Here is a 47,802-nt window from a genome sequence, read left to right on the forward strand (position 1 = left end):
GGGGGCCATCAGCGACCCTGAATCAGCCGGTCTGGTCGAATCAAATGAACAGCCGGGCGGAAACATCACCGGCGTCAGCGATAAATCACCCGTCGGGGCACAGTTTGAACTGGTACAGACGCTCTTGCCGGAGGCCAAACGCGTCGGCATTCTATTTTCATCAGCAGAGGACAATTCCGATTATCAAGCTGAACAAGTTAAAATCGAAGGCGAAAAATTAGGATTCGACGTCACACTGTATTCCGTTCCGTCAACGAATGAAATCACGCAGATGGTGCAAGTCATGAGCGGTGAAGTGGACTTGATTTACATTCCGACCGACAATACCATCGCCAATGCGATGCAGACAGTGGTCGATACAGCCAATAAAACCAAAACACCGGTTATCCCTTCTGTCGATACGATGGTCGAACAGGGCGGTCTGGCAACAGTTGGTATCAATCAATACGATTTAGGCTATCAAACAGGGCAAATGGTGGCGGATATTCTTGACGGCACCTCGGACCCGGCGACAACGCCGATTTTCACGTTTGAAGACGGGGACGTCATCATCAATGAGGAACAAGCGGCATTTCTCGGCATCACGATACCAGATGCAGTCAAGACGTCATTGAATCAGAAGAAAAATGCTGATGCACCAAAAGAAAATGTGACCATCGGTATTCTGCAAACAACAAGCCATGTCTCGCTGGATGACATCAAAGAAGGCGTGCTTGAGGGACTTAAGGAGAACGGCTATGCTGACACCGGCGACGTCAATATATTGGTTGAGAACGGTCAGGGCAACCAGAATAATTTACACACAATGGCGACCCACCTTGTCCAAGAAGGCGCCGATATTCTGATTGGCGTAGCCACGCCGGCTTGTCAGGCACTGGCCAATGCCACATCGGATATTCCCATTGTGATGGCCGCGGTGGCGGACCCGGTGAAAAGCGGATTGACTGAAAGCGAAGAAAAACCAAATACGAACGTGACCGGCGTCAAAAACCAAGCCCCGGTGGAGAAGCAGCTGAAACTGGCGCAAGAGCTGCTGCCAAAAGCTAAAACAGTCGGCCTGCTGTACAGTTCAGGAGAGGATAATGCCCGTACCGAAGCCGCACGCACACATAAGATTGCAGAAAAACTCGGGCTGACGACCAAAGATTACCCGGTGACGTCGACCAACGATATCCCGCAAATGATGCAGCAGATGAAAGGGGAAGTCGATGTCATCTATCTGCCGATTGACAATACCATTGCAACTGCCATGGACACAGTGGTGGCAGAAGCCAACAAGCTTGAGCTGCCTGTCGTGCCGACAGTGGAACTGATGGTGGAACAAGGCGGCATTGCCACCGTTTCAATCAGCCAAACGGCAATCGGTGTCAAAGCCGGCGAGATGGCGGCGGATATTTTGACGAATGACACAAAACCGCAGACGACACCTGTCTATGCGTTGAAAGACGGAGATGTGGTTTATAATAAAGCGCAGCTGAAGAAATTGGGTATCACACTGCCTTCAACCGTCGCCAAAAAAGGAAAAGACGTCAGTCGATAGAGGAGGAAAAAACATGCTTGTATCAACAATTGGGCAAGGCCTGTTATGGGCTGTCTTAGGATTGGGAATATTTATGACCTACCGCATCTTGAACTTTCCGGATTTAACGACGGAAGGGACTTTCCCGCTGGGCGGGGCTGTCTGCGTGACAGCCATCACCTCCGGCATGTCGCCCGTCACCGCAACTCTGCTGGGAACGGCCGCCGGCATGATGGCAGGACTGGTCACCGGACTTTTGTATACGAAAGGGAAGATACCGGTCATTCTCTCCGGTATTCTGGTGATGAGCGGACTGAACTCGGTAATGCTGTTCGTCATGAAATCACCTAATTTGTCTTTGCTGAATCAGCGCAAACTGCACGATGTGTTTCAAGGTCTCAATTTACCGGCTTATTACGATACCGTACTGATCGGCTTGACAGTGGTGGTTATCGTGATCGGCCTGCTGATTTATTTCTTTAATACCAACCTCGGACAAGGCTACATCGTCACCGGCGATAATGAAAATATGGCGCGTTCGATCGGCATCAACACAGACAACATGAAGATTTTGGGATTGACCTTGTCCAACGGCGTGATTGGTCTTTCAGGTGCACTGATTGCACAAAACGAGGGGTATGCCGATGTCAGCAAAGGGGTTGGGGTGATTGTCATCGGACTGGCCTCCATCATCATCGGCGAATTGATTTTCGGTGAGCTGACATTGCTTGAACGGCTGATTGCGATTGTGATCGGCAGTATACTTTACCAGCTGCTGATTCTGTTAGTCATCAAACTGAAATTTGATACCACGTATCTGAAGATTTACTCGTCAGTCATTCTGGCCATCTGTCTGATGGTGCCGGAAATCAGAAACAGATTGCAGCGCCATGTGCAATTTGGGAAGGAGGAGCATAGCTAATGACACCTGTCTTAACCATCCAAAATGGGACGAAAATCATCCAAAACGGTGTGGATGAGCCTCGCAACATTTTAAATAAAATCAATCTGACCATCAACAAAGGTGATTTTATCACCGTACTCGGCGGCAACGGCGCTGGGAAATCAACGCTGTTCAACGCTATCACAGGGACTTTGTCATTGAGCAGCGGCACCGTCACATTAGGCGGCAACGACATGACCCATCTGAGGGAAGAAAAACGGGCCGCCTACATTTCGCGCGTGTTCCAGGATCCAAAGATGGGCACCGCACCGCGGATGACCGTTGAAGAAAACATGCTGCTGGCTCTGCACAGAGGGAAAAAAAGAACACTGAAGAAGCGGGAGCTGAAAGAAAACAGAGACTACTTCAAAGAACTTTGCGCACAAATCGGCAACGGACTGGAAAGACACATGACGTCTCCTGCCGGCAATCTGTCGGGCGGGCAGAGACAGGCACTCAGTCTGTTGATGGCAACAATGACGAAGCCCGACTTGCTGTTATTGGATGAGCACACGGCGGCGCTTGACCCGAAAACAGCGAGACAGTTGATGACACTGACCAATGAACGTATTCAGGAAAACCAGCTGACATGTTTGATGATTACCCACCGTATGGAAGATGCCTTGACGTACGGTAACCGCTTGATACTGCTTGAAAAAGGCGAGATCAAACTTGATTTGCATGCGCAAGAAAAAGCCAAACTGACATTGCCGGACTTGCTGCTGTTTTTTGAAGAAACAGAAGACTAAGCAAAACAAGGTGTTGGACAAGTTAACTTGTCCAACACCCTGTTTACATTACTTGAATAGAATCATGTAAGTGATTTGGAAAATAATCATGAAGACAGCTGTTGCCGCCTGATTTTTTATGACTCCGTATTTGTTTTCCATATCGAGCATTGCTACTGGCACAATATTGAAATTGGCTGCCATCGGTGTCAGTAGTGTCCCGCAGTAACCGCAAGTCAAGGCAAGCATCCCGATCAGCGCCGGATTGGCACCGTAACTCAAGACGAACGGAGCACCGATGCCCACGGTCATGACGGTGATGGCGGCAAAAGCATTCCCCATAATCATGGTGAAGAGCATCATACCCAACGCGTAAACAATGATGCCGATATTGACATTGCCTTCCGGCACGATTGTTTTAACGGCGGAAGCAATGACATCGCCGACACCAGCACTGGTAAAGACAGCACCGAGGGAGGCGAGCAGCATCGGCAGCATACTCAATGGCCCGACTGTCCCAAGCATGTCGGTGGCATCATTCAGGAAAGTTGCCGGTTTGTTGTTCCGGGAAAAGAACATCAGAATCACGATGGCTGCCAGCACACCGAAACCGACACCGACCAGTGCACCTAAATCTGTGAGCAGGACGAACAGAATAGCACAGACACCGATACTGAATGCCGGGATGAAAATTTTCAGACCAAGCTTTTCTGACATTTTTTGCATGTATTCCTTAGAAGGCAGCTGGCTGTCGCCCTTGCTGACTTTCTTCGTTACCGCTGGCAGTGTCATAATAATAATCAAAATTCCGTTGACCATAGCAGGAATCCAGCGGCCTGCTGCAATCACTATACCGAGCGTGCACCAAAACAGCGCTGTACCGTAACGGTTTGGATTGGACTTATCCAGCAGATTTTTAATGCCTGCATAGATAACGATTAGTCCCATGATGATATACAGACCTTCCAGCATTTTGTCACCAAGCATGATTGTCGGATCAGTAAAGAAACTCATGTTACTTCGCCCCCTTCGTCAAATCACCGTAATACTTATTCCTCAGACGCTTGTCCCGGAAGTAGAAGTAGACACCAGAGAATATCAAGGCTGCCAGTGCGACCGGTATCTCAACCAGTGCCAGTTTTTCAAGTGTGACGTCATAACCCAAATCACGCAAGGTGGACTGAACGAGCAGACCGCCGGACCCGCCGATAAAGAGGACTTGCCCAAAAAACCAGCATATATTTTCGATGGCTGAGGACATGCCTTTCAGCTCTTCTTCATAATATTTATTCATTTCCAGCTCTTTTGATTCGATTGTACCGACCGCCATCGGCATGATAATCGGACGTACGAAACCTGCCACGCCCCCAAAGCTGACGTTGACAGCCGCCAGCAACATCCGGAAAACGGCGTAAATATTCAAAATAACACCGGCAGAAACATTTTTAAACCGGCGGATAAAGGCTGCGGCTGATTCTTTCAGCCCGTTTCGTTCCATCGTTCCTGTTGCCAACATAATAATAATAAAAATTGCCATGCCGCGATTGCTGACAAAACTGGAGCCTAATGTTTCCAGCATGTTCTCAACGCCTAAACCTCCAACGAATGCAGTGACCAACAAAGCCACCATCACAATTAAAATGGAATCCAGTTTCAGGGCGAAGCCGACAATAACAATCAGCACACCCAGTAAACTTAGAATATTTTCCAATTTTTTCCCTTCTTTCTAAGTCGTTTTAATGATGCAGGAGAACAGAAGCAGAAATGCTTTGTTTCTCCTGACGTGTTTATTGTTTGCTGTCAGTCGGAATGACAAGCGGACGCTGTCTGGTTTTATCAATTCGGAAAGAATTCCCCGACAGCTCTGTGCCATCCGCTACATGCGTTTCCGCCATCATCAATTTATCAATCACCGCCAACCCGTGTACCGCATGCACTTTTGCACACAGCGCAAGCAAATCGCCTGTGGCTGTTTCGTCAGTCACTTCGCTGGTATAGCAGACAGTCGTAATCCACGGAAAGCGGATAGACGGGTAACGGTGGTCATGTTCATAAGCAAACGGTATATTATAATGAATCATTTCTTTGTAGTAATCGGCCGGAAATAGTTTTGGCAGCCAGCGGTGCGCATATTTTTCAAAGCGGTCCTGCCATTCCTTGTTCCAGAAAACCATGTCTTTGTGCTGGTTGATACTGTCAGCGATGGCATCTTCCAGCTGTTTATTGACAATCAAGTTTTGTTTGAATCGTTCATCATCAATTAGCCAGAAATAACCGTAAAGCAGCGAGCGCGGCAGCCAGAAGCCTTTGAAGGCCGGAGGGGTATAACCGGAAAACGGCTGTTCCCACTCGTGACTCGGCACACCGTGGTTATCAACGATGACGTCCGGCAGCCACTTTTCCCAAACCCGGCTAAAGCCGAGAGCTTCGGTGTGAATGGTATCGGGCTTGAAATACTCATAATAAAAATCTTTCCCCAGTGCATTGAAGCGGGCGATATGGAACTTCCATTCCGGATGTTCCTTTTGCAGGTCGTAATGAAGTGCAGCACCGTCGGCATTTTCAAACGGTATCAGCACGAGATTCATTTTTTCTGCCAGCTTGCTGTACTCCGGACGTGTCAGCAATTCTTTAAGCAATAAGAAGACGCCGTTTGTACCAGACACTTCATTGGCATGGTGGCGGGCATTAATAATTTCTGACGGCAGCTGACTGAGACGCTTGACGCGCGACACATACCCTGTCAAGTTCGGGCATAGCTCAATGGCATGAATAGTCCGGCCTTGGTAGCTTTCAGCAATTGGATAGACATTCAGACCATCAACGTGTTTCAATTGCTCGATTATCGTCACATACTCTTCATAGCCGATCAGCTGGTCCGGCATCAAGTCGATGTCTTCAATCTTGACTGTTTTCTGGACAGATGGACGGTGAGGCAAGTCGGCAGAGAAACGGCGATTACCTGATACGATTTCCAAACAATCCAACGAGTTCAAAATGGTTGCCGCGTCAAGAAAATCATCAGCCAAAAGACGGCAGTAACTGTCGCAAAATCCTGATAAATCCGCGTCGCTGTTAAGTGTTACTGTTGCAGTCATACGGTTATCTTTCAGAGAAAGTTTGGTCAAGGCGGATGCGGCAGACGGAAACGCCGTCACCAGCGGGCTGCTGTCTGACATCAAGACGGCTTGCTTGTTCAAAGGTTCCGACAAAGTGACTTGCATCTTAGGCGGCCCGCTGTGCTGATGGATAATCGGTAAAATCAACCCCGGAGCATCTAGAGGCACACCACCGTACTGCTGACCGAATAAGCGGAAATAATCCAGCGCCACAAAGTAAAAGTCTTCTTGCAGTGCGTCAAGAGATGAATATAAATCCTGGCGCGAAGCCAATTTTTCATCCGGTTCGCTGATGTGCAGTTCGATTTTCAGCTGAGAGAAGAGCGGCTGATTTTCAGCAGCCGGCGCACCGTCAAGTTTTTGCAGGCAATAGTCTGTGACATCCGGCAGTATGTGATGCTGAAAGTCATACCAGACACTTTCCAAATCTGTTACGAGACGCTCCTGCAACACCGGCTGACCATTGATTGCACCGTGGATGAACCCTGTATTCGGATGAACCAGGCCTTGCTTGGGATAGGCTTCCAAATAATATTGTTCGTGTGTCAGTACCGTCCACGTATCTGAAAAAATGCGTGTGCCGTCACTATTTCTGACATCAATGGCATATGTTGTTTCAGCAGATTCCGTCATTGCGTTGAACCGGATACTGTCCCGTGAAATATGTAAAGCTTGCGCCAAAATATCATCTGCCGGGTACAGCTCCTGCAGAAAGCGAATCGGCAAATCCAGCCACTCGGTTTCATCTCCGTCGCGTATCAAGGAATAGGTCGGCACACTGCCGTCTTCATCAACCCATTCTGTTTGACCTTCAGGCAGGAACGGCCGGAAAGACAAATCAATTGTTGCAATATCTTCCAGTTCTTGCAGTTTCGGCAATATCTCGTCCACCAGCCAACTGAATCCTTCCTTATAAGAAGAAACAAGTTGCACTGTTATCTTGCATTGATAGATATCGGCCTGTTCGTCCAGCCAGCGTTTGAGATTTTGCAGCTGCCGGCTGTCTTCGCTTAAAGCAGCTTTGATTGCCAGCTGGTCGCCGGGAGCCGCCTGCTGAAACAATGTCAGTGCATGACGCTTGAATGTGTCAACTTCCCAGTCATATTGATACTCTTTTTGATAGACTTGACGATTGTCTTTAAAGCCTTTGAATGCGATATCCGGATACCGCTCTGTCAACTGCGGCAAGCGGGAGACGTAGCCCGGGGAAAGTTGTGCTTCAGTGAGGGTGTCATTGCCGCCGGCTGTATGCTCGAGCCAAGACAACTCGCCATCAAGATTGGCACCTTTAACCGCATTTGACAATTCTATCAAAAACAGCGGCCAATTGTAAATACCGTCTAAATTGGGAAATGATTCACAGAAATAGACCATCAACTCCAGAAGATTATGGCCATCCCCGCTAAAGGTGATGACATTGTTGTTAAGCGAGACAGCACATTCGGCTTGAGATTGGTCAAACACAATTTGATATTTTTTCTCGCGCTCTCCGCTCAAAATCGGGTAGTGCAATGCCGTAACGTCCATTCCGAGACGGCAGGCAAGACTGCTGGCGGCAATCAGCTGAAAATCGGACCAGTCCGTTGAATAACGAATAGTCCCGTCAATCTCATCAGGCAGAAAATCATGATTATTATCCAAAAATAATGCACCGGTTTCAAACAAAGTACCCAGACCGCCGGTGACAGGTCGTTTGAATGTGGCATCTTGCAGTGCGTGCTTGGTTGCAGACACATAACTTGAAGACGTCTCCGCCGCTTCTCTGGCTGCTTGTTGAAATCCATCCGTCAACTCACTGAAGTCTTTTGCAAACTCCCAGCAGCACTTGGTCAGCTTATCTTCATCAGGCTGGCAAGTGATATGCAACTGATTGTTGCGCCGCTGGATGGTCGTTTCATGACCTTCTGTCAGTATAATCACCAGCTCATCTTTTTCAGGGGCAGTACGGCCGATTGTCAGAATGGGGAATGAGGCTGCCGTCGAATAAAAACCGATAATGTGACTGATTTCAATCGCCAGCCGGTCGAGAAAGACCGTCCGTTTAGGTACATTGAGACTGATTCTTTCGTACATTTGTTTCTCCTTTCTTCAAAAAACATACAGTCCTCACAAACGTGTGAATTAAACAACTGCTTTTATTTAATTTTACCAGAGATATTTGGGAAAGGCTATGTCAATCAGGAAAGGCCGGAACGCATCTGCATGGATGTGGCGAATGAAAATTGTGTTACACTATAAAAAAAGGAGGGGGTAAAAATGCTGACAAAGAGGGAAGAAGCAGATTTAGCCGCCATCAAACAATACAGCAGCCGTGTTTTGGCGGATGATTTGACTGGGCACGCCGCAGATCATGTATTGAGGGTCGTCAGGCTCGCTCAACGGATTGCGGCGACTGAAAGGTGCCGTTTGTTTATCGTACTAGCGGGTGCGTACCTTCATGATGTGCTGGATGATAAATTGGTGGCAGATGAACAAGCCGCAAGAGCCAATTTGACAGATTTTTTGCAGTCGCTTGATTTGTCTGAAGCTGTGATTCGACACATCCTGCTGGTGATTGATAATGTGTCATTCAGCAAGGAGATGGTTCAGGGGAAAAAATCCGAACTGACTATCGAGTGCCAAATCGTGCAGGATGCAGACAGGATCGATGCGCTGGGTGCGATCGGTATTCTCAGGACAGCGTATTACGGCGGCAGTAAAGGACACGCTATTTTTGAAAAAGGCCAGCCGGATCAAGCAATTACGTCAAAAGAAGATTACCGGAAACCGGGCGGGGTCATCAATCATTTTTATGTCAAACTGATAAAAATCTATGACCGTTTGAACACAACGGAAGCGAAACGAATCGGCAAGGCACGACATGATTTCCTGCTGACGTTTTTAGAACAGTTTCATTCGGAATGGTAACAAAAAAAGAGATTGCCATCGCAACCTCTTGTCATGCTATAAAGAACAAATATATCATCCATCCGATAAAAAGGATAGCTGTCACATAGCCTAGACCATTCAAAAGCTTATTCAGACGGGATTTTGAACGGAAAACAAGCTCCAGTAAATCATAGACGATCAGTCCCGCAAAACCGCCTGCCGAGTTCATAATCAAATCAGTGATATCCGTTCTGCCGACTGCCAGGACATATTGCAGTACTTCCAGCGACAAACTGGCAAGGACGATGACAAACAGTTTGCTTAAAAACGAGGCTCGGGGCAGTACCATGCTCAAAAGCAGGCCGAACGGCAAAAATATCAGCGCATTTTGGATAATCTCGCTGTAATCCGTTTGTCCATTGACTACCAGCGGTTCGCCGAACGGTACCAGATTCAGATAACGTGTCACCGTCAAATCTGACATGCTGAAAGACATCTTAAACAAGATAATCCATATTAAAAGAGTCACATAAATCAGCAGCAAGACTGCCGACAGTACCCGCTGTTTTGTTTCTTTTTTCATAATAATCGATCAGCTCCTTTTTCTGACTAAATAGTGGTCACCTGTCATTATGAAGATTTTTTGGCGGAGCTGCATCGGGCTTTCGGCTGACATTAAGCAAGAGCTTGCAAAAAGTCTTCTAATTTTTTTTGCCATTCTTTATCATGTAACACATTCAAGACCATATCAGTTTGTTCCGGCGGCTCATATTCATTGTTTTCAGCAGCGGCTTTCAACCGGTTTGCCGCTTGTTTTTCACTGTCTCCACGTTTGACAAGACGCTCTAATTGCTGAGCCGGGCTTTCAGCCATTAAATAAATGACAACCAATTGATAATGCGGATGATCGTGAAACAATTCTGAAAAATGACGGACACCTTGACGGTCCAGCACCACAGCAACCGTGTCACAATTTGCCAGTGCATCGTCCAGTGCAAACCGCGGCACTCCATAACATTCATTGTAGTGGCTGCTTTTTTCAATAAAATCCATGTGTACAAAATCGTCTTTGGACAAAAACCAGTAGTCGACCCCGTTTTGCTCATCCTGCCTTTTTTTACGCGTAGTCGCTGTCCGGACACGTCTGGCGATACCGGCTTTTTCCAGTGTCTGTGCCATCGTGGACTTTCCGCTTCCAGACGAACCGGTAATCAGCAAAATCTTCTTTTTTTTCATTCATTCACCTCCAAAAATGTGATAGTCTGTCAGCAGCCAATTAGACTGTTATGCTGTGATAAAGAGCTGGTGTAGCTTTGTCAATATTGTAGCATAGAGTGAAGAATGAGGACAAAGAGTGGGGAGCAGGGGTGGGGAATGTAATGATATTATAATAAATTCATAGACATTTTTTCGTGCAAAAAAATTTACAGAAGACGTCAAACAAGCAGTAATAGAACTTTATCAAGCAAATATGAAAGGAGGATTAATGGAAATGAGTCTTCAAGTTCAATTTGGAAATACCAGTAAGGAACAAACATATCTTGCTTCTTTAGTATTAAATAAAAAGAAAACTGCGACATCATCATTGTTAATTTTGCAAGAATTGGGAGGGGAGTGATCGGACATGTATTGATGATATATGGTAAATACTTGATGGAGAAGGAAGACTTGTTTGTAATGTTAAAGTTTGCGATGTTGAAATTAAAACATATGCTTCCATAACAAATGAGTTTGCAATTCTAGAAGGGGATGAAACTCTCTTGAATTGAATCAAAATTCACGAGCCTTATTACAAGGAAATATTAAAAAAGTATAATAAAGAACTAGACAGCGGCACGTTATTAGAATGTGTCTATTTCAAACTATTAGATTTCATAAAGTGAGGGAACACATTGTGAACCTGTGCTAAGAAAACCGGCTCTATAATTTTTTGGAACTGATGAATTGACATTTGATTCTTCAGCATATCAGAGTAACAAGTGACCGTCTATGTTCAACTGTCATTTCCAGATAAACTTGTTGATTACAATATACCTAGAAATGTTACAGAAAAACAGACGGTCGATTGTTATCCGCTTACTTTCTCTTGCCGGTGATTTTTTCAACGTCCAGTTTAAGTACAGTAACAGAATTCAATGCATTTTCTGAAAATTGATTGTTTTCCTTGCGACCATAGTTAATCATCAATTGCCGCAAGCCGTGAATTTTTTCTTCTTTTTCGTCACAAACAGATAATTTTCCGTAGCCAATGATACTTTCGTAAGTCATTGAATAGTCGCACGCTTTCTCTCCTGTCACTAAATGATGTTGGCCGTCCATTTCAAAACAAACAGAAGGATTCGCTGCCAGCATGTCTAGTTTTTTGCCAGACTTTGCACTGTGAAAGAACAATGTCAATCGGTCATCTTGGTAGTCCATACCAAAATTCATCGGCACAATATACGGGATGTTCTCAACAGCAAATGCCAGTCGGCAAACATCACAACGTGCCATTATTTCGATGATATCGGCCATAGCGGCCACTTCCCTGTCTTTTCTTCTCATTATGTCTCACTCCTTTGCTAAAAATCTACGCAAGTTTTTCCTCTCAAGTATATCACGGGGATTCAAAAAGTAAATGTCACTTTCTATTGGAAAGCGCGCAGGACCGCCTATGTCGGGCACTGGGCATCTTGCGGCAAACGGTCGTTTTTACAAAAAAGATGGTAAAAGGAATGACAGAACCAAACAAAAAGTTTTTTTAAATAAAAAAAATTTGTTTACATTGTGCTATGTTCACTGTATAATAAAAGTAATTTTTAGGGGGACTAACATTAAATGTGAAAATTTATTTTTACTGAAAAAAATAAAAGCGCTTTCTTTTAAGCGGATAACGGAAGGATGTGAAAACTGTCAACATGTGGGGTGACTGTACAGGGGTGATTCTCTGCGGAGGAAAAAGTTCACGAATGGGTTTTGATAAAACATTTATGACTATTGGCAGCCATTATTTGATTCTAGAAACATATCAACACCTTCAACAATTATTTTCAACGGTTGTGCTGCTGTCAGACAGCACTGCCAAGTTCAACGATAAGCCGGAGTTTAAAGCACTTACTATTTGGGAAGATCACTACCCCGGAACAGGGCCGCTCGGTGCAATTACGACGGCATTGGAGATGGCGGAAACACCATATGTCTTTATTGTCGCTTGCGACATGCCGAATATCAGCATACCGGCGATTCAGCAATTATATGACCAGCGGGGAACACATCAGGTTATTTTATATGAACAGGGCCATCGTTTGGAAACACTCTTTGCCATCTACCATGTTTCTTGCCGCCGGGTATTTTCCCGGTCTGTCAATGAAAACAGATTAAGAATCCGTGATTGTTTTCAGTATTTATCGCTTAGCACTATCCCCTTATCGGGAGAGAATACCGAACTGTCTTTCCCCAATTTGAATACGCCCGCCGAATACAACTTATGGGAATCCCGCTAAAGTAGCAATTGTTTGTCAGTAGTTAATGTGAACAGGAGATAAAAATGGTGATAATGCAACATGCTGTTTATTTGCCCGATATGTTTTTGATTGGTTCAGCCGGGCGCAACAGCGGTAAAACAACACTCGGAAGAAGTATGATTGAAATTGTCAAAGATGAACTGCCTGTTTATGCGCTGAAAATTATTACGATTACTGGTAAAAAAGGTGTTTGTCAGCGCGGCGGCACAGGTTGCGGCATTTGCACAAGCATTTCAAGTGGTTTTGAGTTGATTGAGGAAACCCGGCGAATCGGGCAAAAAGATACTGCTCTGCTGCTTCAAGCAGGGGCCGAAAAATCATATTTGCTGAAATGTATGGCAGACAGTTTAACAGAGGGGCTGAACGCTTTTTTATCGGTAATTCCAAAAGGCAGCCGATTGATTGTTTGTGAATCGAATAGTTTAAGACAAGTCGTAAAACCTGGCGTATTTGCGTTTGTCGCAAACACGCCTGTCTCTAAAATGAAACCGTCTGCAAAGGCTGTTTACGAAAAAGCCGACTGGCTGATTGATGATGTTGCCGCCATCGCTGACTGGCCCGTTACGTTTACGACAGTTGGCAACCACACCATGATTAGCTGCTGCGAAAGTAACAGGGAGTTAAATGCAAAAAGGAGAGTTGGTAATGAGTAGTGATTTAAATATTCAGGAAAAAAAAGCAATTATTGTCAAGCACGGTGCAGTGAAAGAAAAATTGCTGAATATACTGCTTGATATCCAGTTCAGTTCAGAAAAAGGATACATCGACAAAGAGACGGCTGCGCTGGTGGCTGATGAACTGGGCATGACAGAAACGCGCGTATTCGAAGTCATCAGCTATTATGCAATGTTAAAAGACAAACCGCAGGCGAAGTATGTGCTGAAAATCTGCAACAGTTCTCCTTGTTATGTGACCGAGTCGGATAAACTTGTGGCTTTATTGGAAAAAGAGCTGCATGTAACGGCAAATCAGGCAACAGCAGACGGGCTGTTTGCGTTCAATTGTATTCCCTGTCCCGGTGCTTGTCACATGGGGCCGATCATTAAAATCAAAGATAAAGTGTTTGGGAACATGGACGAACAAAAAGTTCTTCAACTGCTGCATGATTTAAGAGAAGGCCGCATTAGTCTATAAGAGAAAGGGTATTGAGCATGATCGAAACTAATCAATCCGTTTTGCTGAAACGTGTCGACAGAATGACTAATCCTGCTTCCGTACAGGAATATTGCCGGCTAGGCGGATTTTCCGCATTGGAAAAAGCTGTTAAGACAGACAAAGAGGACATATTGACCGAGCTGGACAAAGCACTGCTTAGAGGACGCGGCGGCGCTGCGTATCCTTTAAATAAAAAATGGCGCCATCTGTTTCATTCCCCGAATGAACCCAAATACATTGTATGCAATGCGGATGAAGGCGAACCCGGGACATTCAAGGACAGTGTGCTGCTTTCAAAAGACCCGCTCAGTGTGATTGAAGGGATGATTATCGCTGGTTTTGTGTTTGGCTCGCCGCAAGGATTCATTTATATCCGCGGTGAATATCGGGAAATTCAACAGACTTTTCAAGAAGCACTTGATAATGCAGAGCAAGCCGGATACTTAGGCACTGATATTTTAGGCATCGCCGGTTTTAATTATAAAATTACCATCGTTTCAGGTTCAGGTGCGTATGTTTGCGGGGAAAACTCCGCATTATTGAATTCGATTGAAGGAAAGACCGGCCGCCCGAGAGTGAAACCGCCGCATCTTGCCGACGTCGGGTTGTATTTAAAGCCGACACTGGTGAATAATGTCGAATCATTTGCCAACATACCTGTTGTGCTTAATATCGGCGGGCAAGCATATTTCGAGATGGGGACGGAAGGTGGCGGCGGTACAAAATTAATTTGTCTTTCAGGGCACATCAAACATCGCGGCACGTATGAAGTCCCATTGGGTACCCCGCTTGAAGAAATTTTATATGATGACACATACGGCGGCGGTACTTCCACTGGCCGGCCGATAAAATTCATTCATTTCGGCGGACAATCTGGTCCCATTGGTACAAGTGAACAGCTTGAAGGGCTCTTATATTCTTATGATGATTTGTGGAACCGGGAACTGGCAATTGGTTCTGGGGCACTTGTCGTTGTTGATGACAGTGTCAGCATTATTGACTACTTAGTAAATGTGGCAGAATTTTTTGCGCACGAATCGTGCGGGAAATGCACACCATGCCGAGTCGGCACGACCCGTTTATTGGAACTATTAAAGAAGTTTCAGCGCAATCAAGCTGAGTCAGGGGATATTGAGAGAATGACGGACATGCTGACACACATCACTAACCTGTCGGCTTGCGGTCTGGGACAGTCTGTATCGGTTTCCATGAGGTCCGGACTAAAGGGATTCCGGGAAGAATTTGAAGCAAAAATCAGCTAAAGGAGCAATCAGAGACATGATAAAAACAGAACAATCTGTCAACACGATTCAGTTGACAATCGACGGTCAGTCCGTTGCAGTTCCGCGGGGTACGACCTTGCTGACGGCATGCCGAGAACTCGGTATAGATATCCCGACTCTTTGCCATATGAAGGAATTATCACCAGACGGTTCCTGCCGGATGTGCGTAGTTGAAGAAGAGGGGGGAAGAAAAGGCGGCCTTGTGACAGCCTGTACGGCTGAATGCCGCGAAGGGATGGTTATTCATACACGTTCAGAACGCGTTGTGTCGTCGCGCCGCTTTGTCCTTGATTTGCTCCTCAGCAACCATGAGCTGAGTTGCTTCAGCTGTGCGAAAAACGGCGACTGCAAACTTCAGGATTACTGTTTGGAATATGATATCCAAGAGAGCAGTTTTACTGATGGTGTTAAAACACCGTGCGGGCAAGGTGATTTTTCCAATCCTTTTTTCAGTTTTCAACCTGAAAAGTGTATTATGTGCCGACGCTGCACACGCGTCTGCAAAGAACTTCAAGGGCGCGATGTCATCAGTGTTTCCGGGCGGGGATTTGAGACACAGATGTCGCCGAGCTATGAGCTGCCGTGGCGTCAGTCCATCTGTGAATCTTGCGGCAACTGTGTGGCCAACTGTCCGACCGGCGCGCTGAGTTCCAAAGACAACCAGAAACATTATCGTTCTTGGGAAGTCTCAAAAGTACGTACGACCTGTCCCCACTGCGGTACCGGCTGCCAGTTGGATTTACTTGTAAAAAATGATCAGGTTGTCGGTGCACTGCCGGCAAATGGACCGGCTAATAAAAATTTGTTATGCGTGAAAGGACGTTTCGGTTCCTATAAATTTATCAGTTCAGGTGACCGTCTGACTCATCCGCTGATTAAAAGGGACGGCGTGTTTGAAAAAGCCAGCTGGGAAGAGGCCCTTGATCTGATTGCGGAGAAGTTTTCGCTATTAAAGCGTCAGCATGGTGCGGATGCTCTGGCAGGTTTCTCTTGTTCACGGGCGCCAAATGAAGATAACTATGTTTTTCAAAAGATGATGCGTGCTGCATTTGGTACGAACAATGTCGATAATTGCGCGCGCGTCTGTCACTCAGCCTCCGTGCACGGCTTGGCGATGACTCTCGGTTCAGGAGCCATGACCAACCCGATTGCCGATATCACGGAAGATGTCGACATGATTTTGCTGGTTGGTTCAAATCCGACGGAAGCGCACCCAGTCATCGGCACACAAATCAGGCAGGCCATAAACCGCGGCACCAAGATAGTCGTTGTAGACCCTAGAAAAATCGACCTTGCCAGACAAGCTGATTTGCATATCCCAATCAAACCGGGGACAAATGTGGCATTTGCTAACGGCATGATGCATATTATTTTAAACGAAGGGCTTGCAGATGAAGAATATATCAAACAGCGGACGGAAGGTTTCGAAGAATTAAAAGCCATCATTGCCCGTTATACACCGGAATATGTAGCAAAGGTATGCGAAATCAATGCTGATGATTTGAAGCGGGCAGCTGTCATGTATGCAACTGCCAAGAAGGCACCGATTATCTATTGTCTCGGTGTGACTGAGCATTCAACCGGCACAGAAGGTGTGATGAGTCTTTCCAACCTTGCGATGATGGTAGGAAAAATCGGTAAATCCGGTTGCGGTGTCAACCCGCTGCGCGGACAAAACAACGTGCAGGGTGCTTGTGATATGGGCTGTTTGCCAGATAACTTCCCTGGGTATCAAAAAGTTGCCAATCCTGCAGTTATCGAAAAGTTCAGTCATGCGTGGGGTGTACCGTTGAACCGAAAAGTCGGCATGACATCCACGCAAGTACTGCCGGCTGCAGCTGAAGGCAAAGTCAAAGGCCTATACATCTTTGGTGAAGACCCGATGGTTACCGATCCGGATACTGCACACGTCAAAGCAGCACTAAGCAATCTTGAATTTCTCGTTGTACAGGAATTATTCCTGACAGAAACAGCAGAGCTGGCTGATGTCGTATTGCCGGGTGTAAGCTATGCGGAAAAGGACGGCACGTTCACAAATACCGAGCGTCGCGTTCAACGCGTCAGAAAAGCTGTGGAACCAAGAGGAGAGGCACGTATCGATACGGATATTTTCTTCGATGTGATGAATCGCATGGGGTATCCGGCAGCTTACTTGACTGCTGGCGAAATTATGGATGAAATAGCATCTGTAACACCGTCGTTTGCCGGTATTAATTATGAGCGGTTGGACCGGGGAGAATCTTTGCAGTGGCCGTGTCCTGATGAGTCGACGAACGGAACTGCTATTTTGCACGTCGGCCAATTTACACGGGGACTGGGCAAATTTATGCCAATCAACTACCAACCTTCCCGGGAATTGCCTGATGACGACTATCCGTTTCTGATGGTGACAGGTCGTATGCTGTATCATTACAATACGAGCGCAATGACCAAGCGAACAGAAGGCATCACTGATATTTGCAGCGAATCCTATATTGAAATCAACAGACGGGATGCTTTAAAAATGGGGATACGCGAAGGCGACAGAGTCACAGTTGCTTCAAGACGCGGAGAAATTGAGACATCCGCCCGCGTTGGAGAAAAGGTGAATCCGCAAGAAGTATTTATGACGTTTCACTTTGCTGATGGTAACGTCAACAAACTGACGAATGCCGTCTATGACGAATACGCCAATATTCCTGAATACAAGGTTTGTGCAGTCAGTATTCAGCGTGCAGACTGACACTTTTAAAGACAGCTTCCTTCCGTGCCTTCCTTTCCAAAGCAAGCAGTTGGAGGGAAGGCGCGTTTTTTAACAATATAGTCAAGGAGAGGACCAAACCATGATTGAACTGGAACAAGCTCAGGCACGACTTGATGCACGCCTCAAAACAAAAGAAAAAAAGGTTTGCTGTACCATTGACCAAGCCGTCGGCTGTCTTCTGGCGGAAGATGTCTATGCGCCGATTTCTGTTCCTCAGTTTTGCCGTTCGGGTATGGACGGTTACGCTGTCTTTAGCGCGGATTGTCAAACAGCCTCAAAAGATGCGCCCGTGCGTTTGCCTGTAGTTGATGAAGTATTGGCCGGAGATAACCGGCTATTAACAGGTAAACCCGGTACGGCTGTCAGAATTATGACAGGTGCACCGATCCCGGCAGGCTATGATTGTGTAGTTTGTCAGGAACAGACTGACTACGGGAAAGATACTGTTAGCATTTTCCGGCCGATACGCAAAGGTAAAAACTATGCAATGATTGGCGAAGACATCAAGAAAAATGACCGGCTGCTTGCAGCGCGAACTTGCATCACGCCCCCCATGCTTGGTATCTTGGCAAGTGCAGGTATCCAACAGGTGCCAGTCATCGAGCCGCTTAAAGTTGCAATTATTGCAACCGGCAGCGAACTTGCTGAACTGGGAAAGCCGCTTTCTTACGGCCAGATTTATAATAGCAACAGCTATACCATTGCATCCTATGTCAGGTCAATCGGTGGCGACGTTGTGCTGCAAACAACTTGCGGTGATGATGCTGATCAATTTGTCAATATGCTGCATTCGATTATCACAAAAGTAGATTTGGTGTTTACAACAGGTGGTGTGTCGGTCGGGAAAAAAGATTTTCTTCCGGCTACATTGGAAAAAATCGGAGCTGAGCGGTTATTTCATAAAATAAATGCAAAACCCGGTACGCCAATACTTGCAAGTGTCTACAAAAATGTTCCTGTCTTAAGTTTATCGGGCAACCCCTTTGCCTCACTGGTTAATTTCCATTTGTTTTTTTGGAATACTGCAGCAAGACTAATGGGCAATCCCGGCTTTTCCTTAAAAAGGAAACAGCTTACTGTCACCTCAGGGCAAATGGCTGAAACAAACATTAGGCGTTTTATCAGGGCATACAAAACCGATAATGGAGTAGAAATCTATACGAAAGTACATCAGTCTTCTGTTTTCTCAAATCTCGCCAGTTCCAACTGCGTGATTGATCAGCCGGTGAAACACCCGATTACTGTCGGCGACAAAGTTGATGTTTATTACTGGCAGGATGTTTGAACTGCATTATTGACAATCATTTAAAAAGGATCAAATATCAGATTTTAAGTCAAGTTATGTTTCGCATAATAGAAAAATATATCACAGTAAGAATATTATAGGTAAAAACCGTGCAGATACAAAAAGTGTACGGTTTTTGTAATTAAAAAAAATTTCGTTGTGTCGGCAAAAAGATTATAATAAAATAACATTATGGCGATAGATATCCGCCGGGGTGAAAAGAAAGGAGATAGATTAGTGAAGAATCAGATGAAAAAGCTGTTAAGTAAGATGGTGTTAGGTATGTTGTGTATAGGTGGGCTGATATTTGAAAGCCCTTTTACTGGTGAGACAAGTACTGTTTACGCTGAAGAAATGCAACGCTACCGCAATGTAATGTACTATGGCGATTGGTCAGTAGAATCTGCTCAGGGACATTTTTTCCCAAAAGATATTCCAGCAGATAAGCTGACGCATTTAAATTTTGCATTTCTTGATTTTGACGTGGAAGGCAATTTAATGTGGACAGATGAATTTGCGGCACTGGATATTTCGACAGACGAGTCTATTACCGAGGGAGCGGCGAATGCGGGTTTACTCAACGCCATTCAGGACTTACGCCTTAAAAATCCCAATTTAAAGATAGGCGTTTCAGTTGGTGGTTGGACAAAATCTGGAGATTTTTCACTTAACACTCAAACAGATACTTATCGCAAGACGCTAGTAAGTAATTTGGTCAAGTTTGTTGAATATAACGAAATGGATTTTTTAGATATTGACTGGGAATACCCAGGCAGCATAAGGGAAGGCGACTTGGTAGATATTGAAGCAGACGAAGGAACACCACATGCTTTAGAGGCTGACCGCGAAAATTATATTCTACTTTTAAAAGAATTACGTGCCGCACTTGATGAGCTGGGAGAAAAAACCGGTAAAGATTACGAATTGTCCGTCGCATTGGCAGCAGGGCCGTACACCATTAATCAAGGGACAGACATTGCGGAAGTATTTAATGTCGTCGATTTCGCTAATATTATGACTTATGATATTCATGGCGCTTGGGAAAATACCACTAATCACCACACAGGACTATATACGAATCCTGATGCGCCACAAGGCAATGGCAAGCCGTGGTCATTCAGCGTGAATGACAGTGTGAATTACTACTTGAGTAATGGGGCGGTTGCGGAAAAACTAGTTATCGGAGCAGCTTTTTATAGTCGGGGCTGGGGAAATGTCGCTAACGACGGACCAGATTCAGAAAACTTGCCCGGTCTTTTTGGCAGTGCTGATTTTGCGACTATCGATGCAGATGGCAATGACAGTCGGGGCGCTATCAATGATGCCCCAATTATTTACGGACAAGGCGGTAGAAACGGAGGTATCTGGGCCTATCGAAACTTTGGCAGCTTAAAAGAAACGTATCCAGATCTTGTTGAATATTGGGATGATGCAGCTAAAGCACCATATATGTATGGGAAAGAATCCAAAGTTTTCTTTACATTCGATAATGAACGTTCATTGACTGAAAAAGCGCAATATGTGAAGGAAAAGGGATTAGGCGGCATGATTACCTGGATGCAGTCACAAGATGCACCCGCCGCCAATAACAGTTTGCAGAGAAATAAATTAACCACCGCAATTTTCAACGGATTATTTGACAGTGTGCCTTTGCCTCAATATGAGATTGCTTTTCGCGAACTGGCTGTGAAAGCAGCAATCAATGTGTCGACAGAAAATAGTGAGGGATATGTACTCACTGTGCATAATCAAGAAAAACTGGTAGAGACCGACCATGTGTTATCTGCTACTGAGGTGAACCATCGCACTATCAAAAACGGGATACTTTATTTGCAAAAATCAGATGGTGAGGAACTTTCTTTGAACGGGGTTAAATTGGAAGAACGTGAAATAAACAAACAAATGTATCACGTTCTTGATTTAGCAGTTGCGAATGAATTGGTAGAAGAGTCCGATCACTCACTAACAGAAATAGAACCGGGCAGCAAACGAAACGTTTTTTTGGCAACGAACAAAGACTATGCAGACCTTAGACGAATCAATCATGTCTTTTTAAGCCAGCGAATTACTACTGCCGGACCTGACTATGGGCTACAAAGCATTTATCAGTTGTCAGATATAGATACACAAGCACGCTCAACAATTACATTTCATTTCACTGATGCAGACGGGAAAGAACTTTCAAAACCGGTGCAGCAAGAGGGAACCGTAGGCACCCCCATTAAGTTTGCAGCGCCAACTATTGACGGATACGATCTTGAAGAAAAAGCATTTAATGGGATTTATAAAAATATTTACCAAGAACACACATTTGTTTATACAAAAACGGCGTTAGCGGAAGAACTTGGCATAGTTACTATTGTCCATCAGGATTCATCTGGAAAAGAACTAGCAGAATCTCAAACATTGACAGGTAAAATTGGAGATACTTACAAAGCAGAACCAGTTGTGATTGATGGTTATAAACTTAAAAAAATTCCTGAGAATGTATCAGGCAAATTTTTGAAGAGCAACCAAAAAGTCTCGTTTGTTTATGAAAAAGATGCGATTTCTGACAGTTCATCCCATAAAGCTAGTTTTCTGCCAAAAACAGGTGAGAAGGACTTCGGATTATCACTAATTCTTGGGATAGGGATTGTTACGTTGGTCATACTCTTTCGTTTAAAAAAAGAAAATCATTCCAATAAAGGTCTTAGTTAAAAACACATAGCAGGTTTACTTGCTAAAGTTTTGTCTAAATTAACGATATATGTCAAAATAATCGTGAAAAACCAGACTCTGCTAGTCAAAAGTCTGGTTTTTTGTTATACTTTTTATAGATGATATATCATAACGCAGTTGATGATTAATGATAACAACTCTATGGTGATAACCCGGTGTCATGGAAAAATTGAGTTTGGAGTGTTTGTGACGCTTACTGTAAGAAGCCCATTATGAGAATAAGTTGAAATTTATATTCTTTTAATCAGACAAATTGCCCAGCCGCCTTTGTAAAGGTGGCTTTTTGTCTGTCAAAAGTGCTGTTTATGGATAACTGACGAAAGGAAGGATAGACATGATTAAGATGGAACACGTGTCTATGGCTTATGGCGAACACAAAGTGATAGACGATTTTAATCTGGAAATCGAAGCTGGTCAACTCGTGGTCATTATTGGACCTTCGGGTTGCGGGAAAACGACAATACTGCAACTCATCAACCGCTTGATTAATCCGACAGAAGGCCGGATTTTATTGAACGATGTGGATATCCAAGACATCGACCCGGTAGAATTACGGCGCGGCATCGGTTATGTCATTCAGGAAATCGGGTTGTTTCCTCATATGACGATTGAACAGAATATTGAAATCGTTCCCAAAATGTTGAAGTGGCCTGTTGAAAAAAGAAAGGCGCGGACACTGGAGCTTTTGAAGATGGTCGATATGGATGCTGAAACCTATCTGAACCGCTATCCAGCTAATCTTTCAGGCGGACAGCAGCAGAGAATCGGTGTGCTGCGTGCTTTGGCCGCAGAGCCGCCGCTTATTTTGATGGATGAACCCTTCGGCGCGCTGGACCCGATCACGCGGGATAATTTACAGTCAGACATTAAAAAACTGCAAAAGAAACTAAAAAAAACGATTGTCTTTGTGACGCATGATATTGATGAAGCGATAAAAATTGCGGATGTCATCGTCCTGCTGCAGGACGGGAAAATCATCCAAGCAGATACACCAGATGAACTGCTGTCGCATCCGGCCAATGAATTTGTCGAACAGTTTGTTGGCAAACACCGCCTGCATACCGGCGGAGTCGAAAAAGTGAAAGACGTGATGCGGAGCAAAGTTTTTAAAGTAACATTGAATACTGGATTGGCTCAAAGTATCGCACTCATGGAAAATGAACAAGTGTCTTCTCTTTTGGTAGTTGATGATGGGAACCATCTCATCGGTTCACTTGGTATCGCAGATATTATGGAAAAAGCACATCCGGGAATGACTGTCAGCGATCTTGAGCTGGACCAGATACCAAGTATTCAACCTGATGCACCAGCGAAAGAGGCGTTTGACATCATCACTGAACAAAATCTGGATATACTGGCGGTGGTCGATGGCGAGATGCACATCTTAGGTGTCGTGACCAAAACGAGCATGGTCAAATCACTGGCAAGAGTGGTGTGGGGAGGCGATACGGATGTATAGTTTTTTATCTTATGTCGCAAACAACTTGGATGACATCGGCAAAGCGTTGGGACAACACGTCATGATCAGCGGTGTGTCAGTCTTGCTGGGCATTGTCGTAGCTTTTCCGGCCGGCATATTGCTGACTAAAAATAAATCGCTCGCTAATTTTGTCTTGGGCGTTTTCAGTGTTGTAAATACGATACCGAGCCTTGTCCTTCTTGGTGTTGCCATGATTGTCTTGGGACTGGGATTCGTACCGGCTGTTGCAGTACTGTTTTTGTACTCGCTTTTGCCAATCATGCGCAACACATATACCGGAATCAGCAATATTGAAGAAAAATACATTAAAGCTGCTGTCGGCATGGGTATGAGCAAGTGGCAGCTGCTGTTGTCTGTACAGTTGCCGCTGGCGCTGCCGGCCATAATCACGGGAGTTCGCCTGTCCAGTATTTACATTATCAGCTGGGCAACGCTTTCAGCCTTTATTGGTGCTGGAGGTTTGGGCGACTTGATTTGGTCCGGCCTGCAGTCATATAACTACAACATGATCTTTGCCGGCGCTGTACCGGCAACATTGCTGGCGCTTTTAGTGAGTTTCTTGCTTTCTTCGGCAGAGAAGCGAGCAACTCAGTTCAGCCGCGGCAGAAAAGAGGTGAAGACATGAATTATGCATCAATCGGTAGTGCGTTGTTAGTGCATTTACAAATAGTCTTTGCCGGTGTTCTGGCCGGCTGTCTTGTCGGTATTCCGACCGGCTCATTGCTGAAGGGACACAAACAAGCGGCTCGGGTAGTCTTTGCGTTGGTCGATGTGATTCAGACAGTTCCTACGCTGGCAATGTTTACGTTTGTGATGTTAGTGTTCGGCTTAAACAATTCGACAGTGATTTTTTCTATTTTCCTTTACTCGCTATTTCCGATTGTCAGGAATACGTATACAGGAATTTCAGGTGTTGACCCCGGTATCATCCGCGCGGGGAGAGGTATCGGTATGACTGAGCTGCAAATTTATTTTACACTGGAGCTGCCTCTGGCTTTGCCGGTCATTTTATCCGGTGTTCGCTTGGCGCTGGTATCTGCGCTTGGAATTGCCACGACAGGTGTGTTGATTGGTGCCAGCGGCTTGGGCATGCCAATCTGGCGCGGTATACAGACCCGAAACATGAAGATGATGTTGTCGGGCGCCATACCTGTGTCGTTACTGGCAATTTTATTCGATGTGCTGCTGTCGGCTTTGGAAAAACGCCTTGTCAGAAAAAATCCGGCTAGTGGGTGATTGTGTCTTTTCAGGTCAAAGGGAGGAATGACTTATGAAACACGTTAAAAGATGGCTGATTAGAGGGTTAGTGATTGCAGGGGCGGTATTGTTTTTAGGCGCGTGCGGCAGTCAAGGCGGAAAGGTTACCATCGCTTCAAAGCAGTTTACTGAGAACATATTATTAAGTGAGATATACGCCCAGCTGATTGAGCACGAGACTGAGTTGGAGGTCGAACGGAAACAAAATCTTGGCGGGACGTCAGTCTGTTTCCCGGCAATGGAGAAAGGTGAAGTTGATATTTACGTTGAATACTCCGGTACAGCATATAATGAAATTCTTAAACTCTCCGATAGTACAGGTATGAGTGCGGATGAAATCTATGATATCAGCGTAAAAAAATTGAATGATGACCACGATATCACGATGTTTCAGCCGATTGGTATCAATAATACATTTGCTGTAGGGATGCTCCGCTCGAAATCGGAAGAGTTAGGTGTCACATCAATCAGCGACTTGTCAGAACAGTCTGATGAGCTGCGGTTCGGTGCCAACCATGTGTTTTATACAAGGGATGCAGACGGTTACGATCCGATGGTCAAATTGTATGATTTACATTTCAGCGAATCATTGAAGATGGATACATCGCTCCTTTATGATGCTATCAATCAAAATAAATTGGACGTGATGATTGTCTATGCAACGGACTCTTTGCTGAAAAAATATGACATGGTGATTCTGCAAGATGACAAAGAACTGTTTCCGCCGTATCACGGCTCGCCGATTTGCCGCAATGACACCTTGGAAAAATATCCGGAACTAAATGATGTGCTGGATTTACTAAAAGGGCGCATCGATGATGTAAAAATGCAGGAATTGGATTATGAGATAGACGTTAAAAACAAAACACCGGAGGAAGTTGCCAAAAAATTTTTAGCTGATGAAGGATTGGTGAAATAGCTGACTTAAGGAAACTTGTTGGGTAACAACAAGTTTCCTTAAGTATCTCCTGCATTCAAACGCAAGTTGAATTTCTAACGAAAATGATATAAACTTCACTTAAAACGATTAAAGAAAGAACGGAGCATAAATAGTGAAGCAGGAAAAAGAAAAAATGCTGGCTAAAATGGCTTACATGTATTACGTGGAAGGCAGGACACAGGCAGACATTGCAAAAGAATTCAATTTGTACCGGACAACTGTCAGCCGCATGCTTACGCAAGCCAGACAAGAAGGCATTGTGCAAATTGAAATAAAGAATTTCGATTCAACATTGTTTGAATTGGAAAGCTATGCTAAAAACAAGTACGGACTGACATATCTTGAAGTCGTACCAAGTGCAGACAGTGATTTTGAAGAAGAACAAAATGGCGATATGTTTTCAGTTGCCGCAGCCAATGTAATCAGGCGGGCGGTTCAAGAAAATCAGACTATCGGTGTTTCCTGGGGAGCAACATTGGCCAAGGCAATCGGGAAACTGGAAAAAAAACAAGTTCAAAATGTGACGTTCATTCCCCTTGCCGGCGGTCCCAGCCACATCAATTCCCAATATCATGTCAATACACTGGTTTACGAGCTATCACGAAAATTTCAAGGGAAGAATGTCTTTATCAATGCCAGTGTGGTACAAGAAACGGCACAATTAGCTGAAGGAATCATGCAGTCTAAATATTTCAGCCAGATCAGACAAGCATGGGATGAACTGGACGTGGCTATCGTCGGCATTGGCGGTCCTTTGCTGTCAGGAGCTAGCCAGTGGCGCGATCTTTTGAATACAGAAGACTATGCTGTACTGCAAGAAAATCAGGCTGTGGGCGACTGCTGCTGCCGTTTTTTTGATGAACACGGACAAGTGATTCAGAGTGATTTGTATCGTCGGACGATTGCAATAACTTTGGAACAGATAAAAAAAGTCCCGGTATCATTAGGGATTGCATCTGGAAAAGAGAAGGCCAAGGCGATACTTGCACTTTTGAGAAAAAAATATATCAATTCACTGGTCACTGATCAGGAAACATTGTTGCAGATTCTAAAAGAAGATGGCGATGAGGTGGTTTAAACCTCATCGTTTTTTTGTGTCGTTCAATAAATCGAGGTTACAATATGCACAAAAGTGCTTATTTTTTTTGACATACACTAATGTTGTTGACTGAACCGCTTTCAAATGTTAATTTAGTTACGATGAAACGATTAATATGTTACGTAAGAACTTCTTAACGTTTCGTAAACAAATGGAGGGGTGAGTAATGAGTGTTACACGGTCACAGCGAATTAAAAGTGTCTTGTTGGATTGGCTCCTGTTTTCTGTACTGATTAGACTGTTTTTTTCTGTATTAACGTATTTAAAGGTGCCTTACACAGGGACGCTTGTTGTTGGGGTACTGCTTTTGTCGGGAACAGTGCTATTTTTAGGAATTCCTTATTTTTTCGGCAATCAGACACTTGGCATGAAATTCGGCGGTTTGAAGTTTACTTTCAAGAAGGAACACCGGCTGTTTTATTATTCAGTTCGCTGGTTGGTTTCTTTCGGATGTCATGTACTGTTGCTGGGGATACCGATTGCTATCAATGTGTTTTTGCTGCTATGGAATAAAAATGGGCTGATATTACAGGACTATGTATTTAGCAAGACGATGTGTCTTGCATCATCGATTGAAATTTAATTATTTTATGGGGGAAGCAATTTATGAAAAAACTATTTGGTGTATTACAAAAAGTCGGCAAATCATTGATGCTGCCAGTGGCAACACTCCCGGCAGCTGGTATTTTAATGGCATTCGGAAACTTGTTTCATCAGGAAAGTCTGCTGCTCCAGTTTCCTATACTGAACGCGAACTGGTTTCAACTTGTTGCAAATGTGATGGAACAGTCAGGCGGCATCATTTTTGGCAATCTACCGTTATTATTTGCAATAGCTGTTTCCATCGGTTTGGCTAAAAATGACGGGTCAGCCGCTCTTGCCGGTGTTGTGGGGTATTTGATGATGAACATGGCAATGGGGGCATTGCTCAGTATTGATGCAGAAATGGTCGCTGCCAATGGTCAAAAATATGCGTTGATTTTAGGGATACCAACGCTTCAAACAGGCGTTTTCGGGGGAATTGTTGCCTGGGTAATCGCCGCTTCTTGTTTTAACAAATTTTACAAAACAGAGCTCCCGCCGTATCTCGGATTTTTCTCAGGCAAACGGTTTGTTCCGATGGTGACAGCGGTCTTTGCCCTCTTGGCTGCCGCAGTACTGTGTCTCATTTGGCCGCCGATTCAAGACGGCCTGAACGGTTTCTCATCAACAGTCATTGAAGCCAACAGTACGCTTGCTGCTTTTATTTTCGGTGTCATCGAACGGGCACTCATCCCATTTGGACTGCATCATGTCTTTTATGCACCGTTTTGGTTTCAATTCGGCAGTTACGAGTCAGTGACTGGTGCGATTGTTCATGGCGACCAGCAAATCTTTTTCCAGCAGATGAAAGACGGCGTTGCGCTGACGGCTGGTGCATTTATGACAGGGAAGTTTCCGTTTATGATGTTTGGTTTGCCGGCCGCTGCATTTGCCATGTACAAAGAGGCAAAACCTGAAAGAAAACTGATTGCCGGGGGTATTCTATTGTCCGGGGCGCTGACATCTTTTCTAACAGGTATTACTGAGCCGCTGGAATTTTCATTCCTATTTATTGCACCGGCGCTATATGGTATTCATTGTTTGTTGGCAGGGGCTTCTTTTGCTATCATGAATATTCTTAATATTAAAATCGGGATGACTTTATCAGGCGGATTGATTGATTTTCTGTTATTCGGGGTTTTTGTTAATAGAACACCGTGGTGGCTCGTGATTCCGGTGGGACTGGCTTTTAGCGTCATCTACTTTGCCGTGTTCCGTTTCATGATTCGCCAGTTTAATCTGGCAACACCCGGCAGGGAAAAAGACAGTGATGAACCGCAAGAAGTACTGGCAAGCAGTGACAATCTAGCAATCAGTTGGCAAATTATCGAAGCATTGGGCGGCAAAGAAAACTTGACATCCGTGGAAGCATGTATCACTCGGCTGCGGACTATTTTGAAAGACAATCAGCTAGTCGATGAAGGGTTGTTGAAACAACTGGGAGCAGTTGGTGTCATGCGTGTAGGAGATGGTTTTCAGGCAATATTCGGTGCAAAATCAGATGTGTACGCGACAACAATCAATGAAATCATTGACAACGGTATCGCTAAACCTGAGTTTGAACCGGAGACAGTACAAGTCCAACAGCCGGCAGACATACAAGTCAGTCTCAGCTGTATGAACTGCGAAGTGGTTGCACCTGTTTCTGGGGAACTAATCCCTATAACAGACGTGTGCGACCCGGTCTTCTCGGGCAAAATGATGGGCGACGGCTTTGCCATCATTCCCGACAGTTCTGAAATCGTGTCTCCTGTAGACGGCAAAGTGGTCAGCGTGTTTCCGACCCAGCATGCTATAGGTATAGTGACGAAAGAAGGATTGGAACTGATTATCCATGTCGGCATTGATACTGTTGACTTGAAAGGGAAAGGATTCCAAGTACTAGTTCATGAGGGAGATGAGATATATAGAGGGCAAAAACTATTCATCGTTGATCTTGATTATCTGAAGTCTCAAGGCAAAAACACATCGACGATAGTAGCCTTTTCGAATCTGGTCAACAGAGAAGTTAAATTACTGACTGACGGAGTAGTAAAAACGAATCAGCAGCACATTATTACATTTGCCTAATAACACAAACAAAGAAACCACCTATCCTGTTTATAGGTGGTTTCTTTGGGTAAGTTAATGTTGCAGGATTGAATGTATGTAACCTACTTATAATGATAATCATTCTCAGTTGAAAAGTCAAGCAATTTTTTCTTTTTCATTCAAAACAGATTACATATCAATTTCATTTGAGGATCTTAGTGTGAAAACATATATACTCAATATCAGAGGCAAGACTAGGAATAAAGGCTATTTTTGATATGGTGCAGGAAGATTTTGATATTATGTGGCACTTCATTTTTCTCCAGTATTTGAATGTCAAAACACGTCAATTTGCAGAATTGGCGTTTTTTCAATGGAGTGCTATATTATACATAAACGATATTAGAAAGTATGAGCATATAATGATGACCAGAGATGAGATATTACGGAAAATCCGCACACAAATCAATTTGAACGGGCACATAATCGGAGCGGTGGCAGGTGCGGGCATGACTGCGAACTATGCTGTCAAAGGTGGAGCAGATTTTCTGCTTGCTCTCAGTGCAGGCAAATACCGGGTAATGGGAAAAAGTTCGCTGGCAAGCTATTTTTGTTATGCCAACAGCAATGATGTCGTGATGAAACTGGGGAAAGAAGAACTGCTGCCGGCAATCGCCCACACGCCGGTTTTATTCGGCTTGTTTGCCGGCGATCCTTTTATTGATTTAGCACGCTATATGGCAGAGATAAAGGCGAGCGGCTTTTCAGGTATCGTGAATTTTCCGACAGTTTCTTTGATTGATGGTCAATTCAGAGAAGCCCTTGAAGAAGAAGGCAGCTCGTATGCTGCCGAAGTCAAAGCGATTGAAACTGCCCACTCACTAGATTTGTTTACCGTTGCTTTTGTGACTAATGAAGAAGAGGCTGTGCAAATGATAAAGGCTGGGGCTGACATCATTTGTGTTCACCTTGGTTTGACTAAAGGCGGCTTTTTAGGTGCCAAAAAATATGTCTCCATTGACGAAGCGCGCAAACTAGCAGACAGCGTGTTTAAAATTTGTGACGAGCTGCATTCGGACAGCATCAAAATGGTTTACGCAGGACCGGCAAACACCCCGCTTGACATGCAATATTTGTATCAAAACACCGCCTGTCAAGGATACATCGGCGGTTCGACATTTGATAGAATACCGATAGAAACAGCTATTTTCAATACAACGCAATCATTTAAGAGCTACGATAGTTTTGAGAAAAATGAGCTGATTGACAAACTGATTGAAGGAAACGGCAGCTCGTCTGATTACGCGGAATTTGTGACGTCTTATATAGAGGAACACTACATGAAAGAAGTACATTTAAGAGATTTAGCGCTGATTACTCACGTTTCTGATTCGTATTTAAGTGTGCGCTTCAAGGAAGAAGTCGGCATCAGTTTTACGGAATATCTTGTCCGTTTTCGCGTGAATAAAGCAAAAGAGTTGTTAGCCAAACAAAACCTGTCATGTAAACAAGTTGCCGCAGTCGTCGGTTACTCGGATTATGCGCAGTTTTCTAAAATATTTAAGAAGTATGTTAAGAGTACACCGTCAGAATATAAAAAGCGCCATGCCCATTCATAAAATAACCACAACAAAGCATAATCTAACCACATTTACATCACTGAAAAACAGCAGTAGAATTTAGTTGTAAGCGATCAACACTATCTACTGCTTTTATTTGGCCAAATGAACAGAGATAAAATCAGCTTGAAGGGAGAAAGATATGAAAACGATTGCGATTGCAGGAACTTTTGATACGAAAGCAGAGGAATATCTTTATGTCAAGTCTTTGGTCGAGGAATTAGGATTGCAGACGCTAATGATTCATACCGGTGCGTTTGCATCTCGATTCACGCCAGATGTGACCAATCAGGAACTTGCTCAGGCGGCAGGTTTTGATATCGAGGAAATCGTTAAGAAAAAAGACCGAGCACTGGCAACTGACATTTTGGCAAAAGGCATGCAGAAAGTCGTGCCGGAATTGTACAGACAAGGAAAGTTTGACGGCATTTTATCTTTGGGAGGCTCTGGCGGGACGTCCATGGTTACGCCAGCAATGAGAGCGCTGCCGATTGGTGTGCCAAAACTGATGGTATCAACAATGGCCTCCGGTAATGTTGAGCAATATGTCGGAACAAGTGATATCATCATGATGCCCTCGATTGTCGATGTGGCAGGTTTAAATAAAATCTCCAAAACTATTTTCAGAAATGCAGTTTTAGCTATAGCTGGTATGGTCGGCTTAAAGGAGAAGCTGCCCGCAGACACAGAGGAACAAAAACCGTTGATTGCAGCTTCCATGTTTGGCGTCACAACCCAGGGCGTAAACTTCGCCAAAGCGTACTTGGAAAAAAGAGGCTATGAAGTCTTGGTATTCCATGCTACGGGTACCGGCGGCAAAACGATGGAGTCTTTGATTGATGCAGGCTTTTTTAAAGGCGTGCTGGATTTAACCACGACGGAATGGTGCGATGAAATTGTCGGAGGTGTGCTGGCGGCGGGCTCTCACCGGTGCGAAGCAGCTGCAAAAAACAATGTGCCGCAAGTAGTATCAGTGGGCGCAGCAGACATGGTAAATTTTGGGCCGATAAGCACAGTACCGTCTAAATTTTCAGGTAGGAATTTATACAAGCATAATCCGACAGTGACTTTGATGCGTACAACCGTTCAGGAAAATGTGAAGGTCGGGCAAATGCTCGTTGAAAAATTAAACATGGCAGCAGGGAAAACGACTTTGCTGTTGCCGCTAAAAGGTGTTTCGGCAATTGACGCAAACGGACAGCCTTTTTATGGTCCAGAAGAAGACAGCGCATTATTTGAAACCTTACGAGACGGAATAAACCGTGACGTTGTCGAGCTGATTGAACTAAACAACAATATCAATGACCAAGTATTTGCAGAAGCTGCAGCTCAAAAACTGATAGATTTGATGACACTATAAAATAAACGAAAAGAGGAATAACTGATGAACAGACTGACGAGAGAAGAAAACATGGCTATCTTTAAAAAAGAGGTTGCCTCAGGAAATATTTTAGTCGGAGTGGGTGCCGGGACAGGGATTACAGCCAAATGCAGTGAGCAAGGCGGTGCCGATATGCTGATTATCTATAATTCAGGTCGTTTTAGAATGGCTGGAAGAGGTTCGCTGTCCGGACTTTTAGCGTATGGCGATGCCAATCAGATTGTTCAGGAGATGGGTGCTGAAGTGCTGCCAATCGTTAAAGATACGCCTGTTTTGGCGGGAGTTTGCGGAACCGACCCGTTCCGTGTCATGGATCTCTTCCTGAAACAATTAAAAGAACAAGGGTTCAACGGCGTGCAGAATTTCCCGACAGTAGGGTTAATTGACGGCAAGTTTCGTGCAAATCTGGAAGAAACCGGCATGGGGTACGATTTGGAAGTAGACATGATTCGTGAAGCACATAAATTGGATATGCTGACATGTCCTTATGTATTTGACCCTGAGCAGGCAAAAGCGATGGCAGAAGCAGGGGCGGATATTCTTGTTGCCCACATGGGACTAACCACTAAAGGTTCGATTGGTGCTGAAACAGCGCTGACCCTCGATGACTGCTGTGATAAAATCCGCGATATCATCGCAGCCGGACGTGACGTAAATCCTGACATTATGGTCATCTGCCACGGCGGCCCGATTGCTGATCCGGAAGATGCTGATTACGTCATCAAGCATGTTCCTGAAATCGACGGCTTCTTCGGCGCATCATCCATTGAGAGACTGGCATCTGAAAGAGGGATGACAGCACAAACAAAATCATTCAAAGCGATTAAAAAATAAGCCCCAAAATGCCAACAGCCCATATCCACTGACGGATACGGGCTGTTGTTTCTAGTCTGGCACTTATTTAATTTTTTGACAACACAAAGATATCTGAAAAGAGTTCAAACAGAGCGGCGAAAAAAGCGGCGATGCTGCGCAGTACTCTGTTTTTGATGTTCAGTGATTGTTGAAAATAGACAAAATCCCCATATGACATTGAAAACAATATACCAATAACAGCGAGAACCAGCACAACATCCAGTAACATGAGACAGCCCTTCTTTCGTTTTTGTTACTGAAAGTATAGCAAACATTCCAGGCAGATGAATCAGTCCCAAGTTGCAGTGGATAACGGACGAAAGACGGAAATTCATATTTGTTTGTTAAAAAAGCTGTTTGTTTATCCGTTTTCTTGTATAATAAATATATCTTTAAGAAAAAAGGCTGAAATGAGGAAGATGATATGATTATTACAACAACGAATACTATTGACGGCAAAACGATTTCAGAATACAGTGGCATCGTTTTTGGCGAAGTCATTACAGGGATTAATATGTTTAAAGATATAGGGGCAGGTTTGCGCAACGTTTTTGGCGGACGCTCAAAAGGCTATGAGGACGAACTGATGTCGGCACGGGCAGAAGCTTTGGAGGAGATGGCTTCACGTGCGGAACAGTTAGGGGCAGACGCCATTATTGGCATGAAGATGGATTACGAAGTACTTGGCAGCGATAATGGCATGCTGATGGTCACATGCAGCGGCACAGCTGTCATCACAAATTAGAGTGGTATTTCTGACACTAAGCTGAAATGTCTTTGATTATGTGTTGGCTCAAGCCGTTTATGCAAGGGAAGGAGGAACCGACAGATGAATGAGGCGATGAACACTGATAATATCGCACAGTTTGTTCAACAGCAGGGTTTTGATCCGGATGAGCAGCGGTACTACCTGTACGGGCAAATCGACTCGAAGTTTTCGACTTACCCTTTATTTACTGTTGATGAAAAGGAAGATTTAGAGATAAAGCATCTGTTATTGTTTTTTTCACCATCACAGCTGATTATTGCCTGTTTGGATCTGAGCGGCAATTTCACTGACAAGGTAATCCGAAAGACCGCAGATGAGATGCAAGCAGTAACATTTAAAAAAAGCTTCATGCTTAATACATTGACGCTGACAGTTGACGGAAAAACGTATGACATCAGCATTCCCAATAGGGTAGTAGCAGCAAAGTGGCAGAAGAAAAATCTATCCGAACTTATCAAAAACAATTTTTTTGACTTTATCAATAATTGAAAAAAGTGAGTTGACCTAATAGTGGTCAACTCACTTTTTTATCTTATTTAACTACTAGCACGTTACAATGGGCATGATTGACAACATACGAAGTGGTCGAACCGATAAGTATGCGTTCAACAGCATGGGTTCCAGTTGCGCCCATCACAATCAAATCCACATTTCTCGCTTTTGCATATTTGACAAGTTCTCTTTTCGGGCTGCCTTCCAATGTGACAAAGCTGATGCGTTCTTCGTCAAGACCTTCCACTTCAGCAACTCTCTGCCGGAACAGGTCCATCATTTCATTTGACTCGGTATTAGCATAATTGCTGAGTTCTTTTAATGTCATGGCGTCAAGAGAAGTTATCGCAATATTTTCAAAAACTTGCACAACAGTAATGTGGCCATCGTCTTCTTGAATCATGTTATTTGCGACTTTCAACGCTTCCTGCGATTGATGGGAACTGTCGAATGCAACAAGAATATGTTTACTTTTTTCAGTCATTGAAAACGCCTCCTTATAACTATATTGTATCACGTGAAAGACACGATGTAAAAGACGGCTCTGTATGTCTGCTCAATGAAAAATCGAGCTGGAAGCATTTTATTGTTTCATTCATCCTGACATCAAAATAACAGTCTTTATTATATAAAAGCATCTATATTTGATACAATTAAGATAGAAAGAAAAGAGGCGATTATCATGGGAAAAAGACAACGTGTTGATTGGCCAAGTCTGATTTTGGGTATCGTATTTGTTTTGGCCGCCCTTATGTCATTTAGGCTGCATCCAGCACAAAATGTGAGTATTCTTGTTAGTTTCTTTGTCGTCACAGTTATTTTCAGAGGTATCTACATGCTGAAAATCCGAAGCACGGTGAGAGAACTGTTCAGGGTTTCGGTAACGCCTTTGTTGGTCATCGGTGTCATAGACATTCTGATAGGTGTGTACTTTCTTTTCAATATAAGAAAAGGCGTGATGCTGGCGCCTTATGTATTTGCCTTGTGGTTTTTGATGGACTCCCTTTTCGGCTTGTTTGAACTTGGCTGGCTCAAACAGTTGTCGACCAGATTGTTTTGGGTTTCTTTGGTGACGAATGTGATTGGCTTGATTATCGGCATGCTTTTACTTGCTAAACCAATCGTATCATTAATGACATTATCGTTTATGGTAGGATTCTACCTGATGATTGCCGGTCTCGCGTATATCATGCGGGCTTTTTCGAGTTATTTATTTTAAAAATTCAAACCAAAGTCCCATTAACTAACACTTCATTTCATGTATGATGTATGTAAGATGATTCACAAGAATGGGGTGTTTAGTTGAGTTATATTGTGGCATTTGCAAGTATCAGCTTTTATAATCACTATCATGTCAAGCGAACGAAGCAGCTTTCTGATAAGATTAATATAGGACACTATGTCATCGGCTATATTTTTCTGTTTTATCTCGTTGTCACACTGAGGGAATTGATTGGTTTCCCAACAATTTCGCAATGGGGAAGAGAATTTTCGTCAAAAGGAACATTTATTTATCCGACAATTGATTTTTTGCTGTTTGATTCAGGGATTCAAACAAGCGATATCATCAACGGTCTTTTGTTTGTCCCGTTCGGTTTTTTTCTTCCAGTATTGTGGCAGAAGTATGACTGGCTTCTGCTGACGATTGAATGTACGTTGTCAGCGGCAGTAGTTGTTGAGATAGGCCAGCTGTTCATGGCTGAAGGGATGACAGATGTGAGTGATGTCTTAACGAGCGTTGTCGGAGGCATAATAGGGTGGGGATGCTACCGATTATTTCGCTCTGCCATACATCGAGTACTTGTTCCAGAACCAGGATACACCTTCAGCCGTTTTTTAGCAGCAGAGCCTTATGTGTATTTGCTGATTGCTGTCATCAGCGTGGTGTTATCGTAACGGGATAATTTTATTATGTAAACTTAAGTGAGGGAGAACACGATGCAATTAATCCATCCGGAAACAGAACACATTGCCGAGATTGCCGCTTTCCGTCAAGAATTTATTGACTGTCAAGACATTCTTCATGGCACCGGACAACTAGCTAAGTTTTCTTCCATCGAAAAATGGCTGACAACAATCCATAAGAACAACGGGCAAAAAACTCAATTTTTGATAGTTGGCAAAGACGACCGGCGTTTGATTGGTATGCTCCATGTTCAACATCGCCTGTCCGAGTTTGACACGCAATGGGGAGGACATATCAGATATTGTATCCGAAACAGCGAACGAGGAAAAGGTTTCGCCAAAAAAGCATTGATAGCTTCTCTCGATTACTGTCAAGACATCGGCCTAAAACGTGTGTTACTGACATGTAACAGTGAAAACAAACCGTCTGTCCGTGTGATTGAAAGCTGCGGTGGAAAACTGGAAAATACCATACGACTAAACAGAAAAAATATTAAAAGATATTGGATTCCATTAAACGAGAAGGAGAAAACATGTTTATAGAACAGGAACTAGCCAACTTTAAACCCAGTGGACAGTTGGAAAAAGATATAGTGCGGTTATTTCGTGATTATGATATGAATGAAACAGCAGATCATGTATTACGGGTGACAAAAGCGGCAGAAACCCTTGCAAACCAATATGGTCAAAATATCGGGGCTGCCCGGACAGCAGCGCTGCTGCATGACATAGGCGGCATTATTCCGCAGAATCAGATGGTGACAGAAGCTGAATACTATCAACTGGCAGTTTTTCCAGAAGAACGAGAGTTACCAATGCTGTTGCACCAACGCCTTTCCCGCATAATTGCCGAAAAAGTGTTTAACATCACAGATCAACACGTTTTAAACGCTGTGTCATGTCACACCACACTCAAACACTCTCCTACAACAATGGATATGCTTGTGTTTATTGCTGACAAACTGGAATGGGACCGCAAACACCGTGCCCCTTATTTAACTGATCTTCAAAAAGCATTGGACAATTCTTTGGAGCAGGCGTGCATCTGCTATATTCAATGGGTGGTTTCAACAGACTTGCTTGTTCTTCACCCATGGTTGGATGATGCTGTGAAGTGGTTTGGTCTTGATATTTGAAAGAATATTTGATTTCCAGCTTTACAGCCCGAGAACGGCTGCAAAGCTGGTTTAGTTACGAATAGAACAAATGAAGAAATAATATTATTGTGCTAAAATTTGTTGAAACGGTTATATTTTAATACAATAAATCATAAATGACAAAAATAGACCAACAACTATCATGTCACAGGGTTTTTAGTTTCTATTTCCATTAGCTCTAAAAATATTTTTGACTTCAAGACGTCATTAAAATCTTTATAACTTTCAATTGGAATTCTTTTTATTTCACCAGTTAAAGGGATAAAATCATTGATGTGACAGACTGTCAAGCCGGCCTTATTAGCAGATATGACTCCATTCATCGAATCTTCAAAAACTATAATATCTTTCTTTTTGGAAGTAGTTAACGCTGCAGCTTTTTGAAATATTTCTGGATGTGGTTTTCCTTTAGACACGTCATCTCCACACAAACTAAAGGAAAAAATATCTAAGATGTCTAGCTTATTTAATATATGATGTGTCTCATTACGTAAAGATGATGTTGCAACTCCACAAATTACATTATTATAGCTACACCATGACACAAACTTAAGGACACCTTCATTTAATTCAAAATCAGCATCTGAAATAAGCTCCGATCTTTTAATCATAAATTTCTTGAACAATAAATCAAAAGGGAAAGAATCGCCAAAATAATGAAGAAATTCTCTTTTTATTTGGTTTGTCGGCTTTCCTAAAATACGTTTATAAAAATCCAATGTGATACTATATTTTTTTTCTGCCAATAAATTTTCCCAAATATGATAATATTTTTTTTCAGAATTTATTAGTGTGCCATCCATATCAAAAATAATTGTTTTCATTATTGACCTCTTTTCTTTTAACGAACAGTGACTTTATTTTTCATTTTAACATATAACATAAATGCTCACTTGATTGTATAAGAGTAGAAATGTCAAACGTACTCTGCCATTTTTACTCTTACTTAGAATGGTAATTCAGATAATAATCTCCTACAATAATAATGTAAGCGCTTATATATTTGTTAACAGGAGGAGAAAAATGGAGAAGAAAGTAGCACAACCTAAAACTCTGCGCGTTCGTATTCAGAAAATGGGCGGTTTTCTAAGTGCAATGGTCATGCCTAATATTGGTGTTTTCATTGCATGGGGCTTATTGGCAGCATTTTTTATTCCAACTGGCTGGACACCAAATGAACACTTGAATGAGTTGGTCGGTCCGATTTTAACTTATTTATTACCAATATTGATTGGTTATGTTGGTGGTTATAATGTTTATGGTAAACGAGGCGGTGCAATCGGTGCTCTTTCAACTATGGGAGTAGTAATAGGCGCTGATATCACCATGTTAATCGGTGGCATGATTATGGGTCCGATTGGTGCGCTTATAATAAAGAAAGTTGATAGTCTTTTCAAAGGAAAAGTAAAACCTGGTTTGGAAATGTTGGTGGACAATTTTTCTTTGGGAATTGTCGGGTTTATTATTGCTATTTTAGGATTTTTAATTGTTGAGCCGATTTTTGGTGTAATTTTAGCTTTTTTATCTGCTGGAGTAAATTGGTTAACGGACCGAAACTTAATTCCATTGACAAGTATCTTTGTTCAACCTGCACAAGTACTATTTTTAAACAATGCCATCAATCATGGTATTATGGTACCGTTGGGACTACAGCAAGTAGCAGATACTGGAAAATCGATTTTATTTTTGGTTGAAGCTAACGGTGGTACTTGGACTGGACTATTACTGGCATTTGCTTTCTTTGGAAAAGGAATTTCAAAGAAATCCGCCCCTGCGTCTACTTTAATTATGTTTTTAGGCGGAATTGGCGAAGTAGCGTTCCCTTATGCACTCATTAAACCTGTCACAATATTGGGACCAATGCTTGGTAACATGGCTTCTCTTGCAATAGCTCAATTATTTAACGGTGGAACAGTTGGCGCAGTCTCACCAGGGAGTTTTCTAGCGCTATTGATGATGACACCAAAAGGAGCATTCGTTGTCAATATTACTTGTTACGTCGTTGCGACGTTGGTATCTTTTTTAGTTGTTGCATTTTTCTTGAAATTAGATAAAACACCTGAAGAGGCAGTTAGTCTTGATACTGTTCAATCTACAACATCAGTTGATTCAGTTTTGTATACGGCACCATTTACAGCAACTGGGACAAAGATTGAACGAGTTATAATAGCTTGTGATGCCGGAATGGGATCAAGTGCCATGGGTGCATCAATGCTGAGAAGTAAAGCGAAGAAAGCAAATCTTCATGAAGTAACTGTTGAGAATGTCTCAGTAGACAATATACCAAATGATGTTGATCTGATTATTACAAGTGAAAACCTTGAAGAACGTGTTAAGAGCCTATTTCCAGATAAAAGTGTCCCTATTTTGACTATTAAAAATTTCCTTAACAATGAGGAATACGATCAGTTTATTCAGTTTATTAAAGAAAGCTATGATTAAAAATTAAAATCTGAATGTAGTTGCACAACAGGGAGGTAATAACTCATGTACATTTCAAAGCGTGTAAAAGTTATAACTCTGCTTTTTATAGAATCTAGAGAAAATCTCTCTGTGAAGGAGATTGCATCCAGATTAGAATTAAGTGAAAGAACAGTGTATAGAGAACTTGAAGGGGTTCGTTCTTTATTGAAATCTTATAATTTAGAACTGACTACGATTCCTAATGAAGGAATGTTGCTGCAAGGAAAAATAGAAAATATTTCTAAACTAGAAGATGAATTAATGCAGGAGTCTCATATTGATAATTATAAAATTGAAGAGCGGGTTGAGCTGGAAACGCTAAAAATAATAACAGAATCTTCTTTTATAAAATGGGAAGCAGTTTCATCTTATATAGATGTTTCCCTATCCACTAGCAAAAAAGACCAAAACCTGATTAGACAATTTTTGAAAAAAAGAAATTTAATTTTAATTAGTAAAATGGGAGAGGGCATTCGAATAGATGGAAAAATATATCACAAACATATTACCATCATGGATATCTTGGTGAAAAATGTAGAATTTGCTAATCTTTTCAAATGGTTAAAAGACAATGATTTACAAAAATCTATTTTTTTAAAGATTATGAATGACAGATATGACAATAGTTGTCAAGAGGCTTTTAAAATTGTAAAAAAAATAATTTTATCAGATGAAGGCGACGCTATTAATGACATTGATTTGATTGAGTTTATTATTTTATTCGGTTGCTGGATAAGAGAATTAATATTGGATGAGGATTTGACATTTGATCAGGAGATAAAGCACGTATCTGATTCAGAAAGACAATTATGTCACTCATTATTAGGAGAGCTTGATTATAGTGTGCCTGATGAGTGGCGTAATTATTTAAGTTGGTTAATTCAAATATATTTTGGTGATCAAAAAAGCAACAACCAAATTAGAAATCAAAGATTCACGAATAAAGTTAAACTGTTTATTCAGAATGTCGAAGAACAGCTTGGAATAAAATTGATGGAAAATTTAGAGTTATTTACCGGGTTGCAAAATCATTTGGTCAAAGCTGTTAATAGAGTAAACACTGGTGTATCTATAAGAAATCCGTTAAATCGAGAAATTAAACAAAACTATCAAAGCTTATATGCTATTGTTACTAATAGTGTTAATAAAGTTTTTGGTCTAAATTTTTTTCCTAATGATGAAATTGGCTTTCTTGTGTTATATGTCGCAGTTGCGTTGGACAAACTAGTTGATAAATCGTTTAGAGTATTAATTGTTTGTTCAAGCGGAATGGGCTCTTCGAAAATGCTGGCCAACCGGTTAGAGAGAGAAATCCCTGAAGTCTATGTCAAAAGGCTCACGTCATTAATGGAGCTTCGCAATATTGAGTTAGATGAATACGAGTTGATTCTTTCCACTGTTCCCCTCTACTTAAAAAGACATGAATATATGCAAGTGTCACCATTACTAAATGAGAATGAAATTCAAATTATTCGTCAAAAGATTGAAAATCATAAATACACGAGTTTAGCATTACTCCAAAGTACAGATAAATCTGCCTCCAGAAAAATTTCTAATAAATCAATTGACCAGTTGTATGAGTTTTATAAAAGTTCCAAATATGCAGTCGATTTGTTGAAAAGTTTAGACTTGAAGTCCATCAAAATCAATTCGCATCATCAATTGAAAAATGAGATTTTGGACATGTTACTCAGAAAAAATTTTTTGAGCAGTTCTTCAGCAGAGATTGCTTCAGCTGATTGGTCGCAGAATTATTTTCATGTGCCAAATAAAAAATATGCCATTTTAAATTGTCCGACAACCAAAAATGTATCCAGTTTATTAGTTATTGATGTTGAGTATCAGACGGCGGATGAACAATTAACGAAAGTGATTGTAATTGTTCATCCGGCCAAAGCTAATCAGAAATCAACTGCATTGTTGAGTAATTTGATAATTTCATTGATTACTAACGAAGAAGCAGATGTTGTTATTAGGGCAAACGATTTTGAATTACTTCAACAATTTTTTGCAGAAGAATTAAGATGCGTACTCAATGACATTTTACTGTAAGGAGAGTTCTATGCGAGTTTTTGAAGAGAAGAATATCAGACTAAATCAACAATTTAAAACAAAAAAAGAAGCAATCATTCAAGCCGGTACTGTTTTAGTTGAGAACGGCTATGTTGATTCTTCTTACATAGAAGATATGTTAAAACGTGAAAAAGAGGTTTCAACTTATATTGGTAACAATGTTGCGATACCACACGGAATCGTTAAATCTGTTGACAAAATTCACCATTCAGGTATCTCTTTTTTGCAAGTACCAGAAGGCGTTTCTTATGAAGAAGGGATAGCGTATTTAGTAATCGGGATTGCTGGTAAAAATAATGAGCACCTTGAAATTTTAGGAAAAATAGCAAATGTGTGTTCCGATATTAATAATGTTGAAATGCTTCGATTTGCAAAAGACAAACACGAGATAATGAAGATTCTTAAGGAGGTCATTTAGTAATGAGAGCTGTTCATTTTGGAGCGGGGGCGATAGGTAGGGGCTTTATAGGAGAGCTGTTGCATGACTCAGGATATGATATTACTTTTATTGATGTTAGCGAAGAATTAGTTAATCAAATTAACAAGACAAATAGCTACGAACTATATTTGATTAATCATAATTATGAAAAAAAAATTATCAACAATGTCAAAGCATTGTCTTCAATTTTACATTTTGACCAGGTCACACAAGAATTGAAAAAGGCAGATATTATTACTACAAGTGTTTGGGCAGATAACTTATCCAAAATTGCCCCTCTTATTCTAGATGGTTTAATACAGAGGAAAGCTGAAAATAAACCAGTAGTTAACATTTTAGCTTGCGAGAATGCTCATTTTAATAGTGAAATTTTAAAAAATGAAATTTTAAAAGCGGACTTCGAAAACAGTATTTCAAACGCTATTGATTCAATCGCTACATTTCCTAATACAGCGATTGACAGGATGGTATTTGACAAAAATGTTAATGGAAAGCATGTCGTTTCAATTGGAGATGATTTTGAGCTTGTAATTGATTCAACGCAATTAGCTATACCAGATTCCAAACCTATTAAGGGAGCAATCTATACTGACAATTTACAACAGTTTTTAGAGCGCAAGTTATATATTATTAACTGCGGCCATGCATGGGCCGGATACATCGGTCATCTTTTAGGGTATGAGATTATCCAAGATGTCTTTCTTCGTGAAGACTTAGTTTCTCAGGTAAGAAAAACTATGATGGAATCTGCAACATTATTGAGAGAAAAATATGGATTTGAGATAAAAGATTTAGAAAATTATATAGATTTCGCTATACGCAGATTTCAAACGCCTGGTGTAAAGGATACCATCAATCGTGTGAGTCGTTCTCCAATTCGAAAACTGCATCCGTCGGATAGATTAGTAGGCCCCGCTATACAGTGTCAAAAGTTTGGCTTGCCTAATGAACAATTATTAAAAGGGATTGCAGCAGCACTTTTATTTTTTAATCCTCAGGATGAACAATGTATAGAAATGCGGAAATTTATCCAAGAAAATGGGATTGAGAAAGCTATTACTGAATACACAAGTATAACAAACGAAAGCAGTATGTTTCAAAAAATTTTAAATTATTATCATCAATTAAGAGAGGACGCTCAGACTTTTATTAAAGGAGAATTTTTATGAAATTGCAAGTTGCTTTAGATGAACTTAAATTAAATGATGCTATAAAATTAATAGAAGATATTCGGGAATATGTCGATATTATTGAGATTGGCACACCATTTATCATTGCTGAAGGAGTACATGCAGTTAGAAAATTTAAGGAATTATTTCCAGAAAAGGAAATATTGTCTGATGAGAAAATTATGGATGGGGGATACTTTGAAGCAGAACTTGGTTTTGAGGCAGGTGCAGATTATGTAACAGTTTTAAGTGTAACAGATAATTTAACTATTCAAGGATGTCTTAAGTCAGCAAATGAACAAGGGAAAAAAGTAGTTGCAGACATGCTCTGTTGCGCTGATTTATCAACAAGAGTTCAAGAGTTAGAGAGTATGGGAGTCCATATTTTAGCAGTTCACACTGGTGCAGATCAGCAAGCAGAGGGACGGCGTCCAATTGATGACCTAAAGCTAATGAAAACGTTGGTCAATAAAGCTCAAGTTGCTGTAGCTGGCGGTATCAACAGCAAGACTGTTAAGGATTATGTTGCGCTAGATCCGGACATTATTATTGTAGGGTCTGCAATTTCAAATGCTTCTAACCCGGTTGAAGAAGCAAGATTAATCAAAGCTGCGTTGAAGGAGAGAGTGTGATAAAATGTCAATTCAATCAAACTTAATTTCAATTATTGAAGAGTTGTTGCAAAATACTAAACAGATTAGTAATGATGATTTACTACAATTAGAAGAAGTGATAATAGATGCCAAGCGAATATTTATAGCTGGAGCAGGTAGGTCAGGATTTGCTGCTCGAGCGTTTTCAAATAGATTAATGCATCTAGGTTTTGTTGTTTATTTTGTTGGTGAACCAACAACTCCAGCCATAAAAGAAGGCGATTTATTGATTATAAGCTCGGGCTCCGGTGAAACAGCTTCTTTAGTAGCAATGGCTAATAAGGCTAAAGCTCTAAATGTTACACTTGGCACACTGACTATTTACCCAGAAAATAGTATAGGTAAGTTGGCAGATGTTGTCGTAAAAGTCCCAGGAGCTTCTTCAAAAACTGACGAATCTACAAGTAAATCAGTTTCCATTCAACCAAACGGCTCGTCATTTGAACAAATGAGTTGGCTTATTTACGATAGTATAGTTGTTGAGCTAAAAAAAATAAAGAAACAAACTCAAACCGACATGGACAACAGACATGCTAATCTTGAATAAAGTTTAAATGAAGTGTATACTCTTTGTTTAGAAAGAAATAACAAGCAAATTAGCGACATCTCCTTACCTTAGTTATTGTTTTAAGGAGAGAGGGATAATTTGCTTGTTATATTTTTAAACATCAATAGGTTTACATAATATAAATTAAACGAAGTTAATATCGGACGGTATATGTCAAGACCAATCGCAACATCTTAATACTAATTTAACAATTAAGATAACTATTTTCATAGGAATAAATTGAACGTTGATTTAAATGCTTATGACTGAAATTAATCAACTATAGGATAACATTTTCTTTCATTTTATTTAGTTTTAAATACTCTAATTTGAATCGATAGCTTGCAGATTTCCATTTTAGTACTTTTTTTTGGACGTAGATTCAATGTGTATAAGCCATATTATTAAGCCCCCAAAAATGAAATAGATATCAAAATGTGAATGATTTGCCCACGTTTTTACGGAAGGCTCATTCACAATGCCGTCTTCATTACCTTACAGCAATTTAGGTGAGTATCCCTATTTTTAGGGGTATCGTTGTTGATTTATATCACATCCCCAATTGGCTTAAATTAATTATTCAAAATAATAAAAATATAAATCATTAAGAGTAATTGGCGAATAAGAAAATTGATGGATGCCTGCTGTCATTAAAGCATTGATAATCTCAGTCAATTGGGCTTCCGTTTCAACAGAGATATAGCTGGTACCATTGGGTAAGCAGACGACTTTAAAATCAGCTAAGGTTAACAGTTTTTTCTTACTGGTAAATCTGACAACCGGCCGCTCAGCTTGACCCTTCACAATTTTTTTAGTGAGTATCCCATCTTTTAAAAAGAAAATGATATCGGAAAAAACCGTTAAGTTTTCTAATAAATGAGAAGCAATGATTATCCCTTTTCCTTCTCTTTTTTTTTCGATTAGAACTTGTGAGATAAGAGCAACGTTTGAAGGATCCAGTCCATTCATGACTTCATCCATTAACATGTAAGGAGTGTTAGCAACAATCTGCATAGCAAAACATAATCGCTGCCGCATCCCTAGTGAATAGTCACCAACTTTTTTGTGACAATAATCCGTCATTTTTAATTCTTCAATAACTTTTTGAGGACTAATAGCTGTCTGATGCCACATATTTTGATAAATTTTCAGATGATCCATACCAGACAAATAATTATATAAATCATTTTGATCCGGCATCATCGTGATTAAGCGGTGAATTTTCTTCTCTTCCCTTCTGTTTTTATAGGAGAGTTTGTCTATTTCAATCTGACCGCTGTTGGGCACAAGATAATTCATTATTCCTCTCATTAATGTAGATTTGCCAGTACCATTAGGAGCCACAAGTCCGATAATTTCTCCTCTATCAAGAGTAAAACTTAACTTGTTTAATATGGTTTTCCCTTTAAAATCAACGACTAAATCTTTTACTTCAATCAAATGAATCGCCCCATTCTTCGAGATAATAAGTAGCTGCTGACTAGCAAAACGGATAACAACAGTCCTAAAACCAAAACCATCTGTTGAACGTTTAAGGATTGAGTGACATATAAATAATTGGCATGTCCTGTCACAATATCGCCAATCTTGGCAAAAGTACTTGGCAGCCACTGAACAGGAAAATATTCTCCAATTCCCCGTCTAAAATACACAGGTTCCAACAAAAATAAGCAAATAGGTGCTATTATATTCAGCCCTTCATACGGCAACACCTGGCTCAGTAAAACAATGCTGAAAAAAATAATGAAGACAATCAGCCCTAACAAACTCCCAAAAACAAGCAGATATTTAGCTATTGTCATTGTATGAAAAGCACCGTCGTTTAGGTAGTTATTGTTATAAATCATGACCGGTAATTTCAGAGAACCTACACCATACTTGATACTAAGAATGAAAAAAACTGGCAACAAGGCTAAGATTGTTAGCAAAAACCCGAACAGAACAGCAATTAATTTACTAAGAATGCGTTCCATAGGGAGCAATGGATAACCGGCAGCCAAAGACTGGTGACGGAAATCTTTGACAACAACATCTGCCGACAGCAAAACTGTCGAAATAATGATGACCAGAGGCAGTAAAACGGAGCTTTCTCTGACCAGTGTCTGTAGAGCCGTTCTTTCTTCAAAAACATTTACTGACAGAGGAACCTCGCTTCGAGCAAGAGCCTTATATTTAACTGCCTCTCTTTTAGAGGCATAGTGACCATCGTAGTGGGCAAAATAATTATTCAACGTATAATAACCAATTGGGTAACGCAAATCTTCCGTTATCTTTGCATTATATATATTATCCGTAAACTCATACCATTTTGACGTTTCCTCAGCGTATTTTTGATAATCCCTTTTTGAAAAGCTGTCAATCCTTTCAATATCCAGCTGATTCCATTCAGGAAAAATTTCAGTAGCAAAAAACACTAACGGATGTGTCCCTTCATCAAGCTGTACTTGTTCTAAAAACTCTTGCCTATCGGCTAGCGCCATTTTAGTTTGAGTTAAATTCACTTTTTCAATAGGATCGTACTTTGGTGCCACTTCAAAAGTATAAAAAAGTCCTAGTAACAAAACAATAATGATAATGTAGCGGTTTTTAACGGAAGACAGCAGGGTTTTCAATTCCATCTTTAGATAGTTTTTCATCTCTGGCTCTCCCTCCTGTAAACCGCATTTCTAAACAGATAACTCAACAATAGAATGATTGCCAGGCTCCACACCACCAAAACAAGCATTCCAGTCACAATAGTTCCCCTGGAATCGGTTGCTAAAAAATCACCGTGCAAAACCTCCACCGGGTTGAGATAAATCATTGGGAACCCCCATAATTTTGCTGCTATTTCCGGCATTAAAAAGCGGATACCATAAAGTCCCAACAATATAAATAAGGTTAAGTAGCTGTTTTTCGGATAAAGTCCATATAATTGTGTAAAAGATAAAAGGCCATGTAACAGCCCTTTTACGGTACAATGTTTTTAACCACAAAAACATACCTAGGAGGACTTTACATGACCCAAGTACATTTTACACTGAA

The 47,802-nt window shown here is 42.0% G+C and carries 47 protein-coding genes and 1 pseudogene (1 of these 48 cut by a window edge); 36 read left to right on the forward strand and 12 right to left on the reverse strand.

The window, feature by feature from the left end:
• From trpX to CBF27_RS10115, 4 genes and pseudogenes are all read left to right on the forward strand, one after another.
• Window positions 1-604 (forward strand): annotated as a pseudogene (gene trpX, locus CBF27_RS14395) (tryptophan ABC transporter substrate-binding protein) (its annotated part extends 377 nt beyond the left edge of the window); the annotation flags it as partial.
• A gap of 45 nt (window positions 605-649) precedes the next feature.
• Window positions 650-1,540 carry an ABC transporter substrate binding protein gene (locus CBF27_RS14400; protein ID WP_281273695.1) on the forward strand — a complete coding sequence of 297 codons (891 nt, stop codon included), beginning with the start codon at window positions 650-652 and terminating at the stop codon, window positions 1,538-1,540.
• Window positions 1,541-1,553: 13 nt separating this feature from the next.
• Window positions 1,554-2,441, forward strand: coding sequence for an ABC transporter permease (locus tag CBF27_RS10110; RefSeq protein ID WP_126814182.1), 888 nt, complete (start codon window positions 1,554-1,556; stop codon window positions 2,439-2,441).
• The gene (locus CBF27_RS10115) at window positions 2,441-3,211 is read left to right on the forward strand and encodes an ABC transporter ATP-binding protein (protein ID WP_126814183.1); all 771 of its coding nucleotides are present in this window, start codon (window positions 2,441-2,443) and stop codon (window positions 3,209-3,211) included. Before CBF27_RS10110 ends, CBF27_RS10115 begins: the two co-directional genes overlap by 1 nt.
• A gap of 48 nt (window positions 3,212-3,259) precedes the next feature.
• On the opposite strand, the gene CBF27_RS10120 is transcribed toward CBF27_RS10115, so the two are convergent.
• The 3 genes from CBF27_RS10120 to CBF27_RS10130 all read right to left on the reverse strand — a co-directional run bounded on the left by CBF27_RS10120 (window position 3,260) and on the right by CBF27_RS10130 (window position 8,382).
• On the reverse strand, window positions 3,260-4,204 hold the full coding sequence (locus tag CBF27_RS10120; RefSeq protein WP_126814184.1) for a DUF979 domain-containing protein: 945 nt from the start codon (window positions 4,202-4,204) through the stop codon (window positions 3,260-3,262).
• Between the two features lies 1 nt (window position 4,205).
• Entirely contained in the window at window positions 4,206-4,901 is a 696-nt protein-coding gene (locus tag CBF27_RS10125) for a DUF969 domain-containing protein (protein WP_126814185.1), read from the reverse strand.
• A 76-nt stretch (window positions 4,902-4,977) separates the two neighbouring features.
• Window positions 4,978-8,382, reverse strand: a complete 3,405-nt coding sequence (locus CBF27_RS10130; RefSeq protein WP_126814186.1) for a M14 family metallopeptidase — start codon at window positions 8,380-8,382, stop codon at window positions 4,978-4,980.
• A gap of 183 nt (window positions 8,383-8,565) precedes the next feature.
• Between CBF27_RS10130 and CBF27_RS10135 the strand changes: the two genes are divergently transcribed.
• On the forward strand, window positions 8,566-9,216 hold the full coding sequence (locus CBF27_RS10135; protein WP_126814187.1) for an HD domain-containing protein: 651 nt from the start codon (window positions 8,566-8,568) through the stop codon (window positions 9,214-9,216).
• A 31-nt stretch (window positions 9,217-9,247) separates the two neighbouring features.
• Here the strand turns inward: CBF27_RS10135 and CBF27_RS10140 are convergent, their stop codons facing one another.
• Together CBF27_RS10140 and CBF27_RS10145 are read right to left on the reverse strand one after the other, a co-directional pair.
• Entirely contained in the window at window positions 9,248-9,760 is a 513-nt protein-coding gene (locus tag CBF27_RS10140) for a VanZ family protein (RefSeq protein ID WP_126814188.1), read from the reverse strand.
• 92 nt (window positions 9,761-9,852) lie between these two features.
• Window positions 9,853-10,413 carry an AAA family ATPase gene (locus tag CBF27_RS10145; protein WP_126814189.1) on the reverse strand — a complete coding sequence of 187 codons (561 nt, stop codon included), beginning with the start codon at window positions 10,411-10,413 and terminating at the stop codon, window positions 9,853-9,855.
• Between the two features lie 256 nt (window positions 10,414-10,669).
• Here CBF27_RS10145 and CBF27_RS14495 point away from each other — a divergent pair, with 256 nt between their 5' ends.
• Complete coding sequence (locus CBF27_RS14495; RefSeq protein WP_281273694.1) at window positions 10,670-10,795, forward strand: ASCH domain-containing protein; 126 nt, start codon at window positions 10,670-10,672, stop codon at window positions 10,793-10,795.
• A gap of 28 nt (window positions 10,796-10,823) precedes the next feature.
• The gene (locus CBF27_RS14620) at window positions 10,824-10,946 is read left to right on the forward strand and encodes an ASCH domain-containing protein (RefSeq protein WP_126814227.1); all 123 of its coding nucleotides are present in this window, start codon (window positions 10,824-10,826) and stop codon (window positions 10,944-10,946) included.
• A gap of 307 nt (window positions 10,947-11,253) precedes the next feature.
• Here CBF27_RS14620 and CBF27_RS10155 read toward each other — a convergent pair whose 3' ends face one another.
• Window positions 11,254-11,721: a pyridoxamine 5'-phosphate oxidase family protein gene (locus tag CBF27_RS10155; protein WP_126814190.1), complete on the reverse strand. Its 468-nt coding sequence runs from the start codon at window positions 11,719-11,721 to the stop codon at window positions 11,254-11,256.
• Between the two features lie 353 nt (window positions 11,722-12,074).
• Here CBF27_RS10155 and mobA point away from each other — a divergent pair, with 353 nt between their 5' ends.
• The 17 genes from mobA (at window position 12,075) to CBF27_RS10240 (ending at window position 33,090) form a co-directional block, all read left to right on the forward strand.
• On the forward strand, window positions 12,075-12,659 hold the full coding sequence (gene mobA, locus CBF27_RS10160) for a molybdenum cofactor guanylyltransferase (protein WP_281273696.1): 585 nt from the start codon (window positions 12,075-12,077) through the stop codon (window positions 12,657-12,659).
• Window positions 12,660-12,703: 44 nt separating this feature from the next.
• A complete protein-coding gene (locus tag CBF27_RS10165; RefSeq protein WP_211334648.1) occupies window positions 12,704-13,333 on the forward strand; it encodes a hypothetical protein in 630 nt (209 codons plus the stop codon).
• Window positions 13,326-13,814 carry an NADH-quinone oxidoreductase subunit NuoE family protein gene (locus CBF27_RS10170; RefSeq protein WP_126814192.1) on the forward strand — a complete coding sequence of 163 codons (489 nt, stop codon included), beginning with the start codon at window positions 13,326-13,328 and terminating at the stop codon, window positions 13,812-13,814. Before CBF27_RS10165 ends, CBF27_RS10170 begins: the two co-directional genes overlap by 8 nt.
• 17 nt (window positions 13,815-13,831) lie before the next feature.
• Window positions 13,832-15,097 carry a complex I 51 kDa subunit family protein gene (locus tag CBF27_RS10175; RefSeq protein WP_126814228.1) on the forward strand — a complete coding sequence of 422 codons (1,266 nt, stop codon included), beginning with the start codon at window positions 13,832-13,834 and terminating at the stop codon, window positions 15,095-15,097.
• Window positions 15,098-15,113: 16 nt separating this feature from the next.
• Entirely contained in the window at window positions 15,114-17,840 is a 2,727-nt protein-coding gene (gene fdhF, locus CBF27_RS10180; RefSeq protein ID WP_126814193.1) for a formate dehydrogenase subunit alpha, read from the forward strand.
• A 100-nt stretch (window positions 17,841-17,940) separates the two neighbouring features.
• Complete coding sequence (locus tag CBF27_RS10185; protein WP_126814194.1) at window positions 17,941-19,146, forward strand: molybdopterin molybdotransferase MoeA; 1,206 nt, start codon at window positions 17,941-17,943, stop codon at window positions 19,144-19,146.
• Between the two features lie 192 nt (window positions 19,147-19,338).
• Entirely contained in the window at window positions 19,339-21,846 is a 2,508-nt protein-coding gene (locus tag CBF27_RS10190) for a glycosyl hydrolase family 18 protein (protein WP_126814195.1), read from the forward strand.
• Between the two features lie 355 nt (window positions 21,847-22,201).
• Window positions 22,202-23,326, forward strand: a complete 1,125-nt coding sequence (locus tag CBF27_RS10195; protein WP_126814196.1) for a betaine/proline/choline family ABC transporter ATP-binding protein — start codon at window positions 22,202-22,204, stop codon at window positions 23,324-23,326.
• On the forward strand, window positions 23,319-23,972 hold the full coding sequence (locus CBF27_RS10200; protein ID WP_126814197.1) for an ABC transporter permease: 654 nt from the start codon (window positions 23,319-23,321) through the stop codon (window positions 23,970-23,972). Before CBF27_RS10195 ends, CBF27_RS10200 begins: the two co-directional genes overlap by 8 nt.
• The gene (locus CBF27_RS10205; protein WP_126814198.1) at window positions 23,969-24,583 is read left to right on the forward strand and encodes an ABC transporter permease; all 615 of its coding nucleotides are present in this window, start codon (window positions 23,969-23,971) and stop codon (window positions 24,581-24,583) included. Before CBF27_RS10200 ends, CBF27_RS10205 begins: the two co-directional genes overlap by 4 nt.
• Before the next feature lie 34 nt (window positions 24,584-24,617).
• Window positions 24,618-25,523 carry an ABC transporter substrate-binding protein gene (locus CBF27_RS10210; RefSeq protein WP_126814199.1) on the forward strand — a complete coding sequence of 302 codons (906 nt, stop codon included), beginning with the start codon at window positions 24,618-24,620 and terminating at the stop codon, window positions 25,521-25,523.
• Between the two features lie 133 nt (window positions 25,524-25,656).
• Window positions 25,657-26,622, forward strand: coding sequence for a sugar-binding transcriptional regulator (locus CBF27_RS10215; protein WP_126814200.1), 966 nt, complete (start codon window positions 25,657-25,659; stop codon window positions 26,620-26,622).
• 187 nt (window positions 26,623-26,809) lie between these two features.
• Complete coding sequence (locus CBF27_RS10220) at window positions 26,810-27,226, forward strand: RDD family protein (RefSeq protein WP_126814201.1); 417 nt, start codon at window positions 26,810-26,812, stop codon at window positions 27,224-27,226.
• Window positions 27,227-27,249: 23 nt separating this feature from the next.
• On the forward strand, window positions 27,250-29,295 hold the full coding sequence (gene ptsG, locus CBF27_RS10225; RefSeq protein WP_126814202.1) for a glucose-specific PTS transporter subunit IIBC: 2,046 nt from the start codon (window positions 27,250-27,252) through the stop codon (window positions 29,293-29,295).
• Between the two features lie 383 nt (window positions 29,296-29,678).
• Window positions 29,679-30,875, forward strand: coding sequence for a phosphoenolpyruvate hydrolase family protein (locus CBF27_RS10230; protein ID WP_126814203.1), 1,197 nt, complete (start codon window positions 29,679-29,681; stop codon window positions 30,873-30,875).
• Between the two features lie 142 nt (window positions 30,876-31,017).
• Window positions 31,018-32,235: a Tm-1-like ATP-binding domain-containing protein gene (locus CBF27_RS10235; RefSeq protein ID WP_126814204.1), complete on the forward strand. Its 1,218-nt coding sequence runs from the start codon at window positions 31,018-31,020 to the stop codon at window positions 32,233-32,235.
• A gap of 24 nt (window positions 32,236-32,259) precedes the next feature.
• Window positions 32,260-33,090, forward strand: a complete 831-nt coding sequence (locus CBF27_RS10240; RefSeq protein ID WP_126814205.1) for a phosphoenolpyruvate hydrolase family protein — start codon at window positions 32,260-32,262, stop codon at window positions 33,088-33,090.
• Window positions 33,091-33,157: 67 nt separating this feature from the next.
• On the opposite strand, the gene CBF27_RS10245 is transcribed toward CBF27_RS10240, so the two are convergent.
• A complete protein-coding gene (locus tag CBF27_RS10245; protein WP_126814206.1) occupies window positions 33,158-33,340 on the reverse strand; it encodes a hypothetical protein in 183 nt (60 codons plus the stop codon).
• A 195-nt stretch (window positions 33,341-33,535) separates the two neighbouring features.
• Here CBF27_RS10245 and CBF27_RS10250 point away from each other — a divergent pair, with 195 nt between their 5' ends.
• Window positions 33,536-33,856 carry a putative heavy metal-binding protein gene (locus tag CBF27_RS10250; protein ID WP_126814207.1) on the forward strand — a complete coding sequence of 107 codons (321 nt, stop codon included), beginning with the start codon at window positions 33,536-33,538 and terminating at the stop codon, window positions 33,854-33,856.
• Between the two features lie 84 nt (window positions 33,857-33,940).
• Entirely contained in the window at window positions 33,941-34,369 is a 429-nt protein-coding gene (locus CBF27_RS10255) for a hypothetical protein (protein WP_126814208.1), read from the forward strand.
• Between the two features lie 43 nt (window positions 34,370-34,412).
• Here the strand turns inward: CBF27_RS10255 and CBF27_RS10260 are convergent, their stop codons facing one another.
• Window positions 34,413-34,856 (reverse strand): universal stress protein, encoded by a 444-nt coding sequence (locus CBF27_RS10260; protein ID WP_126814209.1) that lies wholly within the window; start codon window positions 34,854-34,856, stop codon window positions 34,413-34,415.
• Between the two features lie 198 nt (window positions 34,857-35,054).
• On the opposite strand from CBF27_RS10260, the gene CBF27_RS10265 reads away from it, so the two are divergent.
• The 4 genes from CBF27_RS10265 to yqeK all read left to right on the forward strand — a co-directional run bounded on the left by CBF27_RS10265 (window position 35,055) and on the right by yqeK (window position 37,413).
• The gene (locus CBF27_RS10265; protein WP_126814210.1) at window positions 35,055-35,591 is read left to right on the forward strand and encodes an HdeD family acid-resistance protein; all 537 of its coding nucleotides are present in this window, start codon (window positions 35,055-35,057) and stop codon (window positions 35,589-35,591) included.
• 83 nt (window positions 35,592-35,674) lie between these two features.
• Window positions 35,675-36,268 (forward strand): VanZ family protein, encoded by a 594-nt coding sequence (locus tag CBF27_RS10270; protein WP_126814211.1) that lies wholly within the window; start codon window positions 35,675-35,677, stop codon window positions 36,266-36,268.
• A gap of 42 nt (window positions 36,269-36,310) precedes the next feature.
• Window positions 36,311-36,820 (forward strand): GNAT family N-acetyltransferase, encoded by a 510-nt coding sequence (locus CBF27_RS10275; protein WP_126814212.1) that lies wholly within the window; start codon window positions 36,311-36,313, stop codon window positions 36,818-36,820.
• On the forward strand, window positions 36,811-37,413 hold the full coding sequence (gene yqeK / locus CBF27_RS10280; protein WP_126814213.1) for a bis(5'-nucleosyl)-tetraphosphatase (symmetrical) YqeK: 603 nt from the start codon (window positions 36,811-36,813) through the stop codon (window positions 37,411-37,413). The genes CBF27_RS10275 and yqeK overlap by 10 nt, the downstream gene beginning before the upstream one ends.
• Before the next feature lie 161 nt (window positions 37,414-37,574).
• Here yqeK and CBF27_RS10285 read toward each other — a convergent pair whose 3' ends face one another.
• Window positions 37,575-38,258: an HAD family hydrolase gene (locus CBF27_RS10285; protein ID WP_126814214.1), complete on the reverse strand. Its 684-nt coding sequence runs from the start codon at window positions 38,256-38,258 to the stop codon at window positions 37,575-37,577.
• Window positions 38,259-38,457: 199 nt separating this feature from the next.
• On the opposite strand from CBF27_RS10285, the gene CBF27_RS10290 reads away from it, so the two are divergent.
• Genes CBF27_RS10290 through hxlB form a run of 6 tightly spaced genes read left to right on the forward strand, consistent with a single transcriptional unit; the run spans window position 38,458 to window position 44,778 of the window.
• Entirely contained in the window at window positions 38,458-39,876 is a 1,419-nt protein-coding gene (locus tag CBF27_RS10290) for a PTS transporter subunit EIIC (RefSeq protein ID WP_126814215.1), read from the forward strand.
• Window positions 39,877-39,921: 45 nt separating this feature from the next.
• Window positions 39,922-41,949, forward strand: coding sequence for a BglG family transcription antiterminator (locus CBF27_RS10295; protein ID WP_126814216.1), 2,028 nt, complete (start codon window positions 39,922-39,924; stop codon window positions 41,947-41,949).
• Between the two features lie 10 nt (window positions 41,950-41,959).
• A complete protein-coding gene (locus CBF27_RS10300) occupies window positions 41,960-42,388 on the forward strand; it encodes a PTS mannitol transporter subunit IIA (protein ID WP_126814217.1) in 429 nt (142 codons plus the stop codon).
• Between the two features lie 2 nt (window positions 42,389-42,390).
• Window positions 42,391-43,578: a mannitol-1-phosphate 5-dehydrogenase gene (locus tag CBF27_RS10305; protein ID WP_126814218.1), complete on the forward strand. Its 1,188-nt coding sequence runs from the start codon at window positions 42,391-42,393 to the stop codon at window positions 43,576-43,578.
• Window positions 43,575-44,210, forward strand: a complete 636-nt coding sequence (gene hxlA / locus CBF27_RS10310) for a 3-hexulose-6-phosphate synthase (protein WP_126814219.1) — start codon at window positions 43,575-43,577, stop codon at window positions 44,208-44,210. The genes CBF27_RS10305 and hxlA overlap by 4 nt, the downstream gene beginning before the upstream one ends.
• A 4-nt stretch (window positions 44,211-44,214) precedes the next feature.
• A complete protein-coding gene (gene hxlB, locus CBF27_RS10315) occupies window positions 44,215-44,778 on the forward strand; it encodes a 6-phospho-3-hexuloisomerase (RefSeq protein ID WP_126814220.1) in 564 nt (187 codons plus the stop codon).
• A 576-nt stretch (window positions 44,779-45,354) separates the two neighbouring features.
• Here hxlB and CBF27_RS10320 read toward each other — a convergent pair.
• Genes CBF27_RS10320 through CBF27_RS14165 form a run of 3 tightly spaced genes read right to left on the reverse strand, consistent with a single transcriptional unit; the run spans window position 45,355 to window position 47,617 of the window.
• A complete protein-coding gene (locus tag CBF27_RS10320; protein ID WP_126814221.1) occupies window positions 45,355-46,218 on the reverse strand; it encodes an ATP-binding cassette domain-containing protein in 864 nt (287 codons plus the stop codon).
• Entirely contained in the window at window positions 46,215-47,414 is a 1,200-nt protein-coding gene (locus CBF27_RS10325; RefSeq protein ID WP_126814222.1) for a hypothetical protein, read from the reverse strand. Before CBF27_RS10325 ends, CBF27_RS10320 begins: the two co-directional genes overlap by 4 nt.
• Window positions 47,411-47,617 carry a hypothetical protein gene (locus tag CBF27_RS14165; RefSeq protein WP_170175083.1) on the reverse strand — a complete coding sequence of 69 codons (207 nt, stop codon included), beginning with the start codon at window positions 47,615-47,617 and terminating at the stop codon, window positions 47,411-47,413. Before CBF27_RS14165 ends, CBF27_RS10325 begins: the two co-directional genes overlap by 4 nt.
• Window positions 47,618-47,802 lie beyond the last annotated feature (185 nt).

The organism is Vagococcus acidifermentans (assembly GCF_003987655.1).
Lineage (GTDB): Bacteria > Bacillota > Bacilli > Lactobacillales > Vagococcaceae > Vagococcus_B > Vagococcus_B acidifermentans.

Coding starts and splice junctions, on each gene's coding strand:
- CBF27_RS10110 (WP_126814182.1), top strand. CDS start 1,554: ATGCTTGTATCAACAATTGGGCAAGGCCTGTTATGGGCTGTCTTAGGA.
- CBF27_RS10115 (WP_126814183.1), top strand. CDS start 2,441: ATGACACCTGTCTTAACCATCCAAAATGGGACGAAAATCATCCAAAAC.
- CBF27_RS10120 (WP_126814184.1), bottom strand. CDS start 4,204: ATGAGTTTCTTTACTGATCCGACAATCATGCTTGGTGACAAAATGCTG.
- CBF27_RS10130 (WP_126814186.1), bottom strand. CDS start 8,382: ATGTACGAAAGAATCAGTCTCAATGTACCTAAACGGACGGTCTTTCTC.
- CBF27_RS10135 (WP_126814187.1), top strand. CDS start 8,566: ATGCTGACAAAGAGGGAAGAAGCAGATTTAGCCGCCATCAAACAATAC.
- CBF27_RS10140 (WP_126814188.1), bottom strand. CDS start 9,760: ATGAAAAAAGAAACAAAACAGCGGGTACTGTCGGCAGTCTTGCTGCTG.
- CBF27_RS10145 (WP_126814189.1), bottom strand. CDS start 10,413: ATGAAAAAAAAGAAGATTTTGCTGATTACCGGTTCGTCTGGAAGCGGA.
- CBF27_RS14495 (WP_281273694.1), top strand. CDS start 10,670: ATGAGTCTTCAAGTTCAATTTGGAAATACCAGTAAGGAACAAACATAT.
- CBF27_RS10155 (WP_126814190.1), bottom strand. CDS start 11,721: ATGAGAAGAAAAGACAGGGAAGTGGCCGCTATGGCCGATATCATCGAA.
- mobA (WP_281273696.1), top strand. CDS start 12,075: ATGTGGGGTGACTGTACAGGGGTGATTCTCTGCGGAGGAAAAAGTTCA.
- CBF27_RS10165 (WP_211334648.1), top strand. CDS start 12,704: ATGGTGATAATGCAACATGCTGTTTATTTGCCCGATATGTTTTTGATT.
- CBF27_RS10170 (WP_126814192.1), top strand. CDS start 13,326: ATGAGTAGTGATTTAAATATTCAGGAAAAAAAAGCAATTATTGTCAAG.
- CBF27_RS10175 (WP_126814228.1), top strand. CDS start 13,832: ATGATCGAAACTAATCAATCCGTTTTGCTGAAACGTGTCGACAGAATG.
- fdhF (WP_126814193.1), top strand. CDS start 15,114: ATGATAAAAACAGAACAATCTGTCAACACGATTCAGTTGACAATCGAC.
- CBF27_RS10185 (WP_126814194.1), top strand. CDS start 17,941: ATGATTGAACTGGAACAAGCTCAGGCACGACTTGATGCACGCCTCAAA.
- CBF27_RS10190 (WP_126814195.1), top strand. CDS start 19,339: ATGGCGATAGATATCCGCCGGGGTGAAAAGAAAGGAGATAGATTAGTG.
- CBF27_RS10195 (WP_126814196.1), top strand. CDS start 22,202: ATGATTAAGATGGAACACGTGTCTATGGCTTATGGCGAACACAAAGTG.
- CBF27_RS10200 (WP_126814197.1), top strand. CDS start 23,319: ATGTATAGTTTTTTATCTTATGTCGCAAACAACTTGGATGACATCGGC.
- CBF27_RS10205 (WP_126814198.1), top strand. CDS start 23,969: ATGAATTATGCATCAATCGGTAGTGCGTTGTTAGTGCATTTACAAATA.
- CBF27_RS10210 (WP_126814199.1), top strand. CDS start 24,618: ATGAAACACGTTAAAAGATGGCTGATTAGAGGGTTAGTGATTGCAGGG.
- CBF27_RS10220 (WP_126814201.1), top strand. CDS start 26,810: ATGAGTGTTACACGGTCACAGCGAATTAAAAGTGTCTTGTTGGATTGG.
- ptsG (WP_126814202.1), top strand. CDS start 27,250: ATGAAAAAACTATTTGGTGTATTACAAAAAGTCGGCAAATCATTGATG.
- CBF27_RS10230 (WP_126814203.1), top strand. CDS start 29,679: ATGATGACCAGAGATGAGATATTACGGAAAATCCGCACACAAATCAAT.
- CBF27_RS10235 (WP_126814204.1), top strand. CDS start 31,018: ATGAAAACGATTGCGATTGCAGGAACTTTTGATACGAAAGCAGAGGAA.
- CBF27_RS10240 (WP_126814205.1), top strand. CDS start 32,260: ATGAACAGACTGACGAGAGAAGAAAACATGGCTATCTTTAAAAAAGAG.
- CBF27_RS10245 (WP_126814206.1), bottom strand. CDS start 33,340: ATGTTACTGGATGTTGTGCTGGTTCTCGCTGTTATTGGTATATTGTTT.
- CBF27_RS10250 (WP_126814207.1), top strand. CDS start 33,536: ATGATTATTACAACAACGAATACTATTGACGGCAAAACGATTTCAGAA.
- CBF27_RS10255 (WP_126814208.1), top strand. CDS start 33,941: ATGAATGAGGCGATGAACACTGATAATATCGCACAGTTTGTTCAACAG.
- CBF27_RS10260 (WP_126814209.1), bottom strand. CDS start 34,856: ATGACTGAAAAAAGTAAACATATTCTTGTTGCATTCGACAGTTCCCAT.
- CBF27_RS10265 (WP_126814210.1), top strand. CDS start 35,055: ATGGGAAAAAGACAACGTGTTGATTGGCCAAGTCTGATTTTGGGTATC.
- CBF27_RS10275 (WP_126814212.1), top strand. CDS start 36,311: ATGCAATTAATCCATCCGGAAACAGAACACATTGCCGAGATTGCCGCT.
- yqeK (WP_126814213.1), top strand. CDS start 36,811: ATGTTTATAGAACAGGAACTAGCCAACTTTAAACCCAGTGGACAGTTG.
- CBF27_RS10285 (WP_126814214.1), bottom strand. CDS start 38,258: ATGAAAACAATTATTTTTGATATGGATGGCACACTAATAAATTCTGAA.
- CBF27_RS10290 (WP_126814215.1), top strand. CDS start 38,458: ATGGAGAAGAAAGTAGCACAACCTAAAACTCTGCGCGTTCGTATTCAG.
- CBF27_RS10295 (WP_126814216.1), top strand. CDS start 39,922: ATGTACATTTCAAAGCGTGTAAAAGTTATAACTCTGCTTTTTATAGAA.
- CBF27_RS10300 (WP_126814217.1), top strand. CDS start 41,960: ATGCGAGTTTTTGAAGAGAAGAATATCAGACTAAATCAACAATTTAAA.
- CBF27_RS10305 (WP_126814218.1), top strand. CDS start 42,391: ATGAGAGCTGTTCATTTTGGAGCGGGGGCGATAGGTAGGGGCTTTATA.
- hxlA (WP_126814219.1), top strand. CDS start 43,575: ATGAAATTGCAAGTTGCTTTAGATGAACTTAAATTAAATGATGCTATA.
- hxlB (WP_126814220.1), top strand. CDS start 44,215: ATGTCAATTCAATCAAACTTAATTTCAATTATTGAAGAGTTGTTGCAA.
- CBF27_RS10325 (WP_126814222.1), bottom strand. CDS start 47,414: ATGAAAAACTATCTAAAGATGGAATTGAAAACCCTGCTGTCTTCCGTT.
- CBF27_RS14165 (WP_170175083.1), bottom strand. CDS start 47,617: ATGCCGGAAATAGCAGCAAAATTATGGGGGTTCCCAATGATTTATCTC.